We start from the raw sequence: 57,671 nt of genomic DNA, 5'->3' as shown, positions 1-57,671 counted from the left end.
ATCGCTGCCCAGCAAATTTTAAATATCCTAGAAAACTACGATGTCGCGAGCATGGGTTTTGATAGTCCAGAGTACGTGCACCTGTTTGTTGAAGCGAAAAAATTAGCATTTGAAGATCGCGCTAAGTACTACTCTGATCCAGACTTTAACGAAGTACCGGTAGAAGGTCTGCTCGATAAAGATTACGCCAAGCAGCGCGCTAAGCTCATCGATATGAAACGCGCAGGTAAATCCTTTGAACCGGGCAATCCTCCCACCGAAGGCGATACCATTTATCTGACCACAGCGGATGCTGATGGCAATATGGTGTCACTGATTCAAAGTAACTACCGTGGTATGGGGTCGGGTATTACCCCAACTGGTCTCGGATTCGTGATTCAGAACCGCGGTGAGTTATTCGCTCTCGATAAAAATCATCGCAATGTGTTTGAACCAGGCAAACGCCCATTCCACACCATCATTCCGGCATTTGTCACCAAAGACGGTAAGCCCCTCATGAGCTACGGTGTTATGGGCGGTGCTACACAACCGCAAATGCACGCTCAAATTCTCATCAACATGATTGATTTTGGGATGAATCTGCAAGAGGCGGGTGATGCGCCACGTATTTTACATACGGGCTCGAGTCAGCCTACCGGCGAAGTGATGACCGATGGTGGTGTGGTTAGTTTAGAGAACGGTTTCTCTGATCACACGCGCCGCGAACTTATTAAAATGGGTCATACTCTGCAAGAGGCTGTCGGACCTTACGGTGGCTACCAAGCCATTTGGCGTAATCATGAAGAAGGCGTATATTACGGGGCATCTGAAAGTCGCAAAGACGGTCATGCGGCGGGATACTAATATAAGGAATTAAATGATGGAGCTAGTCCTCACGGCGTTACTGGCGAGTACCATTACCGGTGGTTTAACAGCTGTGGGGGCGCTGCCCATTTTAATCGGAAAAAAGCCTTCCGAAGAATTTAACGATACATTACTAGGTTTTGCTGCGGGCGTGATGCTTGCAGCATCTTTTTTCTCGCTGATTATTCCTTCAATCGATATTTCCACACAGATTTATGGCGAAGGCCCATGGCCAGCTGCCATAGCCGTTGTCGGTATCTTGCTGGGCGCACTGACCATTGCGTTATTTGACCGCTTGGTGCCGCATGAGCATTTTATTAGCGGAGTTGAAGGCCGCAGTAACGCCAAAATTGCTGGCGTTTGGCTATTTATCTTCGCTATCGCCATTCATAACTTCCCTGAAGGTCTCGCCGTGGGCGTTGCGTATGGTAGCGGACAGCAGGAAAACGCTTTTTCACTTGCGCTAGGTATTGGGTTACAGAACCTACCGGAAGGGCTGGCTGTTGCCGTTGGTTTAGTAGCCGTAGGCTACAACCGTTTGAAAGCATTTTTGGTTGCCGCTTTAACTGGACTGATTGAGCCGCTTGGTGGTTTATTCGGCGGCGTATTTGTAAATATTTCGGAGCTATTATTACCCTGGGGACTCGTATTTGCCGCCGGTGCCATGCTATTTGTCATTAGTCATGAGATCATCCCCGAAACGCATCGTCACGGGCATCATAGCCGCGCAACATCAGGTTTGATGGTTGGCTTAGTCGTGATGCTATTTCTGGATGTTTGGTTAGGAGCTGTTTAAACATGCCAAAAGTACTTTTGTTAGGTTACGGTGATATTGCGCAGCGCACCGCGCCATTGCTCATCAATGCCGGCTGGACGGTTGTTGGTGCGTGTCGTAATCCATCGACCAAGCCGGTGATTGAAGGCGTTCAGTTGGTAAGCGCCGACGCGAATAGCGAACACGACCTACGGCAGCTACTTGAACATGAGTTTGACGCGATTGTCATCACGCTCACGCCGTCAAATTACAGTCGCGACGGCTATCACCAAGGCTATGTGGTGCCATGTCGTCACTTACAGCATTTGTTGCATCAACTAAGTACGCCGCCACGTGTTTTGTATGTTTCGAGTACTGGTGTATATGGTCAACGTAATGGTGAGCTGGTCGATGAAGCAAGCCCAACCGAACCGGATTCAGATAGTGGTGAAATGCTCCTACAAGCTGAGCGTGTGATACTTGGGAGTCCCGCTGACGTTTCAGTATTACGCTGTTCAGGTATCTACGGACCGGGCCGCGAGCGGATGCAACAGCAGTTGCGAGACGGTACGGCAGTGATTACACCCGCTTGGACGAATCGCATTCATAGTGATGATGTCGCAGGTTTTATTGCCTATTTGCTCACGCATCCAGGGCATCGTGAAGAGATATATATCGTTAGCGACAACGAGCCATTGTTGCAAGAAGAAGCCTATGCTCGTATTGCCCACAAGATCGGCGTGTCAATCGAACAGCTCAAGCGCACGGATAAAGTAGGTCCTCGCGGCAGCAAGCGTCTCAGTAACTCTAGAATGCGGGCCACCGGCTACCACCTGCTTCACCCACACCTCTAACATCTTGATTCGTTACTGGTTATTCGTTTTGTCTTTTTCGAACAACGAACAACCAATAACGAACAACGCTTTTAGCTTTTAGCTTTTAGCCTTTAAACTCAAGCATGCGATTCAACGGCTTTAACGCCCGCTCAGCAAGTGCTTCATCCACATGAATTTCGTGCTTGGCGCCGCCATTTTCGAGCGCTTCAGCGATAGCCACAAGGCCATTCATTGCCATCCAAGGGCAATGAGCGCAGCTACGACAAGTGGCGCCGTTACCGGCTGTAGGGGCTTCAATAAAGTGCTTATTCGGCGACAACTGCTGCATTTTATAGAAAATGCCGCGGTCAGTTGCCACAATAAACGTATCATTCGGTAACTCTTGACTGGCTTTAATCAATTGCGACGTTGAACCAACTGCATCAGCCATCTCAACGACCGATTGCGGTGACTCTGGGTGCACCAAAATAGCTGCATCTGGATAAACCCGTTTTAAGTCTTCCAGCGCTTTGGTTTTAAATTCGTCGTGAACTATACAAGCACCCTGCCACATGATCATATCAGCGCCAGTTTGCTTCTCAATGTAGGCGCCAAGATGCTTATCCGGGCCCCATAAGATTTTTTCACCGTTCGCATCTAAATGATCAACCACTTCCAGCGCAATACTCGAAGTAACCACCCAGTCTGCACGTGCTTTAACAGCTGCCGATGTATTGGCATACACCACTACCGTGCGATCCGGGTGCTCATCGCAGAACTTAGAGAACTCATCGATTGGGCAACCTAAGTCCAACGAACAGGTTGCCTCGAGCGTTGGCATCAATACACGTTTGTTTGGCGTTAAAATTTTGGCGGTTTCGCCCATAAACTTAACCCCAGCTACAATCAGCGTATCTGCTTCATGTTTCGCACCGAACCGCGCCATCTCGAGCGAATCAGCAACGCAACCACCGGTTTCTTCAGCTAATGCTTGAATTTCAGGATCAGTGTAATAATGCGCAACCAGCACAGCATTTTTCTCACGTAATAATTGCTTAATACGTGCGGTGTACTCTGCCTTTTCAGCGCTTGTTAACGTTTTCGGTTTTGGCGGGAAAGGATAATCTAAACTATCAATTACCCGTGCTTGAATTTCTGCAGTAATGCTCATGGTACCACTTCAATGCATTAAAAAAGTTTGATGATTATAAATCAAATTGGGGCACGAAGGGAAAAAATAAAGTGGTGGGTTGTGCAGGATTCGAACCTGCGACCAATTGATTAAAAGTCAACTGCTCTACCAACTGAGCTAACAACCCACTTTAAAACTTTGAAGGGTTGAAGTGATTGGTGGGTTGTGCAGGATTCGAACCTGCGACCAATTGATTAAAAGTCAACTGCTCTACCAACTGAGCTAACAACCCATCACTTCTGTGTTACACACTTATCTGTGGCAACGGCGGCATAGTTTACTTAAAAAGCCGCTCGTTGCAACTGTAAATTGAAGGAATCGGGTGCGTTTGCTCAATTTGCGAACATTTCCCCGATATTTCTACAGGAATTTTACAAATTATCGAGGCGTTTGCGTGCTAAACCAGCTTCTGTGGAGTTCGCATATTCGCTAATAACCTGATTATATAATTCACGTGCTTTGGTTGTATTGTTTTGTTGCTGAGCAATAATGCCCAACTTCAAAATACAATCACCACGTTTGTTACTATCAGGAAAGTCCGTTACGACTGTCGAGAAATGACCTTTGGCCTGATCATATTTGCTTTCCGCAAACAATAACTGACCTAACCAGTAATGGGCATTTGGCACGTAAGTCGAATTCGGATAATTCTGAATAAATGATTCAAAGGCAGGTACTGCGGCATCGTAGCGCTTATCACGAAGAACCAACTGAATGGCTTGTTCATACGCTTCGTTTTCCGACAAATCAGCTGAATACGTCGCAGAGCTTGCAGTATCAACGGCGGTCGTATTGACTGGCGCTTGCTGTGTCTGTGCAGCAGGCTGCGCAGTTAAACGGCGATCAATTTCTTGATAGATTTCGCGTTGACGTTGCAGAATTTGTTCGATTTGGTAAGCGTGTTCTTCGGTTTTACCACGAAGATCGGCAACCTCATCTTGTAATTGAGACATTTGATCTAACAGTGCCATTTGCGCAGCATTACGCGCGTCCATAACACGTTCGAGTTGATTCAGGCGTTCTTCTAACGACCCACTGCCTAACTTAGAAACCGGTGCCTGCGCATGCAGGACACCGGGAATCAGAAAGGCCAATACTAAGATTACTTTTTGCATTGGCTCAACCAGAGTTACTTAGTAAACGAGTACACCGCGGCGGTTTTTCGCGTAGGCGTCATTGTTTGAAGCATTGATTAATGGCTTCTCTTCACCGTAAGAAACAGTGGTAACTTGGCTTGAGCTCACACCCAAGTTTTGCAAGTACTGTGCAACAGCTTTTGCACGACGCTCACCCAAAGCGATGTTGTACTCAGGCGTACCACGCTCGTCACAGTGACCTTCGATAGTTACGGTAACATTTGGGTTTTGAACTAAGAAATCTGCGTGTGCAGCAAGTACTTGTGCATACTCAGATGAAATGCGTGAATCGTCAAATGCGAAGAAAATCATGTTTTCTTGACGCAATTCAGCTACTTTCTCAGCACGAATTTCTTCAGGAGTTTTCTCACGCTCAACAGCGCCAACATCAACACCTGATTGGTCTTGTGTTTGCTCAACTTGCTGGTTCGTTTGCTGGTCAACAGCTTCTTCAGCACCTTGGTTAGAGCTACATGCTGCAAGAGTCAGCATAGGTACTGCAATGAACAGACTTTTTAAGGCTTTGTTTGCGTTCATGTCCGCGTTCCTTTCTTTCATGTAAGTGATTGAACTTGCTTTAATACATTCGTACTAACGTAAAAACGGTGACCACGACGGTGATTTTACTTCACCTTCTCGCGCAGGTAAACGCGCTTTAAATCGTCCATCGACCGATACCAGCGCCAGTACTTGCTGGTTATTATGGGTGGTGCTGTAAATCACCATACTACCATTCGGTGCCAAACTTGGCGACTCATCCAAAGCAGTTTGCGTTAATACCTGCATCGTGCCATTCGGATAATCCTGACGGGCAATATGATAGTTACCTTGTGTACGGTTAACCATAATCACTTGCTTACCGTCTGGGGAATACGTTCCGCCCAAGTTTTGCTCGCCTTCAAATGTTAATCGGCGAACCTGGCCTGAACTTAAATTTACGCTATAAAGTTGTGGTCTGCCACCCCTTTCTGACGTAAAAATCAGCGAGTTACCATCTGGTGACCAAGCTGGTTCAGTATCTATTGCGTGATGGTTTGTCACTCGGCGAACACGCTTCGTGGCAATATCCATCACGTACAACTCTGGGTTACCATCTTTCGATAACACCATTGCTAAACTCTTGCCATCTGGCGAGAACACTGGGCTACTGTTAATACCCGGAAACTGTGTCATCCGCTCTCGACTACGAGTATAGATGTCCTGAATAAAAATCTCAGGTTTTTTGTTCTCAAAGCTGACGTAAGCCAACTTGTTGCCATCCGGCGACCATGATGGTGACATCAACGGCTCAGGGCTACGTAATAACACTCGTTCGTTAAAACCATCGTAATCGGCAACTACTAGCTCATATGGCTTATCTAATTGATGATTAACTGTAACATACGCTATACGCGTCATAAACGCACCGCGCTGACCGGTTAAGGTTTCGTAAAAGATATCTGAGATACGATGTGAATACTGACGGAACTGATCACCAGAAATAACGCTCGAGCGTGCATCTAAAATATGATCTTCTGAAGTTACCAATTGCCCATTACGCAACACTTGTGTGCCGCTAGTAATTTGGCCACGTAAAATATCAACAATTTCAAAAGAGACGGTATAACGGTCTAGCGAGTGCGGCGCAATGGTTCCCACCAACACCGCTTCAACGCCTAAACTAGCCCACTCGGTATAGTCGATATCAGCCGAGCTTGACGGTTGCTGCGGCATGCCGTTTACCGGAATTGGATTAAACTTACCGCTGCGCATTAAGTCAGCCGCCACCACTTCTGTAAGACCTTGTGGCTTTGGTCCATTGCCTAACCACTTAAACGGTACCACCGCAATTGGGCGTGCCGAGTCAATACCGCCGGTAATGACAATTTCAAGTGAGGCTTTGGCCGGCTGGCTGGAAAACAGCAGGCTAGCCGCGGTTACAACACAAATGAGCAGTTTTTTCATCATAAGCTTCTTCATTTAATCCGCGATAAATGGGAATGTAATATTTTTCATCTGTTCGTACACTTCAGGGTCTTGCGACACTGGCAGTGTACCAATTTTCAATATGGCACGACGGGCTGACTCACAAACAGCACGGTCGCCTTGTCCCTCGCTAACAGAGGTAACAAAGCCGCTGCGCGACAGCGTGATGTTCAAACGACACTCTTTGCCACGCATCGAGTCATCGACAATCCAGTTGCGCTGTACCACATTTTTTATAAGTGCCGTGTAGCGATCAAGTTCGCTCTGGACTTGCTGGCGTCGCGCTGCCGCTCGTGCCTGCGCTTCACGCGCTAACTCTTCTTGCAACTGTCTCTCACGCTCAGCACGCTCACGCGCCTCTTGCTCACGACGTTTACGTTCTTCTTCAGCTTTACGAGCTTCTTCCTCTTTGCGCTTGCGCTCAGCTTCGGCTTTCGCCGCCGCGGCTTCTTCACGTTTGCGACGCTCAGCTGCCGCGGCGGCTGCTTTTTCGGCTTCTTCACGTTCCTTCTTCGCCGCAGCCTTCTCTTGTTCTAAACGACGACGCTCGGCTTCTTGTTGCTTTTGCAACTCACGCAAGCGTTGCTGCTCTGCTTCACGCGCTTTACGCGCTTCTTCAGCACGACGTTCCAACTCTGCTTGACGGCGTTGCTCAGCCAGCTCCGTTTGACGCTCGCGTTCGCGAATCTCGTTCACCCGCTTCTCAACAGCTGCCTGATCAACCGTCACCGCTTGCACAATTTCTTGGTTATCCGGCTGCGGCGCATTTGGCGACGAAAGCTCGACTTGTAGCGGCTTGTCAAACGGCATCTGAAAGTGCATGCCAAAAATCATCAACCCAACGACAGCGACATGCACCAACAATGACAGCACCAAAGGCACTGTCCAATCACTAGGCCATGACCAACTCTTCTTTGCCACTACTCACCACCTGCCGAGTTATCTGTCATCAAACCAACCTGAGGCACACCCGCTTTCTGCAACAGTACCATGAGCTGCACAACTTGATTATACTGCACCGAGCCATCGCCTTTAACCACTACTGGACGTCCAGGGCTCACCTGCAACTCGGCTTGCACTGCAACCGCTAAATCGACAACATCAATCGCCGCATTAGGATCGTTGCTCGTGCTTAAATAATAATTACCATCTTTATCTACCGAGGCAACAATCGGCGGCTTGCTCTCAGGGTCCAATGGTTCCGCAGACGCCTTCGGCAAATCAACCTTCACCCCTTGCGTAATCAGGGGCGCTGTAACCATAAAGATAATGAGCAGTACCAACATGACATCAATGTAGGGTACCACGTTGATTTCCGACACCTGTTTGCGGCGTCGACGTGTCACCGTCATCATGCCGCCGCACCTGCTTTCGCTTGCGAGCCCTGACGCTGCAGAATCGCCATCAGTTCATCCATAAAGTTCACGTACTGATTATCTACTTTTTCAACACGATAACTAAATCGGTTATACGCAATAACGGCCGGGATTGCTGCGAATAGACCCATTGCTGTCGCAATCAAAGCCTCTGCAATACCTGGCGCCACCATGGCTAAGGTAGCTTGCTGAACTGCACCTAAGCCAATAAACGCATTCATAATACCCCATACCGTACCAAACAAACCGACATAAGGGCTAATCGAACCAATCGTTGCTAAAAACGACAAATTGCTTTCCAAACTGTCGAGCTCGCGTGAGTGCACAACGCGCATTGCTCGATACGATGCATCGAGCATCTGTTGCTGGCTAAGCGATTCATTTTTGCGAAGTCGCGCAAACTCTTTAAAGCCAGCATGAAAAATCTTTTCCATACCAGAGGCGTTTTGGGCACGCGCAGATACTTCTTGAAACAACCGTGCTAAGTCAACGCCCGACCAAAACCGATCTTCGAAACTTAATGCCTGTTGTGTCGCAGTTTTAATGACTTTGGCACGCTGGAATATCATCATCCAGCCGACCACAGAGAACGCCAACAGCAACAACATAACGAGCTGGACAACAATACTTGCTTCTAAAATCAGCGCAGTTATCGACAATTCAGTTTGCACGTTTTAACACCTCAAAAATTTCCGCTGGCATTGGTACCGCTCGCACGGCTTCACCAGGCTCTCCTAAATTCACACAAGCCGCTTTAATTTGCGCCTGACACAACAGCGTTCCGTCAGTTCGCAGGACTTGTTGCGCAAAAATTACTGACGCCTTTCCGAGGCGTTCGACCACAACAGTGACCGTCAGTTCATCATTAAATCGCGCGGGCAGTAGCAAATCCAGTTGCACCTGTCGCACGACAAAACCAATACGATGTTGCAGCCAAGTATCTTGCTCAATCCCTAACGAGCGTAACCATTCTGTTCGGGCACGCTCAAGGAATTTGAGATAGTTCGCATAATAAACGATACCGCCAGCATCTGTATCTTCGTAATAGACCCGAATCGGCCATTCAAATGTTAAGTTGCTCAATTTTACACCAGACATTTTTTTATCTTAGCGATCTGACCAATTTTTACAAAACCCTTAAGATTCGAGCCTTATTTTGGTCTGACCAATTTTAGTTAGCGCATTTTTTAACCAGGTATTTTTACTTCGCATTAGTAAATTTTATGTGAAACACAATTTTTCTCGTTTGAATGCTGGTCAGTCCTCCGTATAATACGCTTCAGATATCAGATACGAAGAGACCGGTTGTCACTTCTTCCTGTTATTGTTCCCTGGATTTAACTTCCTTGTTGTTCTGTATTTTGCCCGCTCCCTGAGCGGGCTTTTTTTTACCTAAAATTCAAGTGCGATATTAGCTATCGGATATTTGATATTAGTGAAACCCAAAAACCCGATACTGCAACGCTAATATCCAATATCTAATTGCTAATATCGTCTTTGCCTTTGCCTAAGCCGAAGTGGGCATAGGCGTGTGGTGTTGCAATGCGTCCCCGCGGCGTTCGCTGCAAAAAGCCCTGCTGAATCAAATACGGCTCCAACACATCCTCAATCGTATCTTTCTCTTCGCCAATGGCGGCGGCCAAGTTATCTAACCCGACTGGTCCCCCCATAAACTTTTCAATAATGGCGAGCAGTAATTTACGATCCATGTAATCGAAACCAGCTTCGTCAACATCAACCATAGCAAGTGCCGCTGCGGCCGTTGGCTGATCAATATGACCGCTATTCTTCACTTCGGCGAAATCTCGTACTCGGCGCAATAAGCGATTCGCAATTCGCGGCGTACCGCGTGAGCGACGAGCGATTTCTAGAGCGCCCTCGGCTTCTAAATCTAAGTTCAGGAATTTAGCAGAGCGGCGAATAATCGTGGTGAGTTCTTCCACGTTATAAAACTCAAGGCGCTGCACAATCCCAAACCGATCGCGAAGCGGTGACGTCAAAGCCCCTGCCCTAGTTGTCGCACCCACCAATGTAAATGGCGGCAAATCTAATTTGATTGAACGGGCAGCAGGACCTTCGCCAATCATAATATCCAATTGATAATCTTCCATCGCTGGATACAAAATCTCTTCGACCACCGGACTCAAACGGTGAATCTCATCAATAAAAAGCACATCGTGCTCTTCTAGATTAGTTAACAATGCCGCAAGATCGCCCGCTTTTTCCAGCACTGGCCCTGAAGTTTGCCGGATATTTACGTTTAATTCATTGGCGACAATATTTGCTAAAGTAGTTTTTCCAAGACCCGGCGGACCGAATATTAAGACATGATCAAGCGCCTCAGATCGCTGCTTAGCGGCCTGAATGAAAATTTCCATTTGCTCAACCACATGCTTCTGCCCGGTATAGTCGGCAAGTTGCTTCGGCCGAATAGCACGATCAATAACCTCGTCTTCGCTACTCGCCTGCGGCTGATTAATTCGATCTGGCTCAATCATTGTTCACACCTCGTAGCCCGGCGTTCTACGCCGGGTAGCGCAACGCGCTGTTATTGCCGGCCGTTACACAATGTAACGACACCGCGGAAGCCCATATATTCACGGCGCTACGCGCCACCCGGCGTGAAACGCCGGGCTACATATTTTTCAAAGCGAAGCGGATGAGGGCTTCACTTGGAGCTTCGGGTTCTGCTTTGAGTGCCGCGGCAACTGCTTTTTCCGCCTGCGCCGGTTTATAGCCAAGAGCCAGCAATGCACTCAATGCATCATCACGTGGCGAATTCGCACTTACCGTTGGATTCATATCGCCAAAATCAATCGGCGCTGCATCAGTGGCTGGTGTTGCCGAACCCCAGTTTTTCAAGCGATCACGCATTTCAACCACCAAGCGCTCAGCGGTTTTACGACCGACGCCTGGAAGCTTCACTAGGGTTGAAACATCATCGTGTGTTACCGCATGCACAAATTGATGTGCGGTCATGCCGGACATGATGGTTAGCGCTAACTTCGGCCCGACGCCCTGCGCTTTAATGAGCTGGCGAAACAACGTGCGCTCGGCAAAAGTATTAAAACCGTACAGCAACTGCGCGTCTTCACGCACGACAAAATGCGTTATGACCTTCACTTGCTCACCAATATCTGGGAGTTCATACAAACATGTCATCGGCATTTGAACTTCGTAACCAACGCCGTGTACATCAATAAGAATTTCAGGTGGCTGCTTAGCGATTAACGTTCCTGTCAATTGACCAATCACGCGCGTCCCCTTGTTGTTTTTAGTATAAGTTGTGTTCGTGTATGAGCATGGCACAAAGCAACGGCTAACGCATCAGCGGCATCGGCTTGCGGTTTATGTTGCAATTTCAACATGGCCATGACCATGTGTTGCACTTGTGTTTTATCAGCTGCCCCAGTGCCAACCACCGCTTGCTTTACCAATCGCGCAGCATATTCTGCGACAGGTAAACCGGCACAGGCCGCCGCCACAATCGCCGCGCCACGAGCCTGACCTAACTTTAGCGCAGAATCTGGGTTGCGTGCCATAAACACTTGTTCAATTGCAAATTCGGTGGGTTGAAACTGTGCGATAAGCTCAGCGATGCCATCATGAATAACTTTGAGCTTATCGGCAAGAGTCGGTTCGGCTTCGCCTTTCAGGCTACGCATCACATTGATGCAACCGCTACCAAGGTAAGTAATTTGATTGCCTGATTGGCGAATCACACCATAGCCAGTAAGGCGTGAACCTGGGTCAATTCCCAGAATAATGGCCATGATTCGCTCCTATCAGTAAAGGTCTTAGTCGTTGTCCTTCGCTACAACAACAACGTTCAATTCTGCTAGAGCTTCTGGATTTGCGAGCCCCGGTGCATCCGTTAATACACAGGCCGCAGTTGTGGTTTTCGGGAACGCAATCACTTCACGAATCGAGCTCGCGCCGACCATCAACATGACCAAACGATCCAGACCAAAAGCTAAACCAGCATGCGGCGGCGTGCCGTACTTCAACGCTTCGAGTAAGAAGCCAAACTTCTCTTGTGCTTCTTCTTTGCCAATGCCCAAAATTTCAAACGCTGCTTGCTGCATTTCGTTGTTGTGAATACGTACTGAACCACCACCCACTTCAACGCCGTTAAGGACCATATCGTACGCGTTCGACAATGCCCCTTCAGGGTTCGCCTTCAATTCATCTGGCGTCACGCCAACCGGTGCTGTAAACGGGTGATGAATCGCGTGTAAACGGCCCTCGTGTTCTTCGAACATTGGGAAGTCAACAACCCATAACGGGCGCCATTCGTCACTTACTAAATCGAAGTCATTACCCACTTTTAAGCGCAATGCACCCAAAGCTTCTGCAACCACTGTCGCTTTATCGGCGCCAAAGAAAATAATATCGCCATTGGCCGCTTCAGTGCGTGCCAAAATACCTTCTAACGCATCATCTGGAATAAACTTAAGAACTGGTGACTGAATACCTTCACGACCAGCACTCAAATCATTTACTTTCATCCACGCTAAGCCTTTCGCACCATAGATGCCAACAAAATTGGTGTACTCATCAATGTTCTTACGAGAAATCGCTTCCGCTTTGCCTGGCACTTTCAGCGCAGCAACACGGCCTTTCGGGTCGTTTGCTGGGCCAGCGAAGACTTTAAACTCAACATCTTTGAGCAAATCAGCGACATCAACTAATTCAAGCGGATTACGCAGGTCAGGTTTATCGCTACCGAAGCGACGCATCGCTTCATGCCACGTCATACGCGGGAAATCACCCAAGTCTACGTCGAGCATCTCAGCAAAAAGCTTACGCACCATCTGCTCCGTAACCGCCATCACTTGGTCAGAAGTCATGAACGACGTTTCAATATCAATTTGAGTAAATTCAGGCTGACGATCAGCACGCAAATCTTCGTCACGGAAGCATTTGACGATTTGATAGTAACGGTCAAAGCCAGACATCATCAGCAATTGCTTGAACAGCTGTGGTGACTGTGGCAATGCGAAGAACTTGCCTTTGTGCGTTCGGCTTGGTACCAAATAATCACGCGCACCTTCAGGCGTTGCTCGGGTAAGCATTGGTGTTTCAATATCTAAAAAACCGCTGTCATCTAGAAAACGGCGCACTGCGCTGGTCACTTTGGCGCGGAATTGCAGGTTATGGTTCATGTTTGGACGACGCAGATCCAAATACCGGAAGCGCAAACGTTGCTCTTCACTCACCTGCTGATTGAAATCGATTGGTAGTGGCTCCGCGCGGCTAATAATTTCCAGCTCAGTCGCCATCACTTCGACGGCACCGGTCGCCATGGTTTTATTCACTTGGCTTTCAGGACGCGCACGTACAGTACCCACTAGACGAATACAAAACTCTTGACGTAACTTGTTCGCAGTCTCAAATAGCGCCTGTTGGTCGGGATCAAATACAACCTGCACCAGACCAGTGCGGTCGCGCATATCTATAAAAATTAAACCGCCCAAATCGCGGCGTTTATTGACCCAACCACATAAAGTTACGGATTGGTTTACAAGACTCGTTTCAAGCTGTCCACAGTAATGGCTACGCATGGGATCATCCCTACCACAAATTAAGAATTTACAAAGCTGCACATTATAACGGACTTACACTGAATGTCAGTAACTGTCGGCGCAATTTAGTAATGATACAGCTTCTAGTGCTACTGTTTATAGCCACGTTACGTTAAAATACATGTACTGTCTGTCAGACAAAGATTATTAAGACGTATGACGAAAAAAGATTCGATATTCGCCGAACCGTTGCCGCAAGTAAGCGACTTTGTGTTTGATCAAACCGTGGTGGAAGTATTTCCCGACATGATCAATCGCTCAGTGCCAGGTTACCAAAGTATTTTGCAAGGTATCGGCCAGCTCACTAAACGCTTCGCGCAGGCTGATTCAAACCTCTATGACTTAGGCTGCTCATTAGGCGCGGCAACTTTAGCGATGCGCCAGAATTGCCAGCACCTCAATAATATTCGAGTGATCGGTATCGATAACTCAGAGGCCATGGTTGAGCGCTGCAAGCTTCACTTGCAAGGCTATCGTAGCGACGTACCTGTGAGTGTGCGCTGCGAAGACATCCAGCAGTCTGACATTCAAAACGCTTCGGTGGTGACGATGAACTTCACCTTGCAATTCGTTCCACCTGAGCAGCGCTATGACTTACTGAAAAAAATATACGACGGTTTAAAGCCCGGCGGCGTGTTGCTACTGAGCGAAAAATTCCGCAGTGCCGATGAGCAAATGAATGAACTGCTAGTAGATATCCACCACGAATTTAAACGTGCAAACGGCTATAGTGAACTCGAAATCGCCCAGAAACGTGCGGCAATTGAAAACGTCATGCGCATCGACACGCTTGAGACACATCACGAACGTCTGCGCGAAATTGGCTTTCAGCACACGCAAGTGTGGTTCCAATGCTACAATTTCGCCGCCTTGCTCGCCGTCAAGTAACTGGAGAACTAATGAATTTATTCGCCCAAGACCTTATCGCTGTTGCCCACTCACCATTGCAACACTGGCTGACAACCTTGCCTGCGCAACTGGAAAACTGGCAAAAGGAACAACAGCACGGCGAATTACCGAAATGGCTCCGATGCGTTGCGCAGTTACCTCACATCGAGCCACAACATGTGTCTCTCGCGGATACGGTAACCATCAACAATGACAGTGTTAGCGACGGTGAGCAAAATCGTATTCGTGGCCTGATGATGCAGCTCACGCCATGGCGTAAAGGCCCTTTTGACCTGCATGGCGTGCACATTGATACCGAATGGCGCTCTGACTTCAAATGGCAACGCGTATTACCGCACCTTAGCAACAACGGCGACCTCAGCGGCCGCCAAGTGCTTGATATCGGGTGTGGTAGTGGTTATCACCTATGGCGCATGCTAGAAGCCGGTGCTGACCAAGTATGGGGCATCGACCCGGGCCAATTATTTATGGCACAGTTCATGGCAATTCGACACTTCATGCCAGCCGAGCTTGCCGCTCGTGCACATTGGTTCCCGCTTGGGGTCGAAGATTTACCTGAATTGCGCGCCTTTGACACCGTGTTCAGCATGGGCGTTTTGTATCACCGCCGCTCCCCAATTGACTTCCTGACACAGCTTCGCGCCCAATTAAAACCAGGCGGCGAGCTCGTGCTGGAAACATTAGTTGTAGAAGGTGACGAACACACCGTACTAGTGCCAGGCGAAACCTACGCCAAAATGCGTAATGTTTGGTTTATTCCAAGTACCAAAGCGCTATTACATTGGATGAGCCGCGTCGGCTTCAAGAACGCCCGTGTCGTTGACGAATCTGTCACCACGCTTGAAGAGCAGCGCGCCACCGAATGGATGCAAGGTCAATCACTCGCTGACTTCCTCGATCCAAATGATCGCAGCCGCACCATCGAAGGCTTCCCAGCCCCTCGCCGCGCCGTGATCATCGCCAACCCGTAGCCCGGCGTTCTACGCCGGGTGATGCGCAGCATCGTTATAGCCACGCTTATCCCCCAAGTCGGGGTTGGGGCTAGAGCCAGAACCAGAGCTAGAGCTAGAGCTAGAGCCAGAGCTAGAGCTAGAGCTAGGGTGCCCTAATTTATTTTCAGTGTTCAGTTGCAGCAATAAAGTTACAAAAAGAGGGGGCTAATTTGTAACTTTATTGCTGCAACTGAACGACTTTATTTTGAGGCGATATACATACGCCAGATAGATCATTTTTGATACTGAAATTCACCGATATGGAGCCATAATCGCGTCGAATCTTCGTTGACGCTCGTCCCGAGCGCGTTTCTCCGGAGGTTCTGCCAGTAAACTATCAATAAGTACGATAAAGTGCTCGGCGAGTTCAAGCTCTGCAAGTGAGGCTATTAGTATATCACTTCGAACATTTCCACCACTCTCCATGCGCGAGATAGAAGCGCGGCTACATATTATCCGATCGGATAGGGCTTCTTGACTCATGTGATATTTGCGTTCGATCCGCAATAATTTGGCAAGTTTTCGAGTGAGTTCATTTTGCGACTCGTCGCGATCATGTCCTAGTTTGCTTTCCATGGCTGGCTCTCCGTTTCAAAAATAACAGAGAGTTTAGCTGATTAATTAAGCCTTGAAGCGCGTTGGCGACGGTAAAGCAACAGCCAGCCTGCAACGAAGCCAATAGTGCTACCAAGTGCAATATCCACGACACGAGCTTGCACAAGCTCTTCAAGAGCCAAGTTGCCTAACGCAGATTCAGCTAAGAGTAATGTCATTGGCGTGATAAACACGACGGTTAATCCGTAATGTCGGACAATCAACGTCTCAATAATAAACATCAATACAAACACCGCCAAGGCAACCTGTAGCGGTGACATGTTCCAACTCCACAGCCAATAGGCCAGAGCCATTCCAATAATAGTGCCACTAATGCGATGAATTTTGCGATGACGCATGTCTCGCACGGTGGCGCCTTGCATGATCGCAGCACACGAAATAGGCACCCAGTATGGATTAACCAATCCAATGCCATTGGCTAAGGCAAGACTACCGCCGACAATCATTCCAATCAAAACTGACTCAGTGATAATTTCACGACGAAACACGGGTGCAACAGGCTCTATCGGCTTGGCGTGGTGTGTTACCGGTATCGCTAAGCTATATAGCACCACTAGCACGACAGCAAAAATCGCACCCACCGTTAGCCAACCAATACGCACAGGAAGTAACGCAATATCAAACGGCAGGGTTGCCGCCAAAGCAGCAATCATGATGAAAAAGAAACGGCCGAGGATGTTTGTGAATGGTGAGTAGCGCCTTCAAGTCGTTGCCTATACGGCGCCAGCGTGATGGGCTACTCATATTTCGTCTAGCTCAGTTGGCGAAGCCAGTCTTTGAAGTCCGCTCCAAAGGCTGGATGACGCGCCGCATGTTCAACGAAGGCTTGAGCGTAACCGAGCTTATTCCCACAATCATGGCTTTTACCTTTCATGTAGTAAGCATTCACAGGTTGTTGTTCAAGCAACATAGCCATCGCATCGGTCAACTGAATCTCATTGCCAGCGCCCGGTGGTGTTTTCTCTAATAGCGTCCACAACGCAGCTGGGAACACATAACGACCAACAACAGCTAAATCTGACGGTGCTTCAGCTATCGGTGGCTTTTCAACCAAGCGTTTAATTGAAGCCTGCTCGCCCGGCGCTAATTGCACGCCATCAATATCCGCAACACCATATTGGTTAACCAACTCAGCCGGTACTTTTTCAACCATCACTTGAGCCGCACCTGACGCGTTAAAGTTGGCTACCATCTCGGCTAAATTGTCGCGGTTTAAATCGCAGCTAACAGCGTCAACTAGAACATCAGGCAATACCACCGCAAACGGTTGGTCTTCAATCAATGGACGTGCACAAAGCACAGCGTGGCCAAGACCTTTAGCAACATCTTGGCGCACCGCCATCACAGTTACCTCAGGCGGGCAAATTGCCCGCACCTCGGCTAAAAGTTGATCTTTTGCCCGTTTCTCCAGCATATCCTCTAACTCATAATTCGAGTCAAAGTGGTTCTCAATCGCGCTTTTGCTCGAATGGGTTACCAAAATAATATCGGTTAACCCAGCCGCCGCGCACTCGTCGACAATATACTGAATCAACGGCCGGTCAACCAACGGCAGCATTTCCTTTGGAATTGCTTTGGTTGCTGGCAGCATCCGCGTCCCCAGACCTGCCACCGGAATCACAACTTTTTTTACCATGCTTAACAAATCCTATTGTTTAAAGTTTTATTGCTTTTCAGCTTTAGTGCCTAAGCCTTCATGCTCGGCAACCGCATCCAATTCTTGGTCAACACCTTCAGCAACAGTTGCAGGAGCTGCGCGCTCGGCACCATGCATCCAGTTCACCAACATACCTGAGATGAGCCAAAGAATAACCGCAAATACCAACAAACCAACAGCTACACCACCAAATACTACTAGCAGTCCTGAATATTGCGCTTCGAGACCAATGGCGTTAGCAAGATTAATTGAAAACTCGTATTTGTCGGCTTCTTCACTAAACGCTCCAACCATACCAGCAAGATAGCTGGCGATAGCTGGCATTAAGAACCAAATACCCATCACGAGTGAAGCTAAACGCAGCGGTGCTAACTTAGTCATCAATGACAAGCCAACGGGTGAAATGCACAGCTCACCCAAAGTATGGAACATGTAGGCTAAAACCAACCACATCATGTTTGCTTTGCCAGTGACTTGAATTTCGAACAAGCCGAGAATCAAGAACACGAAACCGATTGAGGTCAGAACTAAACCAACAAATACTTTAATTGGCGCATCTGGGCTCTTGTCTTTTTTATGCAACCACATCCACAAAAATGAGAAGACTGGTGCGAATAACAAAATGAACAATGGGTTTAACGACTGGAAATAACCGGCTGGCACTTCCGTATCACCAATCATTCGGTCGGTGAAACGATCAGCGTAGATGTTCATCAAACCGCCGGCTTGCTCAAACGCTAACCAGAACACGGTAACAAACACAAACAAGAACAAGATTACGCGTAGACGATCATGCTCAACTTTAGACAACGGCTTCTTCACACCACCAGCCGCATCACGATCACGTTTTGCACCAGGAATTTTACCAATATCGCCTAAGAAACGTTGGAAAAATAAACCTTGGGTAATCACCGCAAGCGTCATACCAACACCCGCTGCGAAGTAACCCCAGCGCCAGCCGTAATCAGCGCTCTCACCCAAAGTTGAAGTAACCAACGGAGCGATGAACGCACCGAGGTTAATACCCATATAGAAAATTGAGAATGCACTATCACGACGTGCATCGCCCTGTTGATATAAATCACCAACAATCGTTGAAATGTTTGGCTTAAACAAACCGTTACCGGCAATCAAGATACCCAAACCAACATAGAACAGTTCAATACTGTGCGGCGTGGCAGCAAACAATGTGAATTGCGCTACGGCCATCAAAATACCGCCTAACAAAATTGAGCGCCGCTGACCTAAGTAGTTATCTGCTAACCAACCACCAATCAATGGCGTGAAATAAACAAGGCCGGTATATATACCGTAAAGCGACAACGCATCGGCGTCGCTCATACCGAATCCTGGGTTTGCAGCTTCGGTTGCTGCAACCAAAGTAAGTACTAACAATGCGCGCATGCCGTAGTAAGAGAAACGCTCCCACATTTCGGCAGTAAAAAGCACATACAGGCCCTTCGGGTGACCCCAAAGTTCAGACTTCGCAGGCGCCTGGCTCATAAAATATTCCTCAGTAAATGTAATTATAGTTATTCAAGTTATAACAGTGACGGGCTTTTATAACGCAGAAGCCTTGCATGGTGCAAGGCTTCGAGGCTTAAAACTGGTCGTAAAAATCGTCGTCCAGCTCTTCTTCTTGAGGTGGGGCTGGCGGATTTCCATCATAAACTTTGTCCTGCCAACGCTGAAAATAAGACTCTTTCACGAATGAGTATGGATCCAGTGATTCTTCCAACATCGGTTCAAGATCCATCAATTGAATACGTGCTTCTAGACCTTTGATCATCCATCTTGCCACGCTTGCTGGACCATTAATATTATCCAGCGGGAAGTACATACCATCAACTACATCACCACCGCGATCAACCACCACGGTTGGACCTAATCCGGGTAGCATCAAATATGGGCCATCGGCAACACCGTACGACGCTAACACTTCACCAAAGCCTTCCTCGCGACGCTCAATACCCATTTCAGTAGCCACATCAAAGATTCCCAAAACCCCAACGGTACTGTTGATCGCAAAGCGCCAAAAACTCACACCCGCATCAACCGCTTTGCCTTGTAAAGCGTTGTTTACAAGCGAAGATACCTCATCGAGGTTCTCGACCGCGTTTGACAGGCCTTTACGAACCGGTTTCGGCACATGGCTATAGGCTTTCGCTGCAGGACGAATCACTGCATCATCAAGCTCTTCATTGAAATCCCACACATCACGGTTGACCTGCTCGAATGGGTCTCTTTCGTCAGCCCAAGGATCATCCTGCGGGGCACTAGCGCAACCGCTTGCCAGAAGGACAACTGCAGCAATTGCAATAAACTTATTCATAAAAACTCCGTTTAAAAAACCAAAAACGTTATTCGTTATTCGTACGTTCACTGCGTTCACTGTTCGTCCGTGCTTCGCACTCTTCGAATAGCGAAGCGGACAAACAGCGCAGCGTACGAACAACGAACAACGCTTTTTATCACTTAATCTCTAACCGGACTGTGGTGGTGGCTGGCTCAATAATTACCGGCGTCGCATCCAAATCACCCTCAGCCGCATCGATTTGCTCATCAGCTGATATACGTGCCATCACCTGCCATTGGTTCAATTGACTCATCCGATAATCTGGGAGCATCGCATTGGCATCTGACAAAGTAACCGTCACCGGAAACTCAGTTACTGGCTGACGAACGACCGCTGCCGGCATACCTGGCCCTTCAGCTGCGCGCACATACACAAACAGTGTTGCCCCTTCGGGAATCAGCGCTTTAGAAGCTTCCGCTACGTCAACGGTAACGGTTAGTTCCAACTCGGTTGCTTGTAGGCGTTGTTTCGCATCAGCTACCGCAGTCGCTACTGGTTGATAGCGTTCATCCGTTTCTGGAATTTGTTGTAATAACAATTCCCAAGCGGTAATTGCTTGCTGCCAATCACCACGCTGGAACGCAACAAAGCCCAACAACGACAAGCCTTCTTGATTACTCGGCTCTTGCTCAAGTACCCGACGTAGCAAGGAAGCAGCCTCTGGCATCATGCTGTCATCACCGGTTTGTAATAACAATTGCGTGTAACTAAGCAAAGTGCCAATGCGATTCGGCTCAATCTGGAGTGACTTCTTGTAAGCTTCTATCGCTTGTTCAAGCTGCCCTAGCGCAGTCATTGAACGAGCATAGACTAGCCATGCTACGGCATCGTTTGGTTCGCGCGCCAAGCGTTGACGCAAACCCAACGCGAACGTTTCAAGTTCTTCGCGTGTCGTTTGTGCGTTGTCGTTGGTTAAAACCTTCTTACCTAATTCAGGTAACGCCTGCACGGCTTCATCCGCTTGGCGTTGCAATGACCAACTACCAAACAAACTGTAAAGAACAATCGTTAACACCACCAACAATACCGCCGGCAACCAAATATTGCGGCCAACTTGCTGATCATGCAACTGCTCTAACTCAGAATTTTCAGTAACAAAACGTTTATCTAACTCTGCATTAGCGCGCTCAAATGCATTATCGGTCAGCAAACCGTCTTCGCGTTCTTGCACCAACTCTAATTTACGCTGTTCGTACAACTCGCGGTTCACGTCCAAGCGCGTGCGTTGTTGATCACGTTGCCGGCGCCCAGTTAACAGTAAAAACAAGCCTCCAGCCAAAGCAACGGCTAAAATCAACGCAATATGTACAATCATGATGATTTATCCTGTTTTGAATCGCTTGACTCTGAGTCACGCAGCGTAGCCAGCTGCGCCTGTTCTTGCTCACTCAACTCAACCTCGGCATTATTGCGCGAACGTACCCGCATCAAAATCACACCAGCGCCAACCAATATGACAACAACTGGGCCTAACCATAACACGACTGTGCTTAACTTGACCGGTGGCCGGTAATAGGCAAAATCGCCGTAGCGCGCAACCATGTAATCCACTACTTCTTGTTTACTAGCGCCTTGCTGAATCATCATGTAGGTGCGGTCGCGCAAGTCTTTCGCAAGTGGCGCATCAGAGTCACCAATCGTTTGATTCTGGCATTTCGGGCAGCGCAACTCATCAATCAGCTCACGAAATAGTGCTTCTTTTTTCGGGTCGTCAAATTTATAGGTTTCAAGATTGGCCGCATAAGCAATGCTCCACGAGCTCACCGCTACACCAATGGCAACCAGCAACATGGTGATAAAACTTCGCATCATGGTGTCGCTCCTGCGCTCTCATAAGCCTGCATCAATTCGTTGTACTGTGGCCCTAACACGTTATTCCAAACGCGGTCATTAACGTCGCCAACATGGCGATAAACCACCTCGCCTTGCGCATTGATCAAAAATGTCTCTGGCGCGCCATACACGCCAAAATCAAGTGCCACCATACCGCGTTCATCAAACAAATTAATTTGATACGGGTCACCCAAGGTATTCAGCCAGTTCACCGCTTTTGCACGTGAATCATCTTTATAATTTAAACCAACAATATAGACGCCTTGCGCAGCCAATTGATTTAAATATTCATGCTCGGCACGACAAGTTGGACACCACGTTGCCCATACGTTGAGTAGCATCGGGCGTCCTTGCAACACTTCTTCAGTATGCACTTTGGTGGTGTCGTAAATGTCCGGCAATTCAAACTGCGGAACAGGTTTGCCGACCAACGCTGAACTGAGCTCAGTTGGGTCGGAAAACAAGCCACGTAATAAGAAGATGGTTAGCCATAAAAATGCCAATAGCGGCAGGGCTAAGATCACCCAACGTAATTTGCTACGCTGTGCCATATTCACCTCGCTGTTTGCGCTGCGAACGATACCGTTTATCGCTCATTGCTAAGGCACCACCAAGCGCCATCACCAATGCACCAAGCCATATCCAGCGCACAAATGGTTTAATATAAATGCGCACTGCCCAAGCATCTGGATTCTCATCGTCTTGCAGCGGTTCTCCTAGCGCAACATACACATCGCGCAAGAATCCTGAATCTAAACCAACTTCAGTCATACTCATGCGCTGCACAGTATAAAAGCGTTTTTCCGACACTAAGTCCGCAATTTTTCGCTCGTCCTTGAAAACACTAAATTCCGCATGGTCAGTGATATAGTTCGGACCTTGCTGCTCACTTAATAAATCAAACTGAATGCGATAGTGCTCCACTTGCACTGATTCACCCGGAGCTAATCGTACATCGCGCTCAACTTCGTATTGACTCACCGCAGCAATACCCACCAAAGTTATTGCAAAGCCTAAATGACCAAGCACCATGCCCCAGTGACTACGCCCCAATTTAGTCAGACTCGCAAGCCCTTGACCGCGTTGCTGAATGCGTTGCTTCAGTTCTGCAACCAAAGTCAGCACAATCCACAATGCCATGACTAAGCCTAAAACGGTCATCGCCAATATTTGATCGGCAAAGATATAAGGCAATGCAAAACCAAGTAACACCGCCAGCGCCAAGGCAAGGAATAAGTCAGTTACTAGCGGTTTCATGTCTTGTCGACGCCAGCGTAATAGCGGCCCAAGCCCCATCAGTAGAACAAACGGTACAATTAACCACGTGAACATTTGATTGAAGAACGGCACACCAATTGAAATCGAACCTAACCCAAGTTCTTTATGCACCAGCGGTAACAGTGTACCGAGCAACACCACCAAAGTGGCGGCCATGAGCAAGATATTGTTACCGAGCAACATCACTTCTCGAGAAATCGCTTCGTATTTGGTTTGGCTGTTGACCGCGCCCGCACGCAGCGCGAACAACAGTAACGAGCCACCAATAACCACGGCAAGCAAGCCTAAAATAAACAAGCCGCGAGCAGGGTCGGTCGCAAATGCATGCACTGAGACAATGACGCCAGAGCGCACCAAGAAAGTACCGAGTAAGCTTAAGCTAAATGCCGAAATCGCCAGTAACACGGTCCATGACTTGAACGCCCCACGCTTCTCGGTTACCGCCAGTGAGTGAATTAACGCGGTACCCACCAGCCAAGGCATAAAACTTGCGTTTTCAACTGGATCCCAGAACCACCAGCCACCCCAACCAAGTTCGTAATAAGCCCACCAGCTACCAAGCGCAATACCGAGTGTTAAGAAGCACCAAGCCGCCGTCGCCCAAGGGCGGGACCAACGCGCCCACGATGCATCCAACTTACCGCTCATGAGTGCCGCAATGGCGAACGCAAAGGCCACAGAGAAACCAACATAACCCATATACAATAACGGTGGATGAACGATCATGCCGGGGTCTTGCAATAATGGATTCAAGTCGCGGCCATCAACTGGAATTAACGGCAACGCACGCTCAAACGGATTCGATACACTGAGCATGAACAAGTAGAAGCCGATACTGATAAGACCGAGAACAGCGAGAACTCGTGCCATCATCGTTAACGGCATCCGTCGCGAGAACATTGCCACAGCGGCAATCCAGCCTGCTTGCATCAACATCCACAACAAGAATGAACCTTCGTGCGAACCCCATACGGCTGTAATTCGGTAAATCAGTGGAAGTGCCGTGTTCGAGTTATGCGCAACGTAAGCAATACTGAAGTCGTTGACGATAAAACCGTAGGTTAATGCCGCATACGCCAGTGCGGTGAAGAAGAATTGCCCGTAAGCAAATGGTCGTGCCAGCAACATCGCACCGCTGTGGCCACGCCAAGCGCCCCATAATGGATAAATCGCAAGTAATACGGAGAACGCCAGCGCTAACGCCAGCGTTAATTGTCCAAATTCAGCAATCATTGGTTATTTCCAGAGCTGTCTTGTGGTTCAGAATCGTCGGTTTTTGAGCCGGTGTAATCTGGCTGATTCGGATTGACGTGTTTGATGCCCTTCATCGCCTCAGCTAACTCAGGTGGCATATATTCTTCGTCATGTTTTGCCAATACTTCGGTGGCTTTCAGTACGGTCGGTTCAATCAACACACCTTGTGCGACAATGCCCTGCCCCTCGCGGAACAAATCCGGCAGAATTCCAGTATAGAGCACAGTGACTTCCGGCCCAGTATCGGTTACTTGAAAACTGACTTCGAGAGTCTTCGGATCACGTTTGACTGAACCCTCAACAACCATGCCGCCGACACGAATGCGTTGGCCAACTTCAGGACGCACTTTCGCAGTACCCTTGCCCTCAATCATTTCTGACGGTGTGTAAAACAAATCGATGTTTTGCGTGAGTGCATACAAAATCAAACTAATTGCGGCTGCGACACCAACCACTAAAGATAAAACCCAAGCGAGGCGCTTTTTACGACGTGGAATCATTGGTCACCATACTCCTATGACGCTCTTGCTGTTTGCGACGCGCGATACGTTGCTGTTGCTGCTGCTTCTTCACAGCTAATTGCGCTAGTTTTTTGCGCGTCAACAACCCGTGCACCACTAATATAGCGATAGCTAAAATTGATATCCCAAAGGCCAGCCAAACATAAAACCCATAGCCGCCCATCCAAATCACTTCTTGCCAACTATCAAACGCCATCGTTGGCCTCCACACCTAGCTTCGCCATCGCCCACGGACGATGTAGTTCTTGTTTTAGTATTTCGTTGCGTAGCCGCTGGGTAATCAATGCTGCTGTTAAAAACAGGAAACCGGCGATACTAATCAGCAATGGAATTAGCATTTCTGGCGGCATCGATGGCTTTTCGAATTTAGTAATCGTGGCGCCTTGATGAAGCGAATTCCACCAATACACCGAAAAATGAATAATCGGCACGTTAATAACACCAACTAATGCCAATATTGCCGCGGCTTTGGCTCCGGTGCGTGCATCGTTAAAGGCGTAGTAAAGCGCCAGCACACCAATATATAGGAACAACAAGATAAGCTGCGAAGTTAAACGTGCATCCCACTCCCACCAAGTACCCCACATGGGCTTACCCCATACGGCTCCGGTAAACAACGCAACAAAGGTCAGCGTTGCCCCCACCGGTGCTATGGCCGCGATCGCCCATTCTGCAGTACGAATTTGCCAGACTAATGCAATTAATGCGGCAATCGCCATGCCGGTATAAGCGCCCATCGAAAACATCGCACTTGGTACATGAATGAAAATAATGCGGTAGCTATCACCTTGTTGATAATCCGGTGGCGCATAAAATAAGCCCCATACTAAGCCAACGCTAACAAACGCCAACGCTAATCCGGTTAACCACGGTTGCCATAAACCAAGTAATCGGTATGTTGCCTCGCCTTTTGCGTACGGATGTAACCATTTCCACATGTTAATTTACGCTCACTCGAATTGCTGCTGCGACTGCTAGAGGCGCCAAGGTTAAGGTTAAAAGCATCAGTCCCGCTAATAGTAACACTTGCCCGTAAGCAGAGGTACCCACCAGCGTACTCTCAACTGCCGCCGCTGCAAATATCAACAAAGGGATAAATAGCGGCAACAATAACAAACTCAGCAAGGCGCCACCGCGCCCTAAACTCACCGTCAGCGCAGCGCCAACGGCTGTCATTGCGCTCAACATTGGAGTACCCACTAAGAGGGTCAACATTAACGTTCCCCAGGCGGCAAACGGCAGTTTTAATAATAACGCACAAACCGGCGCGAGGATCACTAGCGGTAAGCCACTAAGAAGCCAGTGCACAACGACTTTGCCAAATGCTAATAGCGGTAATGGCGCCGGTGATAGCACCATCTGCTCGAGGTTGCCATCTAGGAAATCATCGCGAAATAGACGCTCAGAACCAAGTAATGACGATAACAACGCGGCTACCCATATCACTCCAGTTGCAATGCGACCCAAAATATCTGGGCCTGGCCCCACCGCGAGTGGGAATAGTGTCACCACAATCACCACAAATAACAGCGGATTGATAACGTCGCTTCGTCGTCGCAAAGCAACCGCTAGGTCGCGCCGCATAATTGTCGTCATTAACTGCCAAGAACTCGCTCTATTCATAAACGAGTTCCTCGTCGTTATGTTCGATACGAATTTTTTGTAATCGTTCACCAGACCACGAAAGCGGTTGATGCGAGGTTAAAATAATTGAACCACTTTGTTCAAGGTGGCGTTGAAAGCGTTGATGCAATAACTCAATGCCGTAGGTGTCGAGAGCCGTAAATGGCTCATCTAAAATCCACAACTTTGCTTGGCTATACCATAGTCGTGCTAAGGCAATACGCCGTTGTTGGCCGGCTGAGAGCTGTTGTGCGGGAATATCCTCGAGGCCTAATAAGCCAACGGTTTCTAGCAACTGCCATGCATCAACATGCGCGGCACCATCAAGTTGCGATTGAAAGTGGAGGTTTTCGAGTGCGGTCAGTTCGGCTTTTACCGCCGGCTTATGTCCAATAAACAAGGTTTGGCGTTGCCAAAGTTCAGGGTCATCCTGTTGCGGTTGCCCGAATAGCCAAACTTCGCCTTCAAGTGGCTGCAGCAGACCCGCAATAATACGTAGCAGCGTGGATTTCCCTGCACCGTTTGGCCCTTCAACATGGAGTATTTCACCGCCGCCGAGTTGCAGCGAGAGTGCAGAGAATAACGTGCGTCCTGCACGTACCGACGTGAGTTGTTTGGCTTCGATAACAACAGACATTGGAGTTGAGGCAACCTATCGGGTCAACAAAAGTGATCCGATAGTACCACAGGTTTACAAGGCCATATAAGCCTTACTCATCAATTTTCGTCCATTCGAACGTTGTGAACTTCATTCGCACTTAAATTCGAGATGGTCACGCTCGATGGTGTAAAGGTGAAACCGGATTTACTAAAGTTAATCACCGTTGAGGTGCCCGCTGGAATACCATTACACGCATATGAGCCCGTGTCGGCGTTACCTTGTTTAGAATACGTACAGGTTACGTCAACACCGGCGACATTCACGTCGCGATAATGCGTGTTTTTACAGGCATCGCCATTATATTGTAAGCAATAAATTTCGCCGGTCACTGAGTAGAGTGGCGTAGTACCGTCCGACGCCGTTACCGTCACATTAACGCTACTGCTTAGCTCGCCATCCTCAAGCGGGTGAATCGGTTGACTACCTAGAACACTGGCATTACCCAATGCCGCATTCATCGTTACCGTCGCAATGCCGCCGTCAAGCGCGCTGATACGACCGCGGCTGTAAGTTCCGTAGTAATTCTGTTCGGGGTCAACAATGGTTTGAATTGGTTCATTGGTGACATCAGCAACCGCTGTATTGGTGGTTTCCCAAAGGCCCAACAAAGTTAAGTTAACTTCATAAAATGGCACTTTGGCAATCCAATCCGGTTCATTATTCAATATCGACTGACGCACTTCTGCAAGGTGCGCATCGGTCATGTCATCCAAATAAATACCACGACCAATTAGCTGATACGAACCAGGCGCCACCGAAATATCGCGCCCGCTTGGCGCTGTTGGTAACGCTGAGTCCATGACTAACGCCCGAACTACATCGCGCACATATTGCGTATAGGTTTGTGCCCCGACTTCATTGATCAAGTAGCCGGCCGAGGTTGCCGTCACCGCATGGAATTGCCAATCTGGATACATTGCATACCAACCATCGATGCGGCGCATACGGCAGGATTCTTCGTAGACGTTGTTGGAGCCTTGGTTGGCTTCAACTAAATTACCACTCGCGTCTCGATAAAAGTGCCGATGATTCCCGTTGGTTTTGCGGTTAGTGTCGTACTTAAAAACGACCTGCTCATTGACCATCGTGCTGTTATCATGATGGTCGCGGCAACATTGGGTACAGAGCTCTGGTTGATCTGTGACCGCAGGATTGACGATACCGGTCATTTTACGCGTTAGCTGACCACCATTCGGATCCAAGACTAAACGTCCATCTTTTAGCGTTAAACGGTGTGGCGTTTGCGCCTCTGACTCAATGCCGGTAAACATGCAGGAACAGTTAATGGTGATAAAGTCTTCCACACGCTGCGTTTGCGTTGCCTCATCGTAGGTGACCGTATCAAAGCGAACCGTCAGCCGTTCGCCACGTTGCATAACCGTCGGCGTCGGACGCGTGGTTTCTTTCACTTGATACTTGGTAGCCGTGCCATCTTCGGTCAATTTCACCGCGATAACCTCTGGCGCCGCACCAGGGTTATAGGTCACACTCGGCTCGTTACGTGGCGGCGGTGCTGTAACCGCTAAACCACCATCACGCATCGCAATCCGTCCAATCCAACCCTCTAAACTCAGAGTTTGATCTTCGCCACCGCGCATTTGCCACGCCACATCAATTATCACCGATTTTGCATCAGGGGATGGCGGCAACGGGTTAGGTAGGTCGGGGTCACCAGTTGTACGCCATAAGCCATTAAAGTATTGCGGTGCTACGGTCCAACTGACTTCGTAGGTTTTATCGTCTAACGAAACACTATCGGTACCTGCGTCGATGTCGGCATAGACTTCGAACCTTAATTCTTCGAGACGTTGTTGTGCGATTTTAAGCGCTGTCGCATGTTCCGCAGCTCTTACCGAACTTTGCATGAAGGTTCGCTGCAGGCTCACCAAGCCCGTTACGCCAATCGCGATAATGACCAATGCAACAAGCACTTCAACAAAGGTGAAGCCGCGTTTGTGCGTTATGTTAGCTGAATTAGAAATCACGCCAGCTTCCTCCTACTCGAAGTACTCGTTTAAAGGCATCATTACTGATTAAATTCGTCAGCACTTCTTCGTGATAGCGCACCAGCAAGGTTCCGTTCGACAGCGTCGGGTCGAAGTTCGCCATCACTGCGCCATTAATCGTCGCGCCACCATTAAGTTTTAATTCATGGGTTGCCAAATTACCCGGTGTTCGAAATGCAAACACTAGGCCATTGACTTCAGTGTTACCGTTAATCGCCAAACTACCGTCTTGAATAACCAAGGCGACGGGGTTCTCAAGCGAGCCAATATTCACCGACGGCGAACAGTCCCCAACCACCCAAATCAAACCTGTTGAGGCCGGTCCAATGGAATCACAACCGTTAACAATTTGATTAGCAGAGTCGCGTAATGATTGCCATTGTGCTTCAGGCACACCAAACAAATATTCAAGTAAATCATCAGGAAAATTCGGGTCGTTGTCTAAAATATCGACGCCATGGTCGCCGCGCTCACTGAATGGCTGCGACGAACAATTACCTTCGGTATATTCTTGTTGACCGCAAGTGGTGCCACTACCGTTAATATCAACATCACCCTCGGTCCATATCGACAATGGCACACCGTCACCACCGCCGTTAGGATTCGCAACCACTTCAAAGTTACCAGAAACGTTCATACTACCTTTGATGGCAACTGGCGTGTCGGGCGCCGAACGAAGCATCGGTAATACTGCAACTTGTTGGCGTAATGTGCGCGTAGCACGTGTATCTGCTGAAGTAGCCGTCAGCACCACGTCGACAATATCAACATCGCCGCGAATGGTGTCATCGAAACGCGTACTCGATAACGTGGCATTGTATTGGGCGCCACCAATCACGCCCGCAATAGTACGATCCAGATTAGACTTCTCTGCGTTCACTTCCATGACAATCTGTTCAATTGCTGCATCAGCTACCATGGTCGCTTCCTGCATACTGGCGTGATTACGAGTGATACGCTGCTCCTGCACTTTAAAGCGCGCGGTATATAACGTAACCAGAATGATTACAGAGAGTAGAAGTACAGTGATTGTAATTGTGGCAAAGCCCGATTGTTTAAAACGCATTGCGCAGCACCACCTCTGTTGAAAGTTCGCGTGATACTTCGGCGTCGCTTGGCAGTGACACTACCATCAACACCTCAACAACCTGTTCATTAACTTCATCGAGCATGCGCTCGGTTAAAATAAACTCCAGCACATCAACTTGAATTAAATCTGGGCTGGTTAATCCTTCCCAGCCGTCTTGATCGCACGTAGCTCCGCCTTGCCGGCGCTGTACCTGACCGTTGCGCAAGCGATAACCAAACTGTTCTGCAGCGCCATCGTGCACCGCGTCGTTATCAGCATCGTACTCAAACAATAAGCAACTCGATGCAACTTCACTCGGATGCTGCGAAACGCTGATGGAATTATTAAAAGTCGTTACCGCATTATCGGGGTCCACAACTAACAAATGAGCGTTACCCCGGTATCCTGCTCGGCGTAGGTCCCCCATCAGCAAGTCCATTACCGCCGTTGATTCTTCTTGGAGTTGACTCAATTGTAAACTACGCGAATTTGTGCCTAACGTTGCTGAAAATACCGACGTTAGCGCTGCCATTAAGATCAAACCAAGCGTAATCGTGATCATCAATTCGACGAGTGACAAGCCGCGTTGCTTTAACATGCTGGATAACTCCCCACACCGCCCACTTGGCAATATCTCAAGCGACCTAGCGTACTCACCACCACGCGCACTTCACGCTCCACTGCGTTACTGCTGTCGCGCAATTGATAACTTACTGTGCCAGCGTTGCCTTCAGCCAAACCTCGGAGCGCGTCAAAGCGGGTATGATCACCTCCTGAAAATGCTGCAGATGCCATCATCACGCCCGAATAATCAGAACCATTAATCTGTCGCAAAACACCGTCGATAGAGCAATCTTCTGTTAAGCAATCACAATCATTATTGTCAGCGACGGCGGCACACCATTCACCATTTTCGTCATCCCAAACAACGAATCGATTCTCGCCGCTACTCAAAGCATCGGAGCGTGCATACTGCAGCAAGCCATAGGTATCTTGTGCCGCCCCTTGCAAACGCATCGTCCGCGCCATTTCAATGGTCGCAGGCACGCCCCAACCCAGCACAATGCTGAGAATTAACAACGTGATAATAAGTTCGAGTAAAGTAAATCCTTGACGCATTGCGTTTGGTCCAAAATTATCGTACTAATGAACAGATGCACTTAGCATAGTATAAACAGGTGGAATAAATGCAAGTTGAAAAAAAGTTAAGCGGCATGACCTTAATCGAATTAATGATTGTCGTTGCTATCATCGGTATCATCGCAGCCATCGCTTATCCAAACTTTACTGACTACGTTAAACAGAGCCGCAGAGCAGACGCCATGGGCGAATTACTGAAATTACAGATGGCGCAAGAAGAGTATAGATTACGCAATACCAGCTACGCCACTATTGCTGATCTTGGCTTTACATCGTCAAGCGAATTTTACACTTTTAGTACATCTGACATTGCCGCTGAAACATATACGTTAACGGCGACAGCGAAAGGAGCACAGGTTTCAGATACGGAGTGTGTGACGATGAGCATTAATCAAAACGATCAAAAAACCCCCGCCGCCTGTTGGCAGTAAAACCGAAAGCGATATTAGCTATTAGATATTAGATATTAGAGGAAACACAAATACCCGATGCATCGTTTCTAATATCTAATATCCAATAGCTAGTATCGTATTTGGTTTTAAAGTTCAACCACACGGAGTTCTGGTGGGATGGAGAAAGTGATATTTTCCTCGCGGCCGCTGCGTTCTTGCACCGTTTGGCCGCCCCATGCTTGCAGTTTTTTCACCACATCGCGAACCAAGACTTCCGGTGCCGATGCGCCAGCTGTGACACCAACGTTCTCTTTACCTTCAAGCCAAGCCTGATCAATGCAGGTAGCATCATCTATCAAATAGGCCGGCGTGCCCATTTTCTCAGCAAGTTCACGTAAGCGGTTTGAGTTCGAGCTGTTACGCGCTCCCACAACGAGCAATACGTCAACCTCGCCCGCTAAGTCACGCACAGCATCCTGACGATTTTGCGTGGCGTAGCAAATATCATCTTTGCGCGGACCTTGTACTTCCGGAAATTTCTCGCGTAACGCATCAATCACATCAGCCGTATCATCAACCGACAAAGTGGTTTGGCTCATGTAATGCAATTGCATCGGATCTTTAACTTCCAGCTTGGCCACATCATCAACCGATTCCACCAAATAGATGCCGCCTTTTGGATTATTGTACTGACCCATAGTGCCTTCCACTTCAGGGTGTCCAGCATGACCAATCAATACGCATTCATGTCCTTTGCGGCTAGCACGCGTCACTTCCATATGAACTTTCGTTACCAACGGACAAGTCGCATCAAATACGCGCAAACCACGGTCTTTCGCCTCTTGGCGCACCGCCTGCGATACCCCGTGAGCGGAAAATATCACAATACTATCGTCTGGCACTTCATGCAGTTCATCAACAAATACGGCGCCGCGCGCCCGTAGCGAATCCACCACGTATTTGTTGTGCACCACTTCGTGACGCACATAAATAGGCGGCTCAAAAATCTCTAATGCGCGTTCAACAATCGTAATCGCTCGGTCAACACCGGCACAAAAACCACGCGGATTCGCCAAAACAATATTCATAAAAACTCCAAGTACGATATTAGCTATTGGATATTAGATATTAGCGAAAACACAAATACCCGATACATCAGTTCTAATATCTAATATCCAATAGCCAATATCGCTTTCGTCTTTTAAGGGTTTACCTCAATGATTTCAACCGCGAAACGCACACGCTGTCCCGCCAACGGATGATTGAAATCAATCGTCACAAACTGATCATTAATGGCTCGGACAATGCCCGGCAACTCCGTACCATCAGGTTGCGGAAACGTGAAAATCTGACCAACTTCGGGGCGATCTGCGCCGAATTTGGTGGTATCTACTTGATAATAGTTATCTTTGTTCGGCATACCAAAAGCGTCTTCTGGCGCGAGTTCAAACTCTCGCTCATCACCCGCTTTTAAGCCGACCAAGCAAGACTCAAAATTTTCCGTCAACGAGCCGTCGCCCATTCGAAACTTTGCTGGTTTGCCCGACATTTTCGTACTGTCGGCAACCGAGTCGTCGGTTAACTTAATAGTAAAATGCAAAATCACTTCGCGACCGTGTTCGATCGGGAGACGACTGATCATGACTGTGGCTCCTGGCGTTGTTCGAAGAACGCCTCTAACAACATGAGAATGGCACCGATAGTAATCGCCATATCGGCAACGTTAAACGCTGGCCAATGCCATTCATTCACATACACATCAATAAAATCGATAACGTAGCCATACATAATGCGGTCAATAACATTACCAATAGCGCCGGCTAATATCAGCGCAAAGGCAAGGTTTTGGCGCCACATATTGGCCGGATTGCGGCGTAACCAAATCAGTAACACCACGCTTACCGCAATAGCTAAGAATGTGAATAACCAGCGTTGCCAGCCACCTTGATCGCTCAAGAAGCTAAAGGCGGCGCCCATGTTACGCACGTAGGTCAAATTTAAATAGGGCATCACCTCAATGCTTTCGTATAAATCGAAAACACGAATCACCCATTGCTTGGTAAATTGATCCAAAACAATAAGTAATAAGGTTAGCCACAAAAAGCGCAGGCCACTGGCGCGCTTTTGTAAATCAGTTGGCTTATTAAGCAAAATGGCGCTCCTCTCCAGCTCCATCAACGTTTGTCACACAACGTTGGCATAGCGTCGGATGGTTTGCGATAGTGCCAACCTCCGCACGATGATGCCAACAGCGCTCACATTTCTCGTAAGCAGATTTAGTTACTTTTACCCACACGCCATCTAGCTCAGTTGCGACCGCACCTTCAGGCGCATTATCAACAGTAACAACACTGACAGCTGATGTGATAAAGGCAAATCGTAATTCATCTTTCAAACTGCTTAATTGCGCAGCAATATCGGCAACAGCATATACCGTCACTTCGGCTTGCAGGCTACCACCAATCACATCATCACGGCGCGCTTGCTCTAGGGTACGGTTTACTTCATCGCGCACTTCAAGCACTGTCTGCCATAACGCGTTATCGGCTGGACTAACTTTAATCTGTGCCGCTTCACGATACCAACTTTCGGTAAACACATAACGTGCGCGCGCTTCACCATTGGCCAGTTGCTTCGGCAACGCATCCCAAATTTCTTGGGCGGTAAAGCTACAAATTGGTGCCAACCAACGCACCAACATTTCCGCAATATGGTACAACGCAGTCTGGCATGAGCGACGCGCCACGCTGTCGCGCTTCGCGGTGTACTGACGGTCTTTAATCACGTCTAAGTAGAAGCTACCTAACTCAATAGAGCAGAAGTGCATGATTTTTTGCACCACGCCGTGGAATTGGTAATCGTCTAAAGCAGTCAGGATTTCTTCTTGCAAGCTCACCGCACGCGCGACAATCCACTTATCGATAGCGACCATATCATCAGCGGCTACGGCGTGTTTGCTCGGCTCAAATTCGTTAATGTTGGCCAATAAAAAGCGTGAGGTATTACGGATACGACGATAGCTATCTGCTGAACGTTTCAAAATTTCGTCAGAAACGGTCATCTCACCGGAGTAATCTGTTGCCGCTACCCACAAACGTAAGATATCGCCACCTAACTTATTCATGACCTCAAGCGGTGCAATCACGTTGCCGATGGATTTCGACATTTTGCGGCCTTGTCCGTCAACGGTAAAACCGTGTGTTAGTACTTGCTTGTATGGCGCTTGTTGATACATTGCCACCCCAGTCAATAACGACGACTGGAACCAACCACGGTGCTGGTCAGAACCTTCAAGATACAAATCCGCTGGCCACTGTAAACCCGGTGTTTTATTCAATACAGCTTCGTGCGTGACACCTGAATCGAACCAAACGTCTAAGGTGTCGGTCACTTTGCGATATTCTGCCGCTTCATCACCTAATAGCTCTTCCGCTTCTAAATCGAACCAAGCTTGGATGCCATCTTTTTCAACGCGTTTAGCGACTTCTTCCATCAGTTCCAGCGTACGTGGGTGTAATTCGTCATTGTCACGGCGCACAAACACGGCAATCGGATTACCCCAAGTACGTTGACGCGAAATACACCAGTCTGGACGACCATCCACCATACTTTCAATACGGCTTTGACCCCATTCCGGAACCCAGCGCACTTGCTTAATTTGCTCTAGTGCTTTGGCGCGCAAACCTTGTTTGTCCATGCTAATAAACCACTGTGGCGTAGCGCGGAAGATAATTGGCGTTTTATGGCGCCAGCAATGTGGGTACGAGTGATTATAAGCTTCGTGGTGAATCAACCGCCCAGCTTCTTGCAGCGCATCGACAATATTCGGATTCGCTTTCATTACGTGCTGACCAGCGAACATTGGCGTGTCATCTTTATACACACCGTTATCGCCTACTGGGTTATACACTTCAATGCCGTAACGTTGTCCAACAATAAAGTCGTCGACACCATGGCCTGGCGCTGTGTGCACACAGCCTGTACCCGAGTCGGTGGTCACGTGCTCTCCGAGAATGAGTGGCACCTGCACCTCAGCAAACAACGGATGGTTTACCTTCACGTTTTCCAGCGCTTGACCTTTGGCGAAGCCAAGTTTGTGGTAGGCATCGATGCCCCAGCGCTCCATGGCTGACTTCACCAAATCATCAGCCAATACCAAACGCATTGCCGGACGTTCATCGGTCGCTTCAACTTGAACCAACGTATAATCAAGACTCGGATGTAATGAAATCGCGCGGTTTGCTGGAATAGTCCATGGCGTCGTGGTCCAAATCACGACCATCACCTCACCTTCGCCCGAGTGACCTTCAGGGTGATCAAATTTACCGACTAACTCGCTTTCATTCACCGGAGTAAAACCAACATCAATTGCCGGTGAACGCTTATCTTGATACTCAACTTCTGCTTCAGCTAATGCCGAGCCGCAATCGGTACACCAATGCACCGGCTTAAAGCCTTGCTGCATATGACCGTTAGCGATGATTTTGGCAAGTGCGCGAATACTGTCAGCTTCTTGCTGTGGGTTCATGGTGAGATATGGATTATCCCAATCCCCAAACACGCCCAATCGTTTAAAGTCTTCACGCTGACCGTCGACCTGAGTCAGTGCATATTCGCGACACTTTTGACGAAATTCAGCGACACTGAGTTTTTTACCTGGCTTGCCATGTTTCTTCTCAACTTGCAGCTCAATCGGCAAACCATGACAGTCCCAACCAGGAACATATGGCGCATCAAAATCGCTTAGCGTTTTCGCCTTCACGATCATGTCTTTTAAAATCTTATTCACCGCGTGACCAATGTGAATATCACCATTCGCATACGGAGGGCCGTCATGCAAAATAAACACCGGCTTACCCGCCTTCGCTTGGCGAATCAGGCCGTACACGTCATCCGCGTACCACTGTTGCAACATCTGCGGCTCACGCTGCGCCAAATTACCGCGCATCGGAAACTCAGTTTCCGGCAGATTCAGTGTGTGTTTGTAGTCGGTCATTATCTCGGTTCCTTTTTCGGGGTTGTTATCTGCCCCATTACTTATTTCAATTTTTGAATTAGAGTAGGATATTAGCTATTCGATATTTGATATTAGACAAAACACAATTACCCGAAACATCAGCTCTAATATCTAATATCGAATAGCTAATATCGCCTTTGCCTTTTCAGCGTCAGCGGCGATTTGTTGCTGTAGTTGCGCGAAATTCGCGAATTTTTGTTCAGCGCGAATAAAGTGCGTTGGCACCACGCGCAATTGCTGCCCATACAAATCGCCCGCAAAATCGAACAAATGCACCTCGAGCTGCACTCGCTCACCATTTAATGTTGGCCGTCTACCAATATTAGCAACGCCTGCATGCATTTTGCCATCATTGGTTTGCACCTGCACAGCAAAAACCCCTTGTAAGGGTGAACGCAAGCGCTTTAACTGAATATTTGCGGTTGGAAAGCCGATAGTACGACCCTTTTTCTCACCATGCACAACGCGCCCTCCGAAAGCATAAGGTCGCCCTAACATGGCTGCCGCCTGAGTAAAATCACCATCACTTAAACACTGGCGTATTGCGGTGCTACTAACCCGTTGCTGTTGTTGGCGATAACTTTGCGTGTCCACCACTTCAAAGCCAAGCTCAGCGCCCGCGCGTTGCAACATCGCGAAATCGCCTTCGCGACCATGACCGAAGCGGAAATCATCGCCAACCACCAAGAATTGTACGCCGAGCATATCAACCAACACACGTTCAATAAATTCGCGCGCCGGCAGATTAGAAAACTTGCGATTAAATTCAATCACAATATGGCGGTCAATACCCTGCTGACGCAGTGCCATGTGCTTTTCACGAAAATTAGTTAATCGGGCCGGTGCTTTATCCGGTTGAAACAGCTCTTGCGGCTGCGGCTCAAACGTCATCACCGTCGCCGGAACGCCGCGCGCGAGCGCCTGCGCTTTTACCTGCGCCAACACTGCCTGATGGCCCAAATGGACACCATCAAAGTTGCCGATAGTAAGTACACACCCACGGTGCTGAGGTCGAATATTATGAATTCCGCGAATTAACTGCATCAGTGCGTAGCAAGCCTGTCGTTATTTCAGGTGATTAACAAAGCGGCGATTATAACAGGCTCGCCAAACGCTAACCAGACACTAAGGGCTCATTAATACCAGATTCAATAGTTGATCGCGAAGGCTTTGCCGAGTTCGAATGAACAATAAAGCAGTCACCTGATCATTGAAGCGATAAATCACACGGCATTGAGACTTCGCATCAATATATTCGTAGTAATCATCATAACCCAGTATCATTGCTTCATCACATCGCGCGCAGCTCAAAGGGAATGGCTTTACTTTGCTTTCAAAGCGTTTCATGATCTCGGCTAGCCACTCCGACGACGCACGTGAACCAACCTTTTTACGAAGATAATTAAATTCAGCATCGAGTTGAGAGATAAAAGAGTCAGCGTAATTAACTATTGTGGTCATCGAGCGCACCTTTTTCTTCCAGTCCTTTGAATAACTCGTCGCTCGATACAACACGACCAGCCCGAACATCCTTTTCAGCCAGTGCAATCATTTTTAACATCGCCATCTGTTCTTGCATGGCTTCGTATTGGGCAGGATCTTGCACCACATACAAGGGTTCACCGTTCTGGGTCACCAAAACCGGTTCATTCACATCCATGGTCGCAATTTCTTTTTTAAACCCTGACACAGTAGTCACGCGCGGGCGTTTGACGGTATACATGGGAGTTTCTCCTTGTTGGTGGTTACAGGAATAAGAGTAGACGAGATTGGTGAAGAAGTCCAAATAAAGACCAAATAAAGACCGGTTAAAAACAAAAGCGATATTAGCTATTAGATATTGGATATTGGATATTAGAAGGGCGAGGGGCTACTGGTGGAGTAGCCACTCTAGTGCTTGTTGGATAACTTGTGGTTGTTGCAGCGGGACCATGTGATCACTTTCGCTTAGGGGAATATACTGGCCGTTCGATACTGAAGCTTGTTCGGCACTCCAAGCACTGCCTTCCTGCTGCCATTTTTGCAACGCAGCCAATAGCTCAGCATCATCAGCCGCAGCAGCAATGTCTTTTTGCTCAAAATCGCTGTCAATCACACTAACCGGTATCGCGGTGATCATGGGCAGTGTTGCGTAACTGTCTAAATCAGCAATGTATGCGGCAATCTCGCGGGCTCGCGCTTGCTGGTGCGAAATAAGCAAACGCTGCTGCATGATTTGCTCCAGGTAATTCCAGTCAATTGCGGTACCATAGTCACTCGCCCATTGTTTGATGTGTTGATATTCCGCATCGAGTTTGTTTTTGGTTCGCTCTGACCAATTACCAGCAGCTAAATGCGGTAATAGCGTCGCTAAATTGTCTCGATACCAGTCAGCTGGGTAGCCTTGATACAAGCTTAATGAGTGTGCTAATGGAATATCCGGATCAATATACACCATGGCTTCAATATCAAATTGTTCGCTATGCAGCTCATAAAACCAGCGTGCACTAATACTCGCGCTAGCAAAGGCCACCACGGCCAATTGAGTTTCATTGAGTTGCTGCATCACGTGTGCTAAATCGTCGGCAAAACGACGGTAGGACAAATCATCACTACTGCTGCTAAACGCATTACCAAGGCGATCAACACTGTATATCCGATACTGTGCAGCCAATAGCGGTTGCAGCGCAGCAAACCAAGCGCTATCACTGTGATAATTGTAATTAGGCCCAGCTAACAGAATCACCGCCGGACCACGATGGTCCAGGCCCATAGCGCGAACATGAAATTGCCCAGCGGAAGTTTCGACTAAACGCGAATGCTCTGGTAACTCAGATTGCTCAGCCATTGTCAAAGAATGCGGGAAATCTAAGCTGCTATCATCAATTACCGACGCCTTAGCCGCACTATCCGGACCCTGACAACCAAGCAGCGTGAACGCGAGCGTCAATGCGGTGATTATCTCAATAACCTGCTTCATCTTAGTTCCCTCTCAGTCAACTCAAGCCTCAACAACGAATACCGCTTTCGCTTTTACGAATAACCAATAACGAATAACGATTAACGGATCTTCACGCGGAGGAGGATAAGAGAGAGCATATACGTCCCTGCCCCTGCGCCAATCAACATCGACAATTGCCACGCTCGATCAACAAATTCAGCAGCTAGCCACCAAGAACGTGATGGCACCAAATACAGCACGACCGCGACCATCGTCGCCACAGCAAGCGCTACTTTCGTGAGATAAGTTAAGGTTCCAGGGTAACGTTTGAGCACACCGTCGCGCCACAGGTTATAGCCCAACAAACCGGCATTCACAGCGGCAGATAAAGACGTGGCTATGGCTAAACCGACATAGCCGTAAGGAATCGCGAAAACGATATTGAACACCATGTTTGAAACCATGGCGATAATGCCGTACTTCACTGGCCGCTTGGTATCTTGCCGTGAATAAAACCCGGTCGCCAATACCTTCACCAACATAAAGCTCAGCAAGCCCGAGCCATACGCAAATAAACTATAAGAGGCCAAGCGCGCATCTTCTGGCGTGAACTCGCCACGCATGAACAACACCATCAACATCGGTTCCGCAAGCACAATCAACCCGCACATCGCTGGCAAACCCAGCAAGACGACCGTACGAATCCCCCAATCAAGGGTGCGACTAAACTCTTCGGCTGACTTATCGACATGACGTGAGCTTAAAGCCGGTAAAATAACCGTCGCAATCGCAATCCCAAATAATCCAAGCGGAAACTCTAGTAACCTGTCTGAGTAATATAACCAACTAATCGAACCGCTCATCAAAAACGACGCAATAAACGTATCGAGCAATAGGTTAATCTGACTCACTGACACACCAAACAGCGCAGGAATCATCAACGTACGGATTTTGGTAACCCCGGGATCGCGCCATCCCCAGCGCGGCCGCACCAGCAACCCCGCACGTTTTAAAAACGGAATTTGAAATAGAAATTGAACGGCACCGCCAACAAACACACCCCATGCCAACGCGTATTCCGGTTGTTCGAGTTGCGGCCCAAGCCAAATCGCAAAAACAATAATGGCGATATTTAAAAATACCGGCGTAAATGCCGCCACGGCAAATTTACCAATCGTATTTAAAATCGCACCGGCCAGCGCGGTAAAGGTAATAAACCACAAATACGGAAACGTAATACGCAACAAGTCCGCCGCCAGCACAAACTTATGCCCTTGCGGACCATCGTGATACCAATCCAGAAACCAACCCGTACCGAACATCGCCGCCACCACGGGTGATGCAATCACACCCACCAGCGTGACAATCGTAACCAACGTACCTAACGTACCCGCCACCCGAGCAATCAGCAAGCGCTGTTCATCCAGCGTTTTCCCCTGCTTATACTCCGTCAGTACCGGCACAAACGCCTGCGCAAACGCCCCTTCCGCAAACAATCGACGCAAAAAGTTCGGTATCTTGTTCGCAAAGAAGAACACATCGGCCGCCGCCCCAGCCCCCATCAAATTCGCAATCACCACATCGCGCACAAGCCCAAGCACACGCGATATGAGCGTCATGAAGCTGACAATGATGCCGGATTTAGCAAGTGACTTTGACAATGAAACCTCAAGTACGATATTAGCTATTGGATATTAGATATTAGTAAAACCTACTTAAGCGGATTCTACTAGCATCATCTTTTTAGTTGAGTTGATCAAACCATTAAGTAGTCGATATACGAAACGAGTTTCAGTATGTAAACGACACTCGACGTAACCTAATCGAAAACTTATTTCGAGCTGGGTTTCCAACTCAGCAAGAGAACCACGAGCAATATAATAGAATCTTATTTGTTCTCTATAAGAGCCCCTACCAGCCCCTTCCGCTATGTTGCTAGACACAGAAACGACGGCGCGCCGCATTTGACTGACGAGCCCAAATAATTCATGTCCCGGAAAACTATCAGTTATCTTATAGACTGATACACATAAGTCCATCGCCGATTTATAAACTTTCAAATCTTTAAACATTAACACCTCCCTGTATCACGTAACCTTACCCGTTTTTTTCTAATATCTAATATCCAATAGCTAATATCGTCCTTGACTTTCAGTCGGAAAACAGGCATATTCCCCGCCCTACAAAACCATTGCACATAGATAACGAATTTTAGGAGTTCACCTTGGCTAACATTAAGTCTGCTAAAAAGCGTGCGGTACAAGCGGAAAAGAACCGTCGCCACAACGCGAGCCGTCGCTCAATGATGCGTACCTTGATGAAGAAAGTAACTGCTGCAATTGAAGCAGGCGATAAAGCGACTGCACAGCAGGCATTTACTAGCCTTCAACCGGTACTTGACCGTTACGCGACTAAAGGTCTCATCGGTAAAAACAAAGCGTCTCGTCATAAGAGTCGTTTGAACGCGAAAATCAGCGCTCTGTAAGACGCTGTTCGGTTGCGTTACCGACGTACGATTTAGAAAAACCAGCTGCGGCTGGTTTTTTTATGTCTATCATAGCCCAATGTCCTCGTAGCTCAGCTGGATAGAGCAGCCCCCTCCTAAGGGGCAGGTCGCAGGTTCGACTCCTGCCGAGGACGCCAATAAGCAATTCATCGCAGAACTTGATCCATTCGTCGCTCAGTGGTACAAAATCTACACAACTATAATAATAAAAAGTGTAGTAACCATGACCGATGTACAAAAATTGTTCCAGGAAGCTGTCAATTCTTTTCGCACAGAGAATTATTGCGAAGCAGAACTTCAATGCCGGCACCTGCTTCGCTACAACGCCAAACACCCCGATGTGTTGCACATACTTGCTTTATGCCTGCAAAACCAACATCAACCCAAAGCGGCAGCTGAAAACCTCAAGCAAGCGCTCAAACATCATCCCCATCATTGCCCGTCGCGAAAAAGTTTGATTGCGCTCTATCTTCAGCAGGATCAGTACGAGTTAGCACAGCAAGAAATCGACGCGCTCCTTCAAGACCAACCGCAACATTTTGAGCCGTACTATCTTCAGGCGTTACTTTTTCGTAAGTTAGGATTAGCAAACGAGGCGATGGAAGCTATTTTGCGAGCCAAACAGAATCTGCAGCAGCCCTCTCCTGTCGTCGACTACCTTAAAGCTTGTATTTACTACGACCTTGAAAACTATGAAAAAACAGAACAAATTTTGCAGAATCTCGTTCGTCAGTTACCTGAATATATCGATGCGCATGTCGCACTGAATAAACTATATTGGGAATACGGGCCGCACGAAAAATTTCTGGAGTCCTTTCAGCAGGCGCTCGAGCGATTACCACAGTCTCGTTCATTATTATTCAGTTTCGCAACGCATCAATTAATGGCTGGCAAACTCGAAGAAACGTTAGAGCTTTGTCGTAATGTGGTGGATAAACACCCCAAATGGGTTGAGTTTCATCATTTGTTGGGTGTCGCGTATGCTCGCAATCATCACCCTGATAAAGCATTGGAAGCGTATTTAGTTGCGGTTAAATTGAATCCTAAAAACATCCGCCATCAACTCGATTTAGCGATAAATTTGATGCGTCGCGGAGAGTATAAGACAGCACTTGAGCATGTACAGGCTGTCGCTAAGGAACATCCATATAATCAAGAAATGCTTGCATATAAAGCACTGTGCCTACAAGCACTCGGCGAATCGGACAGTTCTCATTCTCTGAATAACTATCAGCAGTTTGTGAAAATCATCGAGCTGCAACCGCCTGCAGGTTACGAAAGTATCGATGAATTTATGCAGGAACTGGCAGATATTTTAACGGGCATGCACCACAATACTCAGCACCCATTAGACCAAAGCGTCCGCCATGGAACACAGACCATGGGGAATTTATTTGCGAATAAGGCGCCGATCATTAACCAGCTGAAGCTGATGATTGAACAAGCGGCAGGTGACTATATTCGAGGTCTACCCGATGATCCACACCACCCTTTTTTACAGCGCAAGAGTGAACGTATCCGATTTACAGGCGCATGGTCCGTATGCTTGAAAGAGCAGGGTTTCCATACCAACCATGTACATCCGGAAGGCTGGCTATCCTGTTGTACCTACATTCAATTACCGAAACAAATTACTCAAGATGACGCAACGCAGGCGGGGTGGATTCGATTTGGTGATCCCGGCTATGAACTACCTGGACTCACGCCTGTAATCGATGCGAAATGTCCCCAAGTAGGATATTGCGTATTCTTCCCAAGTTACTTCTTTCATGGCACAGTGCCGTTCAGCGGACAGGGAGCCCGCATCACGGCACCATGCGATATATCACCGCAGTGGTAAGTAAGAGGTTACTTACCACTTAAGGCTTCACGCAGTGTGTTTAGATGCTGTTCAACATGCTGCACTTTACCTACCGAAGATTGGTACACTGGCTGACGAACCTGCGCACTACTCGCCGTGGTTGACGCTGTATCTTGCGTATGGAATTCCAATACAGAATCTTGCCAATCCAAACCACAGTACTTAATCAGTGCTTTTGCCTGCTTCAGGGTTTCAGTGACTAAATCTTCATAGTTGACCGTTAAGATGTCCTTTTTGAAGAGTTTATGCCATAGCGCCATGACTTCTTGATACTTCGCATAATAATGTCCGAGTTCACGTTGATCGTAAGAAAAACTATAAACTTGGTAGAACATCGTTTTAAAAATTGCATAGCAAGCATCTAACGGATCTCGCTGCAAGTTAATAAACTTGGCTTGCGGGAGCGCTTTTTTAATAAACCCGATATACAAGTAATTAAACGGTAGTTTATCGACGACATACTGTGCATTGCCTGTGACATCTTTCAGTTGCGACAAATAACGTTGACCAAGCGCCTCAAAATCAACCTGCTTCAGAGCCTCGTCGCGTGATAATTTACCGCCAGATGCTAACTCGATTTCATTAATCGCTGATGCGATTAACCACGGAAAATCTTGAAATTCACCAGCGCTCACGACATCGCTATGAGCCGCAAGCATACGCTCGACTAGCGTTGTGCCTGTTCGTGGCATTCCCACAATAAAAATAGGAGTGACTTTTGATTTTGACGGCTTCGCCGAGTAATCAAAATCTTTTGCAACGTTGATTAAAGAATCAATTGCCGTCAACTCCGCTTCTTCGTTGTACTGAACTGTCGCTCGTTTCAATTCGTTCGCTTTCTGTAACGCTTCGAACGACTTATCATAAAATCCTAAATCTTCGAGTTCCTTCGCGAGCGCAAACCAAATTGGCGCATCAGCTGATTCCGATTTCTCCAAACGCGTTTCTAATTCGGCGACATGATTATTATCGGGAGTTTGTTTACGCAGTTGTGAGCGTAAATGGTAGGCATTTGGCAATTTGCCTTCAGTCGCTTTAATGATCCAATCAAAGTTCTTCTCGGCCTGTGCCATTTTATTGAGAAAAAATTGTTGGCTCGCTTGTTCATACCGCACTTCAACATTCTCGGGATGCTCTTTGGCCAGTCCATCAAGAATTTTTAATGCTAACTTCGGTTGCTCGAGTTGCTGATAAATACGTGCAATATGATGTAAAAATTGGGGGCCTGCTTGAACAGATTTCACCGCGCTCTTCGCAAGTTTTAATGCTTCACTACGCCGACGTAGTTGAACGAGAACTCTTAATTTATCCGCAATTAACACCGCGTGATCGGGCATCTTTTCCAGTGCTTTATTCAAATATTCAAGTGCACTTTCAGCATCTTGCACGTACATGGCTAACTGATGAGCGCGGTGGAGTACCGGCACATCTGCTCCCTCTGTTGCACTGCGAATGAGCTGACTTGCCTGTTTAAATTGTTGCTTTGAGGCGAACGCTTGTACTTGCTGAGTGATCTGCTGAAGCGGATCTTGAACTGTCTTGGACTGCATCTCAGTCACCTGTTCCAAAATACTGTTTTGCAATAAAAAGCGGCGACCAAGGTCGCCGCTTCACTTACTTGTTGTTTACCACATCTAATTGAAATTAGAAGCGGAAAGTAACACTTGCGTGGATGTAACGACCTAAGGTGTCATAGAAACCAGCGATAGTGTTCGCGTTAGACGATAAAGTACCGCCAACCAATGGTGGCTCTTTATCCAACACGTTGTTGATACCAACCAACAATGAAGTATTTTCGTTTACTTCGAAAGTACTTACTAAGTCGATGTAGCTCTGTGATGCGATACCACGGCCCAACAACAATTGGTCAGTAGTTCCGTCATAGTCAACACCACCGAAGTAACGCCATTTAACTTGAGCGGTCCAGATATCGTCTGGAGTATAAGTTACCGCTAAAGAGTGACGCCAATCTGGCTGAGGGAAACAGTTTGTGCTGATAGTACCCGCACAATCTACGCCTGCAGCATCAGTGTACTTCTCGAGGTAGTATGAACCGTTCATACGTGCAGTGATAGTACCGCCAAGAACGTCTTCAACGGTGTAGTTAACGTTCATATCAACACCACGATACTTCTCAGTACCAACGTTGATGTTAGTCGCTACTACATAGCCGTCTTCACCACGCCACAAGCTGCCGCCAGCACCACGGGTTACGTTGTCACAGTAAACTGCATCACCAGTTTCAGCACACAAACGAAGGGTGTTTTCAGCACCTAAAGTACCGATAACGTCTTCGATGTCGATTGACCAGTAGTCAACGGTGAAGTTCAAGTTATCCATTGGGTTACCAACAACACCTACGGTGTAAGTGTCAGCAACTTCTGGTTGAAGGTTAACGTTACCACCAAAGATACCGTTGTACTGAGAAGCTGTACTTTCACCAACTTGACCATACTGGTCAGCAGTTACGCCAGTGTTAGCACACTGTGCAGCTGTATACTCAGGAGTATCGCCAGCACATGGGTCTTCACCGCTCCACAAGCCTAGTGAGCTTGGTGCGAACAATTCAGCAACGTTTGGTGCACGAACTGCGCGGTTATAACTTGCACGAACTTTCCAATCAGCAGTTACGTTGTAATCCAACGCTGCTTTGTAAGTTGTTTCGTTACCTGAAGTGCTGTAGTCAGAGAAACGTACGCCTAAATCTAAGGTCATGCTGTCGATGCCGTCACGGCCTTCAGCAATTGGTACGCTCAACTCACCGAACAATTCTTTAACGTTGTAGCCACCCATGATGCTGTCAGTTGGACCACCTTGACCAGCCAACGCACCTTCTTGATAGATGGTGTCAGCGATACGTTCGAAGTCAACTTCACGGCTTTCGAAACCAACTACTGCAGCCATTGGCAAGTCAGATGATGGTAAGCTTGCATCGAATTCACCGGTTACGAAACCGTTCAAGATGCGCTGTGAAGTGATACCGTTCATGATTGCAACACCGCCTAAGCCATCAGCAGCTGCAGCAGTCACACCACCTGGAGTGAACACGTTGTAAGGAAGACAACCGTCGCCACAAGCGTCATAACCATTTGCACCAAGTGCTTGGCCGATGTAATCAACATAGAAGTCGTTGATGTATGCAGTGCTTGAAGAAGTTGAACCATACTGGAATGACACGTCATATGACCAGTTTGAGTTCAAGTAACCTTCTGCACCGAATACCATACGGTATGCACTGTGCTCAAGAGCGTTCTGACGAGGACCACCTTCAACGTTACGCTTACCAATGTAAGCACCTACAGTGTCAACGTTACCAAATGCGTCTTGCAATTGAGCGCGCTGCGCATCGCTGAAGATTGTGTTGTCGAGATCAAATTCGAAATACTGGAAGAAGATACCTGATTCGGCGATCTGAGCAACAGTGCGGTCATGCATGTAGCTCACTTCCATGTATGGACGGAATGAATCATTCACGTCATAGTTTACGAACGCACCCATTGTGTAACGAGTGTCTGGACGCATGAAGTGGTTGATTGGCGCGTAGTTATATACGTCGCTACCTAACTTGTCACGGAAAGCACCGCTTGGGTCAAGCGCCCAGTAGACTTCCTGAGACAGGTCGTATTCACCGTCAACTATTGGTGCGAAGTAGGTGTTTGGTAATGGAGCAGTTGAAGAACCACCACAAGCTGTACCAGCACCGTTCAATGCACATGATGAATAGTCACGAGATTCTTGACGAAGCTCGTTGATTTGACGCCATGTTGCGTATGCAGTTGCGTGACCTTTACCGTCAGCGAACGTGCTACCCATGGTTACGTCGATATTGTACGACTTACCGTCGATGCCGCTACCGCCAGTAGGATAACCGAAACCACGTGCATCCATCAGACCTTGCATGTAGTCGTTACCGTTGCTGTGCTGATAACCAGAAGCACCAACGTTGATTTCAAGACCTTCGAAATCGTCTTTCATCACGAAGTTAACAACACCGGCTACCGCATCGGCACCGTAAGTTGCAGAACCACCACCAGTCAAGATTTCAACACGCTCAACAAGCGCTGCTGGAACTTGGTTAACGTCAGGTGCTTGTGAATAGATACCACCTGATTGCAGACGGCGACCATTCATCAATACCAACGTACGGTTCGTACCTACACCACGAAGGTCAAGTGTTGCAACACCAGACGCACCGTTAGCGATGTATGAAGTTTGCGCAGCTTCTACCTGTGGCAAGCTGTTCATCAAGTCTTCGATACGGGTAAAACCAGAGTTTTTGATTTCTTCAGAAGAAGTGATTTGTACTGGGCTAGCTGATTCATAGTCAGTACGTTTGATACGTGAACCTGTTACGGTAATACGTTCTTGAGCTTCTTCAGCTGCGTCGTCACCAGACTGATCCTGCGCTGCCGCAGTGCCTGTTAACGCAATTGAAGCGCCACCGAACATAAGTGCTAAGCGGATAGACTTAGCGAGTTTATTATTAGTATACATACTGTGTTCTCCCTGGATCACTTTATACGTGATTTACTAGGTTTAAAGTCGGCACGTGAACGCCCTCGTGCGTCGACGATCAAGGCCTTCAAAGCGAAAACCTTGACCGCTCAGTACTCGATACTAATCAAAAAATTCTATATCGGCAACCTACTTAACGTACAAAAATACTGAAATATGATTTTTTTTTGCACATTTAGGGAACTTTTTTTGGTCAATTGGTTATGCCATTTTATTCGCCTATGTACTTATCAAAAAATTCCAGCATCTGTTCCCAACGCTCAATATTATTCTCGGGTTTATAAAAACCGTGGCCTTCGCCATCCTTCATCATCCACTCATACGGATGATTTTGTGCTTTTAATTTGTCGCGTAAACGGAACGCATGTTCTTTTGGCACACGCACATCTCGGCCGCCTTGAATAATAAACACCGGAGCCTTGAGTTTATCGGTATTGTGCACTGGCGATTGGGCTTTGCGCTCTTCAGGCGTTGACGGCAATACTTGGTCTAAGTAGTTACGACCCGCTTGGGCTTCTGAGATATCGCCCTGCTCGTACATTAAATCTAAGTCGTACACACCAACGAAACCGACGGTACACTTATAAAGGTCGGGCTCGCGAATCGCACTTTGTAATGCTGCATAGCCTCCGTATGAAGCGCCATATACACAAATGCGATCGGCATCAGCTACTTTCTCTTTAATTAAGTGCTGAACACCATCAGTCATATCGTTGATCATGGTGGTGCCCCAGTTTTTGTGGCCCAGCTCAAGAAATTCACGACCATAACCACCTGAACCGCGGAAGTTTGGCTGCAACACCGCATAACCGTGTTCCGCAAACACTTTGGCATCACCATCGATACGCGTAATGGTGTCGCGAATGCCGTGTGGGCCGCCGTGTGGAATCAGGATGAGTGGTAAGTCCTTTGCCTCTTTACCTGGTGGTAATGTCAACAAAGCGCGGATGGTTAAGCCATCACGAGTTTTATAAGTGATGATTTCAGTTTTCGGCATCTCTTTAGCTTTTAACCACGGTGTTGCTGCCGCTAGAGGTAATAATTTATTGTTTTCACTGTCGAACAAGTAAAACGTTGTGGGTAAATTGGCCGAACCGACACGGATAATCGCCTGATTGTTATCGTGGGTTACTGAATTGATACTGACTGAGTGATTCGGGAAGCTTTGAATCAAAGCCTGTACGATTTGAACGAATCGTTTATCTTGAATATCTTCAAAAAATACAGCATCAATGCTGTCGTACTCAAATGCCGCACCAACTAACTCTTGTGCCCGACCTTTAGTCAAACTCATGATCGGACTTAAATCAGTTGCCGGATGCTCAGCCACAATTGTTTCTTTTTTAGTTTTTAAATCGAGCGTGGCTATCGCTTGCGTATCTGTTTGACTATTACTTAAGCCAATCACCTTAGTCGCATCTGCGTTGAGCAATAGCGGCGCAAAACCACCTTCATCAGTGTTATAACTTGCAAGCTCATACCACTCTTTATTTGCGCCCTCACGCGCTAGAATAATGGTTCGGTTATCAGCCTGCGGATCGACACCAACCGCAACCCGTGCAATGCCTTCACGATCGACTAATACCTGAACATTAGTGCTGCGATATGCTTTTAACGGAATACGGCCTTCACTGCGCTTACGGCCCGAATTCGTACGCATTCTGTAAATATCCAAATACGGCTCCGACGACATCATCGAACGCGTATAAATCAGAATATTATCTTTTTCATCCGGCAACATATCGAGTAACTGGGCGAATTCATATTCACCGCCATCAGAGCGTGGTCCGGTCAAAATAAGTTGGTTGCCACCATCGGCATCCATCGCAAAGATCTCACCCGTTGGCAATGGCATATCCAAAGAGCCAACTTCGCGTGCCATGGTCATAATTAAACGGTCATCGTTCACCCAATTAAAGCTTGCAACCGACTCATTGCCTTTACCTTGGGTAACCGAAAGAATTTTGTTGTTTTTAATATCGAGAACAGTGAGCTGCACAGTCCCTTCTGGATTTCGAGAGGTGGCTGCGAGATGTTTACCGTTAGGAGAAATTTTCACATCAAGATATTGAGCGTGTTTCGCATAGTTCTCCAACACCTCTTCTTTAATCTCTGCAGCAAATATAAAGGTCGGCGTCAACAACGCAACAATCACCCATAAATTTGAAATTTTCATCCTAGCCTCGTGTTCTAACTTTATTGTTATTATTGTTTTGCAAAAAAAAGCCCCACACCAAGGTGGGGCTTTGGTCATTCACTTTCTTATCGTTTCCTTAGTAGCTTAGAAGCTGTATGAAACGTTGAAGAACGCACGACGACCTAGGTAGTCGAGCTGTGATGCGAACAATGGCGTGTTACCTACAACAGCTGCAGCTGCAGGGCTTACCATCGGCGGTTGCTTGTCAAAGATATTACCAACACCAACAGTCACATCAATGTTGTCATTGAAGGTGGTGCTAGCTGATAATGAATGCAACACATAAGTTGGAGTTTCAGCTACGAAACGTACTGACTCACCACGGTATGTAGTAGAGCTGGTACCGAAGTAACGGTAGTCAGAAGTTTTATCGTAGTAGCTCATGTTCCAGTTGAAGCTCCACTCGTCACGCGTCAAGGTAGTGTTCAACGTACCTACGTTACGTGGGTTACCGATGTAACCAATGTTTTGCTCTGGAGTATCACCAGCGAACTGCTGGAACGAACGCTCGATTTGGTTCGTGTGATCTAACTTGATACGCAAATCGCCGAAGTCAAACGAGTCTTGGTAAGTCACAACAATGTCAACACCACGTACAACCTGTTGAGCAGTGTTCAAGTAACCACCACGAACTTCTAGGATACTCCAGTCACCGTCAGTTGAACCATCGCGACGAGTAATCTGGTTACAGAAAGGCTCGTTTGCAAAGTCATTTGAGGTGTAGCACTGGTTCAATACTGAACCACCAGCAACGCTGGCGATCTGATCGCTGATTACAACGTCATAGTAGTCAACAGACGCCGCGAAACGACCATCGTCAGTAGAGTAAACTAAACCAATACCTTCAGAGATTGAAGTTTCAGCTTTCAACTGACCTGCACCACCACCGGTGATTGAGGTCATTGAACCGCTGCTACCAACCGCTGCTGTGTATGACTCAGGAATACCTTCTGCCGCACAGTTTTCACGTACTTGAGGGTTAGTTGATTCAACCCAGTTCAAACATGGATCTGAGGTTTGACCTAAGAAACCAGTTTGGTTCTGCAAGAACAATTCGTACAGAGCTGGAGCACGGAACGAGCTACCACGTGATGCACGTAGACGGAAGCCTGCACCGATTTCCCAGTTAGCGCTTACCTTGAAGGTGGTGTCGCTACCGTAGATATCAACGTCAGTCCAACGACCAGAAGTTGTTAAGTCTAAGCTTTCAACAAATGGCAAGTCGCGTAACAATGGAATCTGGAATTCAGCGTAAGCAGCGGTAGTTTTCGCTTCACCAGCTGTAATACCTGCACCAGAAAGACCCCATGAGTTACCTGCACGAGTGTTTTCACCAGGTACGTCATTGATTTCATCACGCTGCCAGTAAACACCTACCGCAGTACCAACTGGGCCTGCAGGCATTTCGAACAAGTCACCAGTGATGTAAGCATCAATCGTGTCTTGAGTATACTCAGTGTTACCTTTGTCGTAACCGAACAAGAAGTCACGCGCTTCTTGGCTTGGGTTTCCGTAGATGTTTTGCGGATCGAACCAGTCGTACGCATAACATGCTTTACCAGAGATTGAAGTCACACGGCCTTCACATGGTACGCCCAACAAGGTTTCCTGCGCCATCAACATTGAATCACGCAAAATAATGTCTTGCTCGTAAGTACCATCGTTTTCTGAACGCTGATATGAAATATCCCAGTTCCAGAAGCCGATTGAGCCTTCAAGGCCAAGTACTAAACGGGTGTAATCAACCGTAGTTTCGTTACCATAATGGTTGGTGTAGTGAACTGGCATGACAAAGCTGTCGCCATCAAAACCAGGCACTGTGCTAATTGGTACATAACCAACTAAATCTGCAGGCCAGAACTGACGCGCGCTCTGAGATTTCGTTACACGCTGGCTATACAACAACTCACCGTAAGTAGAAATAGTATCAGTTAAGTCATAATCCGCTTGGAAGTATGCTGAGTTAACTGTGGTTTCTGGAATCATCGTTTGGTCCAAACGGAACGGGTGACCGCCACCGTCCAACAAACCATCAGATTCTTTATCATAACCAGCCCAGTACCAACCGTCTGGTGCTTGAGTCACGTTCGGGTTCGTTTCAGTCACTGGGTCTACGTCGTAGTTGCCATAGTTGTACTGAAGACGACCTGTACCTGCTGAACCAGAGTGCCATAAACCGAAGCCACTTTCGTTACAGTGATATTCACCAGTACGCGGATCGATTGGGTCAGCACGCTCACCAGTTTCGATGTCGCTAAACAAGTAGCGAGTCGAACAGTCGAAGTAATCACGATCTGCACGTTTCAAGCCGGTGTTAACATTGTGGTCAACAACCACACGCCATGAACCACGGTCGAATGCGCTACCGTAAGTTGCGTTTAAGCGATAGGTTTCGCCGCCACCTTCAAAAGGAGCAGAACCAGAAACGTTGACTTGGCCGCCTTCACCTTTCTTGGTGATGATGTTGATTACACCAGCAACCGCATCAGAACCGTACAGTGAAGAGGCGCCGTCTTTCAGGATTTCAACACGCTCGATTACGCTGATTGGCAATGCGTTCATGTCGAATGCTGAAACCGTACCACGAGTACCAGCAGGACCCGCACGACGACCGTTTAGAAGTACAAGCGTACGGCCTGCACCTAAACCACGCATAGAGATTGATTCTGCACCGCTGCCACCGTTGGTAACATAACCAACAGAGTACGCAGATACCAACTGGTCAGAACCTGAAGCAACTGTTGACGTACGCAACAATTCACCCAAAGTGTTCAAACCTTGGTCTTCAGCAAGTTCAGTGGTGATAATTTCGATTGGCGTTGGGCTATCCAAGCCATCGGTACGGATACGAGAACCAGTTACCTGAATTTTCTCAACCGTTTCTTTTGCTTCTTGTTCGTCTTCAGCTTGATCTTGTGCCATTGCAGGAGCTGCAATTAGCGCAGAACCAAAGCCAGCCATCATGATGGCGCGGATTGAGTCTGACAAAAATGACTTTTGAGCCATGTTAAGTCTCCCTGAGATTTTTTATTGTAATTGCTCCGGTGCAAAGCATTTTTTAATAATTAACGTTTGCATCGAAATCTAAGTGTTCTAAGAAGTTAAACTAACTGACATAGAATCCTGCTTAGATAACCACAGTCCATAAGTCTTTTCAATGGATTTTCAACATAATTAAAACGTCATTCGTCGAAATTTGAGAAAAGTTGTCTAGAAAGGCTTTAAATAATTGAACTTTTTTCACTGCCCGCATATTTGTAAGCCTGTGCCAACATCAATTCGGCGCAACCAACCGCGTCACTAAATGCATGATGGGCGTCATACTCAGGTAAGCCATAGCGCGTTCGACAAGCTGAAAGAGTTAACGAGCCACGTTCAATATGATGTTGTTGGCGTTTTAATCGATTCGCTTCAAACCCTAACGTATCAAATAATGCGAGGGGGGCGAGTTGAATATCACAGCTTTTTGCTGCCTGTTTGAGGAATCGCCAGTCAAGTTGTATATGATGGCAAATTAATATTTTGTTACACATTGTTACAGATAAAGCCTGCATGACGTCACACAGTTCTGAAGTCTCGATGAAGTCCTTCTTGACCAGACCATGAATAACAGGTGACTGCTTCAAATCGGTTTTGTCATGCTTTATGAGGTAGTAGCGACCGCTTGTATAATTGATAACGGGCGGGGTCACTTCAACCCACGCAATCGCCAAAATTTGATCGTTTGCAGGGTCTAACCCGCTCGTTTCAATGTCTAACGCAATGTAAGAATGTTCCGTCCACGGTTTACGACGAACTTGGATTTTGTGCCACCAGCGTTTTATTAATGACCACATCAGCCAATACGCCCGAACTTCAAGCCAACGCCCTGCTGGCAATCTTTAATAATTCGAAATGCTGTTTTCAACTGGCGCCGCGTCAAAGTACTTAATTCGTCAGGATCTAACGCATTTTTAGGTTTATCCGTACCCCAAATATCCAGTTGATGTTGCAACCGCAGTTGGGTTAAGAACTGCCAAGCCTCCGCAAGTGACTGGTTGTCTTTACGATTTAATAAATTACTCCCTCGCAATTGCTCTAAACGCTGCAACGTTTGCGGAACCGTTAAGCCGGCCTGCAACGAATAAATGCGCACAATGTCGTTAATTAGTGCAATACCGTAGCGCTTAATGTTAATCAAATCGCTGTCTTTACCCGACTCTGTCCCGCGGAATCGGTTAAATAAGCCCAGCGGCACTTGTACACTCACTTGCAAGCGCGCCAAATTACCTAAGAAGAATTCGTTTTTGCCCAGCCGTGCCACTTCGTCGCGATAACGTTGATACAGCCGCTTGTTGCCATGCACCATGCGCGAGTCGAAAAATATCTGGCAATACATAAGTGCTTTCGGGGTTGGGCTTGTGGTCCAGGTTTGGAAGCGATCGAGCCAACCGTCTAACGTACGACGACAATCTGGATTAGAAGCCATGATATCGCCAGGACATAACGGAATACCGCACTCGTTCAGGCCGGTACAAACGTACTCACCCAAGCCTTTAAACCACTCGAGTTGTTGTTCATTTAACCCGTTGCCAAGCAATAAACCGTTATCCTGGTCAGAACTCAACACTTGGTCTTCACGACCTTGCGAGCCAAACGCAATCCAACAATACGTTCCCGGTGCCACACCGTGATCTTGTTCATACAAGCTGATCAGTTTGCGCGTCATGCTGTCAGTCAGTGACGCTAGGAGCCGGCCAACCATCGTGGTGTCGTGAACGCGGGCAGCAAAGGTTTGCATGTATGCAGGAATATGCCGAGCCTCGGTAATCAGTTGCTCGCGCGTTTCAGCTTTGTTAATGGCGCTAATCAACATCACCGGTTCGCTGCGTTGTTGTCGCATTAAATCAGTATTGGTGATCATGCCGATCGGTTGGTCGTTGTCATCCAATACCGGTAAGTGATGGATGTTGTGCTGTGTCATTAATGTCAGCGCGTCCATCAGGGTTTGACGTCCGTAAACCGTTGCCGGAGCTTGGGTCATCACGGCATTGACTTGAATATCGTAGCTTAAGCCTTGGGCAATCACGCGATTTCTTAAATCGCGATCGGTGAGAATGCCGAAGAGCTTAGAGGAGGTGGGGTGCAGTCCAAGGTCGGCACCCTCTTCGGGGTGCCGACCTTGGACTGCACCCGTTACCATCACTGACGAGACCTTTTTGTCACGCATTACCTGTGCCGCTTCACGGATAGATGCTGTGCTGGACACCGTTACTGGCTCGCGGTTAATCACTTCCGCAAGAGTGAGCTCGAGGGTATCGTAGCCCGGCGACTTTTCAGCAACTGCGGGCCGGGAGGCTGATGCGGCGGTTATATCAGTCAAGTCGTCAGAGTTGCGATTATTGGTAGCGTCGATATTAACAGCGGCTTTGCCGCTACCCGTAGCGTCGGCATTAACCGTGGCTTCGCCACGTCCCGGCGTGGAACGCCGGGCTACCTCGCTTAACAATCGTTGGCCGTGGGCGCGGATGAAGTATTGCTCGAAAGCGCGCACGTTTTGACGAAGCTTGTCGAACATGTCGGCTGAAACGATATAAATAATGCCGTCTTCAATCACCTTCAACTTATTGACCACCGGCCGACCACTCAGCAGCGACGGAAAACCGAATAAGTCATGTGACTCCAAACGCTCAATCAAGTGGCCATCAGGTGCCAGCAAATCAAAACCACCCGAGCGCACAATGTACAATGCCGGACTGTGCTGCTTAAACAACGCATCCACATTATGCTCATTTAAATAAGCTGCTTTAATATTCTGCGCCACCCACTGCCGCTGCTCGCCAGTTAATTCATCAAATGGCGGGCAATCGATTAAGAAGCGCTGAACCTCAGTAAATTCCGGCTGCATTGAAAACCTTAAAAGCGTTACTAGTTATTCGTTAATCGTTACTCGAAAAAGCAAAAAAATCAAAGTCCTTAACGAATAACCACTAACGAATAACGAACAACGAAAAAGCCCGGCGTAAAGCCGGGCTTTGATTATTAGTGCGTCGCACCACCCGCACCGCGCGGATAGCGAATCGACTCCACCAAATCCTGCGTATCTTGCGGCGCATCACCTGTCATCTTATGTACCACATAAGAAACAATGAAGTTCAGCAACATACCAATGGTACCAATACCTTCTGGCGAGATACCGAATAACCAGTTGTCGGCATTATTGGCCGCTGGGTTCACAAACTTGAAGTAAATAATATACGCCAAGGTGAACACGATACCGACAATCATACCTGCGATAGCACCGGTGCTATTCATACGCTTGTAGAAGATACCCAGAATAATGGCAGGGAAGAAGCTCGCTGCGGCTAAGCCGAACGCGAAGGCGACCACCTGCGCCACGAAGCCGGGCGGATTAATACCAAACCAAGTCGACAAGGCAATCGCGACGGCCGCAGCAACCCGCGCCCACATCAGCTCTTGCTTATCGGTAATATTTGGCGTCAAGGTTCGTTTCAGTAAGTCATGCGAAACCGACGTTGAAATAACCAACAACAGGCCTGCAGAAGTTGACAGTGCGGCAGCAACACCACCCGCAGCAACCAATGCCACAACCCAAGCCGGTAAGTTCGCAATCTCAGGGTTTGCCAATACCATGATGTCACGGTCAACAGTCATTTCGTTGCGCGCATCACCTGAATAGAACA

55 protein-coding genes and 3 tRNA genes (2 of these 58 running past the window's edge) are annotated in these 57,671 nt (G+C 47.8%); 9 read left to right on the top strand and 49 right to left on the bottom strand.

Annotation, left to right across the window (positions count from 1 at the left end; translation table 11 throughout):
- The 3 genes in view from ggt to CWI82_RS03335 are tightly spaced (at most 13 nt apart) and all read left to right on the top strand, a layout consistent with a single transcriptional unit that may run on beyond the window.
- Positions 1–843: the 3' portion of a gamma-glutamyltransferase gene (gene ggt / locus CWI82_RS03345; protein ID WP_233340226.1), read on the top strand. It extends 807 nt beyond the left edge of the window; 843 of the gene's 1,650 nt are visible here — the last part of the coding sequence; its start codon lies beyond the left edge, outside the window; its stop codon occupies positions 841–843.
- Positions 844–856: 13 nt separating this feature from the next.
- Positions 857–1,639, top strand: coding sequence for a ZIP family metal transporter (locus CWI82_RS03340; RefSeq protein ID WP_233340184.1), 783 nt, complete (start codon positions 857–859; stop codon positions 1,637–1,639).
- Positions 1,640–1,641: 2 nt separating this feature from the next.
- Positions 1,642–2,451 (top strand): SDR family oxidoreductase, encoded by an 810-nt coding sequence (locus CWI82_RS03335; RefSeq protein ID WP_130202666.1) that lies wholly within the window; start codon positions 1,642–1,644, stop codon positions 2,449–2,451.
- 85 nt (positions 2,452–2,536) lie between these two features.
- Here the strand turns inward: CWI82_RS03335 and nadA are convergent, their stop codons facing one another.
- The 14 genes from nadA to aspS form a co-directional block, all read right to left on the bottom strand.
- Positions 2,537–3,583: a quinolinate synthase NadA gene (gene nadA, locus CWI82_RS03330; RefSeq protein WP_165383870.1), complete on the bottom strand. Its 1,047-nt coding sequence runs from the start codon at positions 3,581–3,583 to the stop codon at positions 2,537–2,539.
- Between the two features lie 72 nt (positions 3,584–3,655).
- A tRNA-Lys gene (locus CWI82_RS03325) sits at positions 3,656–3,731 on the bottom strand.
- A gap of 29 nt (positions 3,732–3,760) precedes the next feature.
- Positions 3,761–3,836, bottom strand: a tRNA-Lys gene (locus tag CWI82_RS03320).
- A gap of 139 nt (positions 3,837–3,975) precedes the next feature.
- Positions 3,976–4,719: a tol-pal system protein YbgF gene (ybgF, locus tag CWI82_RS03315; RefSeq protein ID WP_130202665.1), complete on the bottom strand. Its 744-nt coding sequence runs from the start codon at positions 4,717–4,719 to the stop codon at positions 3,976–3,978.
- A gap of 18 nt (positions 4,720–4,737) precedes the next feature.
- Positions 4,738–5,277, bottom strand: a complete 540-nt coding sequence (gene pal, locus CWI82_RS03310) for a peptidoglycan-associated lipoprotein Pal (RefSeq protein ID WP_130202664.1) — start codon at positions 5,275–5,277, stop codon at positions 4,738–4,740.
- Positions 5,278–5,331: 54 nt separating this feature from the next.
- The gene (gene tolB / locus CWI82_RS03305; protein WP_165383901.1) at positions 5,332–6,684 is read right to left on the bottom strand and encodes a Tol-Pal system beta propeller repeat protein TolB; all 1,353 of its coding nucleotides are present in this window, start codon (positions 6,682–6,684) and stop codon (positions 5,332–5,334) included.
- A 15-nt stretch (positions 6,685–6,699) separates the two neighbouring features.
- Positions 6,700–7,626: a cell envelope integrity protein TolA gene (gene tolA, locus CWI82_RS03300; protein ID WP_233340183.1), complete on the bottom strand. Its 927-nt coding sequence runs from the start codon at positions 7,624–7,626 to the stop codon at positions 6,700–6,702.
- Positions 7,626–8,060 carry a protein TolR gene (gene tolR, locus CWI82_RS03295; protein WP_092856002.1) on the bottom strand — a complete coding sequence of 145 codons (435 nt, stop codon included), beginning with the start codon at positions 8,058–8,060 and terminating at the stop codon, positions 7,626–7,628. The genes tolA and tolR overlap by 1 nt, the downstream gene beginning before the upstream one ends.
- A complete protein-coding gene (tolQ, locus tag CWI82_RS03290) occupies positions 8,057–8,752 on the bottom strand; it encodes a protein TolQ (protein ID WP_092856004.1) in 696 nt (231 codons plus the stop codon). The genes tolR and tolQ overlap by 4 nt, the downstream gene beginning before the upstream one ends.
- Positions 8,742–9,179, bottom strand: a complete 438-nt coding sequence (gene ybgC / locus CWI82_RS03285) for a tol-pal system-associated acyl-CoA thioesterase (protein WP_143434072.1) — start codon at positions 9,177–9,179, stop codon at positions 8,742–8,744. The genes tolQ and ybgC overlap by 11 nt, the downstream gene beginning before the upstream one ends.
- A gap of 380 nt (positions 9,180–9,559) precedes the next feature.
- Entirely contained in the window at positions 9,560–10,579 is a 1,020-nt protein-coding gene (gene ruvB, locus CWI82_RS03280) for a Holliday junction branch migration DNA helicase RuvB (RefSeq protein ID WP_130202662.1), read from the bottom strand.
- Between the two features lie 136 nt (positions 10,580–10,715).
- On the bottom strand, positions 10,716–11,336 hold the full coding sequence (gene ruvA / locus CWI82_RS03275; protein WP_092856010.1) for a Holliday junction branch migration protein RuvA: 621 nt from the start codon (positions 11,334–11,336) through the stop codon (positions 10,716–10,718).
- The gene (ruvC, locus tag CWI82_RS03270) at positions 11,333–11,854 is read right to left on the bottom strand and encodes a crossover junction endodeoxyribonuclease RuvC (RefSeq protein ID WP_092856020.1); all 522 of its coding nucleotides are present in this window, start codon (positions 11,852–11,854) and stop codon (positions 11,333–11,335) included. The genes ruvA and ruvC overlap by 4 nt, the downstream gene beginning before the upstream one ends.
- Positions 11,855–11,878: 24 nt before the next feature.
- Positions 11,879–13,645, bottom strand: a complete 1,767-nt coding sequence (gene aspS, locus CWI82_RS03265; RefSeq protein ID WP_130202661.1) for an aspartate--tRNA ligase — start codon at positions 13,643–13,645, stop codon at positions 11,879–11,881.
- Positions 13,646–13,822: 177 nt separating this feature from the next.
- Here aspS and cmoA point away from each other — a divergent pair, with 177 nt between their 5' ends.
- Together cmoA and cmoB are read left to right on the top strand one after the other, a co-directional pair.
- Complete coding sequence (cmoA, locus tag CWI82_RS03260) at positions 13,823–14,554, top strand: carboxy-S-adenosyl-L-methionine synthase CmoA (RefSeq protein ID WP_092856024.1); 732 nt, start codon at positions 13,823–13,825, stop codon at positions 14,552–14,554.
- Between the two features lie 11 nt (positions 14,555–14,565).
- Positions 14,566–15,546, top strand: a complete 981-nt coding sequence (gene cmoB, locus CWI82_RS03255) for a tRNA 5-methoxyuridine(34)/uridine 5-oxyacetic acid(34) synthase CmoB (protein WP_092856026.1) — start codon at positions 14,566–14,568, stop codon at positions 15,544–15,546.
- 273 nt (positions 15,547–15,819) lie between these two features.
- Here cmoB and CWI82_RS11565 read toward each other — a convergent pair whose 3' ends face one another.
- The 18 genes from CWI82_RS11565 to CWI82_RS03170 all read right to left on the bottom strand — a co-directional run bounded on the left by CWI82_RS11565 (position 15,820) and on the right by CWI82_RS03170 (position 31,559).
- Entirely contained in the window at positions 15,820–16,143 is a 324-nt protein-coding gene (locus CWI82_RS11565) for a helix-turn-helix domain-containing protein (protein WP_407681418.1), read from the bottom strand.
- Positions 16,144–16,184: 41 nt separating this feature from the next.
- The gene (locus tag CWI82_RS03250; RefSeq protein ID WP_130202660.1) at positions 16,185–16,835 is read right to left on the bottom strand and encodes an FUSC family protein; all 651 of its coding nucleotides are present in this window, start codon (positions 16,833–16,835) and stop codon (positions 16,185–16,187) included.
- Between the two features lie 98 nt (positions 16,836–16,933).
- The gene (gene galU, locus CWI82_RS03245; protein ID WP_092856032.1) at positions 16,934–17,818 is read right to left on the bottom strand and encodes a UTP--glucose-1-phosphate uridylyltransferase GalU; all 885 of its coding nucleotides are present in this window, start codon (positions 17,816–17,818) and stop codon (positions 16,934–16,936) included.
- 27 nt (positions 17,819–17,845) lie between these two features.
- On the bottom strand, positions 17,846–19,342 hold the full coding sequence (locus CWI82_RS03240) for a peptide MFS transporter (RefSeq protein ID WP_092856034.1): 1,497 nt from the start codon (positions 19,340–19,342) through the stop codon (positions 17,846–17,848).
- Positions 19,343–19,439: 97 nt separating this feature from the next.
- Positions 19,440–20,171, bottom strand: coding sequence for an MlaA family lipoprotein (locus CWI82_RS03235; protein WP_092856036.1), 732 nt, complete (start codon positions 20,169–20,171; stop codon positions 19,440–19,442).
- A gap of 139 nt (positions 20,172–20,310) precedes the next feature.
- Complete coding sequence (ccmI, locus tag CWI82_RS03230; protein WP_130202659.1) at positions 20,311–21,510, bottom strand: c-type cytochrome biogenesis protein CcmI; 1,200 nt, start codon at positions 21,508–21,510, stop codon at positions 20,311–20,313.
- A complete protein-coding gene (locus CWI82_RS03225) occupies positions 21,507–22,007 on the bottom strand; it encodes a cytochrome c-type biogenesis protein (protein ID WP_199286240.1) in 501 nt (166 codons plus the stop codon). Before CWI82_RS03225 ends, ccmI begins: the two co-directional genes overlap by 4 nt.
- Positions 22,004–22,579 (bottom strand): DsbE family thiol:disulfide interchange protein, encoded by a 576-nt coding sequence (locus tag CWI82_RS03220; RefSeq protein WP_130202658.1) that lies wholly within the window; start codon positions 22,577–22,579, stop codon positions 22,004–22,006. Before CWI82_RS03220 ends, CWI82_RS03225 begins: the two co-directional genes overlap by 4 nt.
- Entirely contained in the window at positions 22,566–24,539 is a 1,974-nt protein-coding gene (locus CWI82_RS03215; RefSeq protein WP_130202657.1) for a heme lyase CcmF/NrfE family subunit, read from the bottom strand. The genes CWI82_RS03220 and CWI82_RS03215 overlap by 14 nt, the downstream gene beginning before the upstream one ends.
- On the bottom strand, positions 24,536–25,060 hold the full coding sequence (gene ccmE, locus CWI82_RS03210) for a cytochrome c maturation protein CcmE (protein WP_130202656.1): 525 nt from the start codon (positions 25,058–25,060) through the stop codon (positions 24,536–24,538). The genes CWI82_RS03215 and ccmE overlap by 4 nt, the downstream gene beginning before the upstream one ends.
- Positions 25,044–25,277, bottom strand: coding sequence for a heme exporter protein CcmD (ccmD, locus tag CWI82_RS03205; protein WP_130202655.1), 234 nt, complete (start codon positions 25,275–25,277; stop codon positions 25,044–25,046). Before ccmD ends, ccmE begins: the two co-directional genes overlap by 17 nt.
- On the bottom strand, positions 25,267–26,019 hold the full coding sequence (locus tag CWI82_RS03200; protein ID WP_092856048.1) for a heme ABC transporter permease: 753 nt from the start codon (positions 26,017–26,019) through the stop codon (positions 25,267–25,269). The genes ccmD and CWI82_RS03200 overlap by 11 nt, the downstream gene beginning before the upstream one ends.
- Position 26,020: 1 nt before the next feature.
- Positions 26,021–26,704: a heme exporter protein CcmB gene (ccmB, locus tag CWI82_RS03195; RefSeq protein ID WP_130202654.1), complete on the bottom strand. Its 684-nt coding sequence runs from the start codon at positions 26,702–26,704 to the stop codon at positions 26,021–26,023.
- Positions 26,697–27,341, bottom strand: a complete 645-nt coding sequence (gene ccmA, locus CWI82_RS03190; protein ID WP_092856052.1) for a cytochrome c biogenesis heme-transporting ATPase CcmA — start codon at positions 27,339–27,341, stop codon at positions 26,697–26,699. The genes ccmB and ccmA overlap by 8 nt, the downstream gene beginning before the upstream one ends.
- A gap of 80 nt (positions 27,342–27,421) precedes the next feature.
- On the bottom strand, positions 27,422–29,350 hold the full coding sequence (locus CWI82_RS03185) for a type IV pilus modification PilV family protein (RefSeq protein WP_130202653.1): 1,929 nt from the start codon (positions 29,348–29,350) through the stop codon (positions 27,422–27,424).
- Positions 29,340–30,437 carry a pilus assembly PilX N-terminal domain-containing protein gene (locus tag CWI82_RS03180; RefSeq protein WP_130202652.1) on the bottom strand — a complete coding sequence of 366 codons (1,098 nt, stop codon included), beginning with the start codon at positions 30,435–30,437 and terminating at the stop codon, positions 29,340–29,342. The genes CWI82_RS03185 and CWI82_RS03180 overlap by 11 nt, the downstream gene beginning before the upstream one ends.
- Positions 30,427–31,038, bottom strand: coding sequence for a prepilin-type N-terminal cleavage/methylation domain-containing protein (locus CWI82_RS03175; RefSeq protein WP_130202651.1), 612 nt, complete (start codon positions 31,036–31,038; stop codon positions 30,427–30,429). The genes CWI82_RS03180 and CWI82_RS03175 overlap by 11 nt, the downstream gene beginning before the upstream one ends.
- Positions 31,032–31,559: a GspH/FimT family protein gene (locus tag CWI82_RS03170; RefSeq protein ID WP_130203196.1), complete on the bottom strand. Its 528-nt coding sequence runs from the start codon at positions 31,557–31,559 to the stop codon at positions 31,032–31,034. The genes CWI82_RS03175 and CWI82_RS03170 overlap by 7 nt, the downstream gene beginning before the upstream one ends.
- Before the next feature lie 68 nt (positions 31,560–31,627).
- Here CWI82_RS03170 and CWI82_RS11495 point away from each other — a divergent pair, with 68 nt between their 5' ends.
- A complete protein-coding gene (locus tag CWI82_RS11495) occupies positions 31,628–32,011 on the top strand; it encodes a type IV pilin protein (RefSeq protein WP_130202650.1) in 384 nt (127 codons plus the stop codon).
- A 107-nt stretch (positions 32,012–32,118) separates the two neighbouring features.
- Here the strand turns inward: CWI82_RS11495 and ispH are convergent, their stop codons facing one another.
- From ispH to CWI82_RS03115, 10 genes are all read right to left on the bottom strand, one after another.
- Positions 32,119–33,060 (bottom strand): 4-hydroxy-3-methylbut-2-enyl diphosphate reductase, encoded by a 942-nt coding sequence (gene ispH, locus CWI82_RS03160; protein ID WP_092856064.1) that lies wholly within the window; start codon positions 33,058–33,060, stop codon positions 32,119–32,121.
- Positions 33,061–33,173: 113 nt separating this feature from the next.
- Complete coding sequence (fkpB, locus tag CWI82_RS03155; RefSeq protein ID WP_092856066.1) at positions 33,174–33,614, bottom strand: FKBP-type peptidyl-prolyl cis-trans isomerase; 441 nt, start codon at positions 33,612–33,614, stop codon at positions 33,174–33,176.
- A complete protein-coding gene (gene lspA, locus CWI82_RS03150; RefSeq protein ID WP_233340182.1) occupies positions 33,611–34,123 on the bottom strand; it encodes a signal peptidase II in 513 nt (170 codons plus the stop codon). The genes fkpB and lspA overlap by 4 nt, the downstream gene beginning before the upstream one ends.
- Positions 34,116–36,968, bottom strand: a complete 2,853-nt coding sequence (gene ileS / locus CWI82_RS03145; protein ID WP_130202649.1) for an isoleucine--tRNA ligase — start codon at positions 36,966–36,968, stop codon at positions 34,116–34,118. The genes lspA and ileS overlap by 8 nt, the downstream gene beginning before the upstream one ends.
- Positions 36,969–37,100: 132 nt before the next feature.
- Positions 37,101–38,033: a bifunctional riboflavin kinase/FAD synthetase gene (ribF, locus tag CWI82_RS03140; protein WP_130202648.1), complete on the bottom strand. Its 933-nt coding sequence runs from the start codon at positions 38,031–38,033 to the stop codon at positions 37,101–37,103.
- Positions 38,034–38,114: 81 nt separating this feature from the next.
- The gene (locus CWI82_RS03135) at positions 38,115–38,450 is read right to left on the bottom strand and encodes a hypothetical protein (protein WP_130202647.1); all 336 of its coding nucleotides are present in this window, start codon (positions 38,448–38,450) and stop codon (positions 38,115–38,117) included.
- Positions 38,434–38,712, bottom strand: a complete 279-nt coding sequence (locus CWI82_RS03130; protein ID WP_092837375.1) for a type II toxin-antitoxin system prevent-host-death family antitoxin — start codon at positions 38,710–38,712, stop codon at positions 38,434–38,436. Before CWI82_RS03130 ends, CWI82_RS03135 begins: the two co-directional genes overlap by 17 nt.
- A gap of 147 nt (positions 38,713–38,859) precedes the next feature.
- Complete coding sequence (locus CWI82_RS03125; RefSeq protein WP_130202646.1) at positions 38,860–39,948, bottom strand: alpha/beta fold hydrolase; 1,089 nt, start codon at positions 39,946–39,948, stop codon at positions 38,860–38,862.
- 80 nt (positions 39,949–40,028) lie between these two features.
- The gene (murJ, locus tag CWI82_RS03120; protein ID WP_130202645.1) at positions 40,029–41,570 is read right to left on the bottom strand and encodes a murein biosynthesis integral membrane protein MurJ; all 1,542 of its coding nucleotides are present in this window, start codon (positions 41,568–41,570) and stop codon (positions 40,029–40,031) included.
- Between the two features lie 54 nt (positions 41,571–41,624).
- Positions 41,625–41,981 carry a four helix bundle protein gene (locus CWI82_RS03115; RefSeq protein ID WP_130202644.1) on the bottom strand — a complete coding sequence of 119 codons (357 nt, stop codon included), beginning with the start codon at positions 41,979–41,981 and terminating at the stop codon, positions 41,625–41,627.
- A gap of 152 nt (positions 41,982–42,133) precedes the next feature.
- Here CWI82_RS03115 and rpsT point away from each other — a divergent pair, with 152 nt between their 5' ends.
- The 3 genes from rpsT to CWI82_RS03100 all read left to right on the top strand — a co-directional run bounded on the left by rpsT (position 42,134) and on the right by CWI82_RS03100 (position 44,255).
- Positions 42,134–42,394 carry a 30S ribosomal protein S20 gene (gene rpsT, locus CWI82_RS03110; protein WP_126759302.1) on the top strand — a complete coding sequence of 87 codons (261 nt, stop codon included), beginning with the start codon at positions 42,134–42,136 and terminating at the stop codon, positions 42,392–42,394.
- An 81-nt stretch (positions 42,395–42,475) separates the two neighbouring features.
- A tRNA-Arg gene (locus CWI82_RS03105) sits at positions 42,476–42,552 on the top strand.
- An 86-nt stretch (positions 42,553–42,638) separates the two neighbouring features.
- Positions 42,639–44,255, top strand: coding sequence for a 2OG-Fe(II) oxygenase family protein (locus CWI82_RS03100; RefSeq protein WP_130202643.1), 1,617 nt, complete (start codon positions 42,639–42,641; stop codon positions 44,253–44,255).
- A gap of 8 nt (positions 44,256–44,263) precedes the next feature.
- Here CWI82_RS03100 and CWI82_RS03095 read toward each other — a convergent pair whose 3' ends face one another.
- From CWI82_RS03095 to CWI82_RS03065, 7 genes are all read right to left on the bottom strand, one after another.
- Positions 44,264–45,826 carry a tetratricopeptide repeat-containing sulfotransferase family protein gene (locus CWI82_RS03095; protein WP_130202642.1) on the bottom strand — a complete coding sequence of 521 codons (1,563 nt, stop codon included), beginning with the start codon at positions 45,824–45,826 and terminating at the stop codon, positions 44,264–44,266.
- 94 nt (positions 45,827–45,920) lie between these two features.
- Positions 45,921–48,770 (bottom strand): TonB-dependent receptor domain-containing protein, encoded by a 2,850-nt coding sequence (locus tag CWI82_RS03090; protein WP_130202641.1) that lies wholly within the window; start codon positions 48,768–48,770, stop codon positions 45,921–45,923.
- Positions 48,771–49,002: 232 nt separating this feature from the next.
- Entirely contained in the window at positions 49,003–50,967 is a 1,965-nt protein-coding gene (locus tag CWI82_RS03085) for a S9 family peptidase (protein WP_130202640.1), read from the bottom strand.
- A 105-nt stretch (positions 50,968–51,072) separates the two neighbouring features.
- The gene (locus tag CWI82_RS03080) at positions 51,073–53,994 is read right to left on the bottom strand and encodes a TonB-dependent receptor plug domain-containing protein (RefSeq protein WP_130202639.1); all 2,922 of its coding nucleotides are present in this window, start codon (positions 53,992–53,994) and stop codon (positions 51,073–51,075) included.
- A gap of 215 nt (positions 53,995–54,209) precedes the next feature.
- Positions 54,210–54,824 carry a 3'-5' exonuclease gene (locus CWI82_RS03075; protein ID WP_130202638.1) on the bottom strand — a complete coding sequence of 205 codons (615 nt, stop codon included), beginning with the start codon at positions 54,822–54,824 and terminating at the stop codon, positions 54,210–54,212.
- Positions 54,824–56,875, bottom strand: coding sequence for a DUF294 nucleotidyltransferase-like domain-containing protein (locus CWI82_RS03070; RefSeq protein WP_233340181.1), 2,052 nt, complete (start codon positions 56,873–56,875; stop codon positions 54,824–54,826). The genes CWI82_RS03075 and CWI82_RS03070 overlap by 1 nt, the downstream gene beginning before the upstream one ends.
- Before the next feature lie 134 nt (positions 56,876–57,009).
- Positions 57,010–57,671 carry the 3' end of a sodium:solute symporter family protein gene (locus tag CWI82_RS03065; protein ID WP_130202637.1) on the bottom strand. Its footprint extends 1,051 nt past the window's final position, so only the last 662 of its 1,713 coding nucleotides appear in the window; the start codon falls outside the window, past its right edge; the stop codon is at positions 57,010–57,012.

Origin of the sequence: Pseudidiomarina tainanensis (assembly GCF_004214835.1) — a bacterium.
GTDB lineage: Bacteria > Pseudomonadota > Gammaproteobacteria > Enterobacterales > Alteromonadaceae > Pseudidiomarina > Pseudidiomarina tainanensis.
The sequence above is the reverse complement of the archived record's forward strand: the minus strand, read 5'-3'. Positions and strand labels throughout refer to the sequence as shown.

What these genes read in the sequence shown, in the direction of transcription:
- CWI82_RS03340 (WP_233340184.1), top strand. Translation starts at nt 857, where the DNA reads ATGATGGAGCTAGTCCTCACGGCGTTACTGGCGAGTACCATTACCGGT.
- CWI82_RS03335 (WP_130202666.1), top strand. Translation starts at nt 1,642, where the DNA reads ATGCCAAAAGTACTTTTGTTAGGTTACGGTGATATTGCGCAGCGCACC.
- nadA (WP_165383870.1), bottom strand. Translation starts at nt 3,583, where the DNA reads ATGAGCATTACTGCAGAAATTCAAGCACGGGTAATTGATAGTTTAGAT.
- ybgF (WP_130202665.1), bottom strand. Translation starts at nt 4,719, where the DNA reads ATGCAAAAAGTAATCTTAGTATTGGCCTTTCTGATTCCCGGTGTCCTG.
- pal (WP_130202664.1), bottom strand. Translation starts at nt 5,277, where the DNA reads ATGAACGCAAACAAAGCCTTAAAAAGTCTGTTCATTGCAGTACCTATG.
- tolB (WP_165383901.1), bottom strand. Translation starts at nt 6,684, where the DNA reads ATGAAAAAACTGCTCATTTGTGTTGTAACCGCGGCTAGCCTGCTGTTT.
- tolR (WP_092856002.1), bottom strand. Translation starts at nt 8,060, where the DNA reads ATGATGACGGTGACACGTCGACGCCGCAAACAGGTGTCGGAAATCAAC.
- ybgC (WP_143434072.1), bottom strand. Translation starts at nt 9,179, where the DNA reads ATGTCTGGTGTAAAATTGAGCAACTTAACATTTGAATGGCCGATTCGG.
- ruvB (WP_130202662.1), bottom strand. Translation starts at nt 10,579, where the DNA reads ATGATTGAGCCAGATCGAATTAATCAGCCGCAGGCGAGTAGCGAAGAC.
- ruvC (WP_092856020.1), bottom strand. Translation starts at nt 11,854, where the DNA reads ATGGCCATTATTCTGGGAATTGACCCAGGTTCACGCCTTACTGGCTAT.
- aspS (WP_130202661.1), bottom strand. Translation starts at nt 13,645, where the DNA reads ATGCGTAGCCATTACTGTGGACAGCTTGAAACGAGTCTTGTAAACCAA.
- cmoA (WP_092856024.1), top strand. Translation starts at nt 13,823, where the DNA reads ATGACGAAAAAAGATTCGATATTCGCCGAACCGTTGCCGCAAGTAAGC.
- cmoB (WP_092856026.1), top strand. Translation starts at nt 14,566, where the DNA reads ATGAATTTATTCGCCCAAGACCTTATCGCTGTTGCCCACTCACCATTG.
- CWI82_RS11565 (WP_407681418.1), bottom strand. Translation starts at nt 16,143, where the DNA reads ATGGAAAGCAAACTAGGACATGATCGCGACGAGTCGCAAAATGAACTC.
- CWI82_RS03250 (WP_130202660.1), bottom strand. Translation starts at nt 16,835, where the DNA reads ATGATTGCTGCTTTGGCGGCAACCCTGCCGTTTGATATTGCGTTACTT.
- galU (WP_092856032.1), bottom strand. Translation starts at nt 17,818, where the DNA reads ATGGTAAAAAAAGTTGTGATTCCGGTGGCAGGTCTGGGGACGCGGATG.
- CWI82_RS03240 (WP_092856034.1), bottom strand. Translation starts at nt 19,342, where the DNA reads ATGAGCCAGGCGCCTGCGAAGTCTGAACTTTGGGGTCACCCGAAGGGC.
- CWI82_RS03235 (WP_092856036.1), bottom strand. Translation starts at nt 20,171, where the DNA reads ATGAATAAGTTTATTGCAATTGCTGCAGTTGTCCTTCTGGCAAGCGGT.
- ccmI (WP_130202659.1), bottom strand. Translation starts at nt 21,510, where the DNA reads ATGATTGTACATATTGCGTTGATTTTAGCCGTTGCTTTGGCTGGAGGC.
- CWI82_RS03225 (WP_199286240.1), bottom strand. Translation starts at nt 22,007, where the DNA reads ATGATGCGAAGTTTTATCACCATGTTGCTGGTTGCCATTGGTGTAGCG.
- CWI82_RS03220 (WP_130202658.1), bottom strand. Translation starts at nt 22,579, where the DNA reads ATGGCACAGCGTAGCAAATTACGTTGGGTGATCTTAGCCCTGCCGCTA.
- CWI82_RS03215 (WP_130202657.1), bottom strand. Translation starts at nt 24,539, where the DNA reads ATGATTGCTGAATTTGGACAATTAACGCTGGCGTTAGCGCTGGCGTTC.
- ccmE (WP_130202656.1), bottom strand. Translation starts at nt 25,060, where the DNA reads ATGATTCCACGTCGTAAAAAGCGCCTCGCTTGGGTTTTATCTTTAGTG.
- ccmD (WP_130202655.1), bottom strand. Translation starts at nt 25,277, where the DNA reads ATGGCGTTTGATAGTTGGCAAGAAGTGATTTGGATGGGCGGCTATGGG.
- CWI82_RS03200 (WP_092856048.1), bottom strand. Translation starts at nt 26,019, where the DNA reads ATGTGGAAATGGTTACATCCGTACGCAAAAGGCGAGGCAACATACCGA.
- ccmB (WP_130202654.1), bottom strand. Translation starts at nt 26,704, where the DNA reads ATGAATAGAGCGAGTTCTTGGCAGTTAATGACGACAATTATGCGGCGC.
- ccmA (WP_092856052.1), bottom strand. Translation starts at nt 27,341, where the DNA reads ATGTCTGTTGTTATCGAAGCCAAACAACTCACGTCGGTACGTGCAGGA.
- CWI82_RS03180 (WP_130202652.1), bottom strand. Translation starts at nt 30,437, where the DNA reads ATGCGTTTTAAACAATCGGGCTTTGCCACAATTACAATCACTGTACTT.
- CWI82_RS03175 (WP_130202651.1), bottom strand. Translation starts at nt 31,038, where the DNA reads ATGTTAAAGCAACGCGGCTTGTCACTCGTCGAATTGATGATCACGATT.
- CWI82_RS03170 (WP_130203196.1), bottom strand. Translation starts at nt 31,559, where the DNA reads ATGCGTCAAGGATTTACTTTACTCGAACTTATTATCACGTTGTTAATT.
- CWI82_RS11495 (WP_130202650.1), top strand. Translation starts at nt 31,628, where the DNA reads ATGCAAGTTGAAAAAAAGTTAAGCGGCATGACCTTAATCGAATTAATG.
- ispH (WP_092856064.1), bottom strand. Translation starts at nt 33,060, where the DNA reads ATGAATATTGTTTTGGCGAATCCGCGTGGTTTTTGTGCCGGTGTTGAC.
- fkpB (WP_092856066.1), bottom strand. Translation starts at nt 33,614, where the DNA reads ATGATCAGTCGTCTCCCGATCGAACACGGTCGCGAAGTGATTTTGCAT.
- ileS (WP_130202649.1), bottom strand. Translation starts at nt 36,968, where the DNA reads ATGACCGACTACAAACACACACTGAATCTGCCGGAAACTGAGTTTCCG.
- ribF (WP_130202648.1), bottom strand. Translation starts at nt 38,033, where the DNA reads ATGCAGTTAATTCGCGGAATTCATAATATTCGACCTCAGCACCGTGGG.
- CWI82_RS03135 (WP_130202647.1), bottom strand. Translation starts at nt 38,450, where the DNA reads ATGACCACAATAGTTAATTACGCTGACTCTTTTATCTCTCAACTCGAT.
- CWI82_RS03130 (WP_092837375.1), bottom strand. Translation starts at nt 38,712, where the DNA reads ATGTATACCGTCAAACGCCCGCGCGTGACTACTGTGTCAGGGTTTAAA.
- CWI82_RS03125 (WP_130202646.1), bottom strand. Translation starts at nt 39,948, where the DNA reads ATGAAGCAGGTTATTGAGATAATCACCGCATTGACGCTCGCGTTCACG.
- CWI82_RS03115 (WP_130202644.1), bottom strand. Translation starts at nt 41,981, where the DNA reads ATGTTTAAAGATTTGAAAGTTTATAAATCGGCGATGGACTTATGTGTA.
- CWI82_RS03100 (WP_130202643.1), top strand. Translation starts at nt 42,639, where the DNA reads ATGACCGATGTACAAAAATTGTTCCAGGAAGCTGTCAATTCTTTTCGC.
- CWI82_RS03095 (WP_130202642.1), bottom strand. Translation starts at nt 45,826, where the DNA reads ATGCAGTCCAAGACAGTTCAAGATCCGCTTCAGCAGATCACTCAGCAA.
- CWI82_RS03090 (WP_130202641.1), bottom strand. Translation starts at nt 48,770, where the DNA reads ATGTATACTAATAATAAACTCGCTAAGTCTATCCGCTTAGCACTTATG.
- CWI82_RS03085 (WP_130202640.1), bottom strand. Translation starts at nt 50,967, where the DNA reads ATGAAAATTTCAAATTTATGGGTGATTGTTGCGTTGTTGACGCCGACC.
- CWI82_RS03080 (WP_130202639.1), bottom strand. Translation starts at nt 53,994, where the DNA reads ATGGCTCAAAAGTCATTTTTGTCAGACTCAATCCGCGCCATCATGATG.
- CWI82_RS03075 (WP_130202638.1), bottom strand. Translation starts at nt 54,824, where the DNA reads ATGTGGTCATTAATAAAACGCTGGTGGCACAAAATCCAAGTTCGTCGT.
- CWI82_RS03070 (WP_233340181.1), bottom strand. Translation starts at nt 56,875, where the DNA reads ATGCAGCCGGAATTTACTGAGGTTCAGCGCTTCTTAATCGATTGCCCG.